The organism is Sphingomonas sp. GW822-FHT03G08 (genome assembly GCF_058801135.1).
Map to the genome: position 1 here is coordinate 3,355,869 of NZ_JBXAMZ010000001.1, position 53,553 is coordinate 3,409,421.

Sequence of the window (53,553 nt, forward strand, 5' to 3'; positions counted from 1 at the left end):
CGGGGACTGTTGCAGGAACGTCACAGTCAGCCGGAATGGATCAGGCCATGCGCACGCAATGCAACGATCACCGCAGAAATTGCGGCCCGCGCTGGCGCATCAACCACCGTCCCGCCTTCTGGTTCCGCAATTTCCGGCATTTGCGCGCCGACCACCTGTTGCCCTTCGACGACAACCCGACCATGCGCTTCGCCCTGGTGCCATTCGCCGTCGCGGAACAGGGCGTATCCGGCACCGTGGCCAAGCCAGAGGCGCATGCCCTCGCGCGGAGTTGCGAAGCGCCAGCCACCCTCCGTCCAGCCGGCGACGTCACCCCCATGACCTGACCAGGCTCCCACCGGCGCGCCACCCACGATCCAGCACTGGCCGGGAGCGGGGGTTTCCGGTGCGATGTTCAGGTCCGTCCCTTCGGCCGCCGCCTGGACCAGCAGGTCGAGCCGGACAAGCGCTTCATTGTGATGGATTTCCTTCTGCGCCTGCCCGGCGTCGAGCAGCGGCAGGTCGAGTCGGCTGGTCATCTCGGTCATGCGGATTCTCCTTGATCGGGCAGGGTCAGCGTTGCGGGCGGGGAGGTTCCGGTGATGCCGAGCTGACGCACCTCGATTCTCGCCCCTCCTGCGATGGCGGCGGCCCCTAGTGTCATTTCGGGCGCCAGCGTCTCCACGGTCCATCCGATGCCGTTGTTCGGGATCAGGGTTACGCGGTAGCGCTCGCCGCCGGGCTCCGGAGCCAGGTCGCGCCCGTCCTCCCATCGCCAGTCCGACCGGCTGCGGCGCACCCAGGTCAGCCGGACCCCGCCGTTCGATAGCCTGCGGGCGAAGAGCTGAACGGGAGGGAGTGGCAGCAACGAGATGCCATTGATGGCAGCGAACGCCTGTGCGGCTTCGCCTACGTCTCCCGCGCCCTCGGCCAGCAGCCGCACCTCGGTGCCGATTGCGCCTAGCGGTACGTCGGTCATAGTGACTGTCCGGGCGTCGAGCAGCACGAAGCGGTTGCTCTCGACCTGGCTCCCGATCGCATTTTCGGTGCCACGCCGGCCGCGCCACAGGCCGGAAAGGCGCCATTGTCGTGCATCGAGCCGCTCGGCGCGCCTGAACTGGATCAGTTCGTCGCCCAGCATCGCGAGATTCGCTCCTGCGTCGAGCGCGATGTCATCCGCATGGTCGAGCAGCATTGCGGGATTGGCGAGTTCGACGACGACATGGTTTCTCCGGTCCTCGATCTGCGGCGCTGCGCGTCCGGGAGGCGTGCGGATCCGGCCGAGTACGGCGATGCCTTGCGTGCCGCCGATTTCCTGCCATGCCGTGCCGCCGTCGATGCTGAGCAGCAACGCCGCCCGGCGCCATCCCTCGGCTTCGCCGGCCGCGGCAATCGCGATTCTCGGGGTTGTTGCGGGCGCATCGTCGATCGGCGGGAGCTCGAACGCGTGCAGGATCGTACGTCCGATGGCCACGTCCCCGGCGCCGAGGGCGCGGCCTCCGCTGCCCGGCAGGGGGGCGACTTCGGGGGCCAGGGCAACACAGTCGAGGGACACCGACATGCCCTCGAACTTCCAACCATCGACACGCCAGATGCCCGGCGTGCCCGCGATACGCACCCGGCTGCCGGGCGAGACGGCAAGCGCTTCCCAGCCCAGATGCACCGTCCGGCGGGTGCGTTCTGTGTCCGCGCGGAGCAGCGCGGCCTCGGCCAGCGTCCGCGCGGTCCCGGCGTCTATCGCGGCGGGCAGCTCGATTCGCATGTCCCGGCTGGCTGGACCGGTACCGCCGGCGCGCTGCAGGCCGATCTGCCAGTCGCGGGCTGGGTCGTAATGGCTGAGGCTCAGCGTGCGCGGCACCCGGGTCGCCGAGGCGACGCTGCGGTTCCCGCGCCCGTGCCCGCCGACGCCGCTGTCCTCGATCGTGATCGCCTCGCCGGTGCCGCAGTGCAGCATCGGTCCCTCGCCGAACCAGCCGCCCGCAGCCTGGCCGAGCACTTCGACTATGCTGGCCAGGCTCGCGCCCTGCGCGGCGAAGCCTGCCAGGGCAACGCTCGGATCGGCCTGGTTCAGCGCGCCCAGGGCCACGGCGATGTCGCCGGCCGGCACCGGGGCCGCATCGGCCTCCACTTCGAAGCTGAGCGACGGGATGCGGTTCCCCCAGGGGCCGAGTTCGAGATCCTCGAACACGGCATAGGCGATACCGCGATGCGCCGGTGCCCGTCCGGCACCTTCCGCCGCCACGATCAGCGGATCGGCGGGCTGGTCCTCGCCGCCCAGGTGCAGCCGGAAGCCGGTGCGGGCCTTGAAGTCGCCGGCGGCGCCGCGCAGCAGCTGGCCGTCCGCCCAGATCCGTCCCACGCCCAGGATCGGCCGCGCCGAAAGCGCCACCGCCAGGCTGGCGGTGTAGCTGTAGGTCGTGGTGCTCGGGCGCCCCTTGCCGCCCGATTGCCGGTCGCGATGCTCGACCAGGTCGGTCGCCCAGATCACCGATCCGGCCACGCGCATCGTCCCGAAGAGCTTCGGGACCTGCGTGCCATAGGAGGAAGTCTGCACCTTGAGGTCGCTCAGCCGGGGTCCCTCGCGGCCCTTGGGCTTGAACAGGATCTCATGGTCGATGACGTTGCCGATCATCGATCCGATCGCCGCGCCCGCCGGACCGCCGATCAGTCCGCCGGCGACGGTGAGCACCAGGGTCGCCATTGTCAGTCCTCCGATTTTCGCCAGCGGCCGATCACCGGCCAGGGGAGCGGGTCGGGCCGCTCGACCACCCGGCGCAGCATCGCGTCGGCATGGATCAGCCCGGTCCCGCTATCGATGCCGAGGTGCAGCTGCCCCGGCCCGCTCGCGAGCAGTACCAGGTCGCCGGGTTGCCGCGCTTCGGTCATGACCAGCCCAAGCGACGCCGCCACCCTGGACACCCGTGCCCGGTCGTCGCTCCGCATCGCATAGCCAGCGGGTATCGCGGCGCCATATGCCCAGCCCGCCAGCCCGACACAGTCGAGCCCCTCGCGTGTCCGGCCCCGCGGCCGGAAGCGCACGCCGATCATCGCGCGGGCACGCGCAAGCACCGCGCTCATCCGCCCGGATAGCGGGTCAGCAGGTCGATGCCGGGCAGATAGGGCTCGCCCCGGAAGTTGACCGCATTGCCGAACCGCTCCGCGCAGGTCGCCAGGCGCCGGTCGCACCCCTCGACGAGCAGCACGCGTCCCGGCGCGTCGAAGCGCGGCGGCCGGCGCAGGGTCAGCGTCGTACCGGCGGAGCCGAGGATCGCGTCCTCCAGCCCCGAATTGGCGCCGCTGATCCAGCGCAGCCGCCCCTGGGCATAGCCATTGGCCACCGGCTCCCCGGTATCGAGGGTCACCACATTGTCGGCGATCGCCGTCACTCGGGCGAAGCGCCGGCGCCCCGCCATTGCCACCCGGCATCTTTTGTCGCCCAGCTCGGCCCGGCATTCGGGCGAGGTCTCCTCGACCACGGGCCGCTCGAGTGCTGCCATCGCCCCGCGCAGCTCGGCGGTGAGCACGCCGCCGCGCGTCTCGAGCCCGCCGATCGTCCCTTCGCCCAGCGCCACCTGCCGGGCCGGATCGGTCCAGTCACAGGCGAAGATCGCCACCCGCGCGCCGTCCCAGCGCCCGGCGAGCAGGTCCGCCTCGCCGATCGCCTCGCTGGTCAATGCACCGGTCACGTCCATGCTCGCCGGATCGAGCCCGGCCCCCCGCGTGATCGCGCTCGGCACCATGCCGGGTGCCGCCCGGTGGACCAGCCCGTCCCATTCGATGTCCCGGTCATGCGCGGTCAGCCCGATCGTCACCCCGTCGCGCCGTTCGATCCGCCAGCACAGCGCCAGCGTGGTGAGCGCTTCCGCCAGCCAGCTCATTCGCGGATCTCCACCAGCGGCACCGAGGCGAGCGCCCCGGCCTAGAAGGTCGCGCGGCTCACGCGCAGATGATCCTCGGCGAAGCGCACCGGCACGTCGAAGATAAAGGTCGCACTCACGGCAACGTCCTCGGCCGGCGCCAGGCCGAGTGTCACCACGCCGCCTTCCCCCAGCACGAAGTCCTCGGTCTCCATGCCGTCGATCATCACCTGCAGCGTCGCCGCCACCGGCCGGGTGATCCGCCGAACCACGCTTCCATAGGTCCGCACCAGCGGGAAGCGCTGGTTGGTGCCGTCCCCAAAGCCGATCAGCTCGTCCACCGCCACGCAGTCGAACGGATCGCGCAGCCGGAAGCCGCGTGCCGGCCCCATCCGCGCCCGGAAAAAGGCGAGCAGTTCCATGATGTCCGTCTCGGAGCGCAGCCCCGGCCCGACATCATAGCGGGTCCGCGCCTCCGCCCATTCGGCATTGCGCCTCTCGCGCCCGCCCGCGCTGGTCACGATCGAAGTCGAGACCTCGGGGGCCACTTCCGCTTCGCGGCCCAGCGCGAGCGGAAACAGCACGTCGTCGAACGCATCCATTGCTTCCTCCGTTTCGAAATGCACGAAGCCGTCGCGCAGCACCTGGGGGAGCGCCCAGACATAGGTCTGGGCCACCCCGCGCCGCCGCGCCCGTCCGGCCGCCGCCGCGACATTGGGCCATTGCCGGCGATCCTCGTGCCGCAGCACGAAGCCTGCCAGATAATGCTGATCCTCCGCCGGATAGCCGAGCCGCGCCTCGATCGCGGCGATCCCGCGCGCGCTCGCCGCCACATTGCCGGCCGCCGCCCAGTCATAATCCTCGAGCTGCAGCACATTGAAGGCAGGCCGGGCCCAGCCGATCGGCACATTGGCCTTGGGCTGAACCAGCGCGGTCGGTGCATAGACCAGCAGCAGCGTCTCCGCGTCCGCCGCCACCTCGCGCACCGCATCGCGCAGCGCCAGCGTCGATGCCGCCAGCAGCGCGCCGGCCGCTTCCTCGATGTCGCTTGCCCCGGCCAGCGCCGCCTGCGTCGCCGCATCATGGATGCACAGGCTCCCATCGGGCAGCGTCCACCACCAGGGCTCGCCGATCTGGAAGCGCACGCGCAGCCCGGCCGCCTGCGCGATCCCGGCAAACTCCCGCGCCACCGCCTGCAGATAGGCCATCGCGCCGCCATGCGCCGGCGAGAGCAGGGTCGAAGGCGGCTCCCATCCGGTCAGCGCCGGCGAACCATCCGCTGCGCGCTGCTTCCAGTCGCCCCAGCAATGCTGGTCGAGCAGTTCATAGGAAAGCGACAGGATTAGTTCGTAGCCCAGCGCCCTGGCCCGCGCCGCAAAATCGGCATGCCAGGCCCGGCAGGCGACATTCAGCGCGGTCGCGCCAAGGCTCGCATAATGGCCGCCCGAACTCGCCTCGAGCCGGAAATAATGGCTCATCCCGACATAGTGCAGGATCGTCCCGCGCCAGCCGAGCTGGACGATGTTGCGCAGCAGCCGCTCGGGCGTCAGGTGGTAATTGTCGTCATAGCCGTTGGCGATGCTGAGACCATGCTCGGGCACGATCACGTCGCCAGCCGCCAGCACCGCGCCCGATCCCTCACAGGCGATGTCGCTCAGCTCAGCCCATCCCTCGGCCGGCACTGCAAGATCGGCGTCCGCGCCGCTATAGCCCGGCGCGACCAGTGATACGAACATCCGGTCGACATCGCCGGCCCAGACCGGATCTGCCTCGTCGGGCAACAGATAGCCGCCCTGCACGCTGGCGAAGTCGATCGAGACCAAGGCGTCTTCGCCCGACCCTTCGGCATAGTTCCACAGCCGAACATACCAGGCGCGCGGCGCGCCCGCGGCATCGCGTCCCTCGATCGTCAGCACCGGTCCGTGCACGCCATCGAGCGGCTTCACGCCCGACGAGCGCCAGCGAAAGCGAAGCCGGCAGGCGCGGAAGTCGCGTGCCGTCTCGTAGCGCAGCAGAGGATGGTCGTGCCGGTCCTCGGCTTCCCAGATCAGCCCGGCCAGGTCGTCCTGGCGGTAGAAGACCGCGTCCACCCGCAGCGCATCGGGCGCGGTGGTGATGACCGATGCCATCATCGGCCGCGGGAAATTGACCGTCCAGTACGCGGGATCGAAGCGCGAGAGCACGCCCTCGGCCTGCCCGCGGCGCGCATCGGCGAGCCACCAGCCCATCTTGTTACTCCCGATCTTGAGTTGTGCCCCTCCACAGAGGTGGCCGGCATTCGCGGGTGCCGGAGCGAAATCGCGGGCTTGCGCCAGCTTGGATTGGCGCTGGCCCGCTGATAGGTTTGCGCCGATGGATTTCCGCACCCTTTTCCGTTCGCCTCAGGTGCGTGCGATCTATTTGTCGTCGTCGCCGCTTCTCGCGTTCGGCGCGGGGCAGCTCCCGTTGATCGGCGGCAGCTATCGGAACGCCATCGGAGACAGCACTTTGGGCTTCCGCATCGAGGGCGATCACTACAAGCTGTCGGGGGGCGCATGGCCCGAGACCGTGGCGCTCATCCCTGTCGTCGGCCGTGCCGATGGCTTTGTCTTCCAGCAATCCGATGGCATGGGAACCGCATTTTATGGTGCCCTGCGGCTTCAGCGGTGGGAGCCCGGTTTCGCCTTGTTCTCGCCCGAGAAACTGCCTCGGGATGCGCTTCGCGCGGCCCGGCGGAACGGGGCAGTGCAGCAAGCTGCGGGCTGTGTTTTCGCGACGCCGGCCGCTTTGCTTTCCGCGCTGGTTCCTCTGGCGTTCGGCGCACCGGAGCGATGCTGGGACGTCTATCACCCGGCCTGAAGCTGGAGCCAGCCGTCAACGCGGCGGGTGACGCTCGGTTCGATGCCTCCGCTTGCCATCAATAGCCCGCAACTACAGCATAATGGTGCATTTTTCGGAGCGTCCGTCTTGCCCGGCGGCCGCTGGCTGCGCCACTGACGATGGCGGGCGCGTAGCTGCCCCGAACAAACCATGAGGTGTCGAATGCTTGCCGAACTGCTTCTCGCCCTGTCGCAGGTCGTTCCCTCGGAAGACATCGTGGTTTCGGGCCGGTCGTCGGAAGATGCCGCGCGCCGCTATGTCGAGAATGTCGCGCCGGTCGTCCCCTTCGATGCGCCGTTCGCGCGCTTCTACGATCCCGTCTGTGTCGGTGTCGCCGGCCTGCCGACCGAGGCTAACCGGGTTGTCGCCGATCGCGTCGGTGAAATCGCGCGCTCCGTGAAGCTTCGGGTCGGCGATCAGGGATGTACGCCGAATCTGCTCGTGCTTTTCGTGTCCGACGGCAAGGCCGCGGTCGGCAAGCTCAAGCACGCCAATGCCCAGGGCGCCAACAGCCAGAGCCTCACCGATCTGCGCCGGATCGCCGCGGAACCGGGGGCCGCCCGCGCCTGGATCGAAGTGGAGACGCGCAGCCGCGACGGAGACCGCCCGCGCTACACGCCGGGCTCCGCGCCTGACCTGCGCCTCTCGACCTCGAGCCGGCTCTCCGCATTGACCCGACGGGACATATTGAGCGCGACCGTGCTGATCGATCGCGACGCGATGGCGGACCGCGATCTCCGTCAAGCCGCCGACTATGCCGCGATGCGCGCGCTGAGCGGCGCCCGCCTGCGCGAGGCGGCTGGCCAGAACTCGATCCTCTCGGCCTTCACGCCCGATGGCGACGATGCCGCACCCACTGCGCTGACCGCCAATGATCGCGGCTTCCTCGAGGGCCTTTGTTCCGGAAACGGGAACGCCTTCTCGATGATGAAGAAGCAGGCGATCGTCCGGAGCATGGTGCGCGAGAAGGATACCGCGCCTTAGGTCCTATATTCGGTTCCCCGGCGAAGGCCGGGGGCCAGTCTCGGCCGACTGTCGATGGCGCGGGAACCTCTCGAACGGCATCGCTATCGGATACGCCCTAGTCCACTCCCGCCAACGCCGCCCGCACCGCCCGCGCCACCTGGCGGCTCGATTGCGCCAGCGCGCGCGGCGCCACATCCGCAGCCGCATTCACGGTGATCGCCACCCGCACGTCGCGCCCACCGCCGCCCGCCGGCACCGCGACGCTCCCCGCGCTCGCCGGCACGAACAGTTCCGGCCCGCGCTCGCCCACCCAATAGGGCCGGCCGGGGCTCACGGGTCCGCCGGTCGCCCGGCCCGGCGATCCGAACAGCGACATCACCAGGCTGGTCAGCGCGGAAAGCCCGCCATCGCCCGATCCGCCACTGCCGCCGCCGGCGATCGAGGCGATGCCGTCGCGCAGTGCCGCGCGGGCGATCTCGTCCATCACGCTCAGTGCGACGCGCTTCAGATCCTCGAAGCCGAACTTGCCGGTGCGTACGGCGCGCAGCAGGGCGTTTTCGATCGCCCGCCCGGCGCGTTCGGCGCCGGCGCCCATCGGCCCTTCCAGCCCGCTCCGCATTTCCTCGACATCGCGGGCAAAGGCGCGGGTATCCGCACGCACGCTGACGATCAGCCGCTCGATCTCTTCCTCATCCATCGGGAAATTGCTCCTTGAGCCGCGTCATCATGGCGGTGTCGGGTGGCAGCTCGGCCTCGCCGCGGATCGCATCGAGCAGCGCGCCCAGCTCGGCCGGGGTTGCCGCCCAGAAATCATCCGGCTTCCATCCGAACATCGCGCCCGCCGCGCCGGCCAGTCGCCGGGCATTGTCCGCGAACCGCATCAGCGCCCGGCCAGGATCTGCCCGATCAGCATGCGCAGCGCGGGGGTCAGCGCCTTGAGCCCCGCCGCCGCCAGCGCTTCGCCGAACGCCGCCCGGTCGATCGCCGGCGGTTCGCGCAGGCAATGCCAGAACAGCCCGGCAATCTCGGCAATGCCCAGCCGGCCCGAAGCCGCGCGCTCGACCAGTTCGAACAGCGGCCCGATCTCGGCTTCCGCCGCCACCAGCGCCTGGAAGCTCGGCCGCAGAACATGGGTGACGCCGTCCAGCACGAGTGCCGCCTCGCCCCGTTCGGGGTTCGCCGCCGCGCTCATGCCGACACCACCGGCCCGGAGCTTTCCAGGCTCAGCGTGTAGCTGCGCTCGCCGTTGAAATCCCCGGCATAGTCGAGCCGCGTCACCAGGAAGCGCCCGGTCATCGTCTCGCCGCTCTCGAAGCTCAGCCGATAGTCATCGATCGCGCCCGAGAGCGCATTGGCCTTGAGCCGTGCTTCCGCGATCGATCCGGTGAACACCCCGGCGCCCGATACGCTCACCGATCGGACGCCCGCGCCGGACAGCAGCTCGCGCCACCCGCCGCTGTCCTTGCTGGTGATCGCCACCATCTCGCCGTTCACGCTCAGCTGCGTGGTGCGCAGCCCCGCCACGGTGGCGTACACCACCGGCGTCGCGCCGTTCCCCACCTTGAGCAGGAACGCGCTGCCCTTTTCTGCCGCCATGTCTCTCTCCTGTCAGAGTTCGCTGCGGAGCATCCGCACGCGAAATTCGCTCACCGATTGCCAGCGCGAGTCCCCGTCACGGGATATCCGCGAGCGCAGCAGCACCAGGCTGGCGATCGCCCAGCCCTGGCCGATGCCGCGGGGCATCGCCGCGATCCGGTCCTCGACTTCGCCGGCCAGCGCGCGCAACCGGGCAGGGCGCTCGCCCGCGTCGAACAAGGTGATCGCGAACCGCCCCTCGCGCCCGGCCATGTCCTTGGTGCCCCAGTCGGTCAGCCAGGCTTCCTCGACCAGCGCATAGGGCCGCGCGGCGCGCACCGGCGGCGCGTCGAACACTGCCGTCACCTCGAGCCCGGCCAGCGCCTCGACCAGCGCCACCTGCAGCACTTGCTGCACGCTCATTTGAGCAGCCCTCCGATCCAGCGCAGCCGCGCGCGCAGCCCGCGCCCCTCGATCGCGATGCCGTCGTCGCGCAGCTCGACCCGCGCATCGGGCACCGCGGTGCGCACCGCTTCGGCGACCCGATCGATCGCCCGCCGCACCGCGTTCCTCATGCCGCCAGCCGCACGCGGCGATAGGGCCGCCACAGCGCGCTCACCGCCGCCGGCGGCGCCATGTCGCGCTCGCGATGGTCGAACAGGTGGGCGATCAGCAGCACCACGCCGGTCGCGATGGGCGGCGGCAGGTCGCCCCAACCCGCCGCCGTCCCCGCACGATAGGCGACGCTCTGCCGCCCGCGCGTGCGCACCCAGCCCACGCCCTGGGTGTCGATGTCGATCGCCACGTCGATCCCGGCATCGATCGCGGTCACCGGCAGCGCGGCGAGCGCCTGCCAGCGGTTCCTGGTATCCACGGTCTCGCCGAAGTCGCGCGCGATCAGCGCGGTGCCGGTGAAGCGCTCGGCCAGCGCCAGCGCGGTACCGGCCAGCGCCTCGATCAGCGCGTCCTCGCCGTCGCCCGCGATCCGCAGATGCGCGCGGGCAGCGTCGCGCGCGGCACCGATCACCGCGCCCGGAAAAGGCGGAAACTCCATCTCGCTCTCCGCATGTGAAAGGGGTGGGGCCGCCCTCCCCGGCGCGGCCCCGGGGAAGGATCAGGCCGCGAATTTCAGCAGCTTGATCGCTTCCGAATTGCTCACCATCCCGCCGACGCGCTTGGTCGCGTAGAAATGGACGAACGGCTTGTTCGAATAGGGATCGCGCAGGATCTGCGTCTCGCCGCGCTCGGCGATCAGGTATCCCGCCTGGAAGTTGCCGAAGGCGATCGACAGGCTGTTCGCCGCGATGTCGGGCATGTCCTCGGCCTCGACCACCGGATATCCCAGCAAGGTCGCCGGCTGCCCCGCCGCCAGCCCCGGCTGCCACAGCAGCGCGCCGTCGCTCGTCCGGAACTTGCGCACCCGGGCGAGCGTCGCCGAATTCATCACCCAGCTCGCCCCCTGGCGGTACGGCGCGCGCAGCGCCTGGACCAGGTCGATCAGCTTCTCCTCGGGATTGGCCGCGAAGCCGCCCGCCGCGCCGCTCACCAGATATTGCAGCGTCCCGAACGCCCGCACGCCGTCGCCGGTTGCCGCATTGGGCGACGCCAGGAAGCCGCGCGGCTTGTTGACGCCATTGCCGCCGACAAACGCCGCACCCTCCGCCGCCGCGAACTCGCGCGCGATCTCGTCGCTGAGCCAGCTCTCGACATCGAACGCCGCGTCGTCGAGCATCGCCTGGCTCGCCGCCGGATTGGCATAGAGGTCGCCCATCGGCGGCGCGACTTCGTTGAACACCGGCGTGTCGGTCTCGTCGCGCGCCGCGGTCTCCGCCGCCCAGCCGCTCTCGAACCCGCCGCTCGCCACCAGCTTGCGGTAGCCGCTTGAGCCCACCCGCACCACGCTGGCGATGCTCCGGATCGGCGACACCGCCTTCAGCGTCGCATCGATCCGCGCATCGAGCTCGTCGGGCACCGCATAGCCGCCCGCGACATCGCTCGCCCCGCTCATCGCCTTGGCCTCGAGCCCGCCGCCCGAGCGCAGGAAGCTCTCGAACGCGCTCCCGCCGATCGGCCGCGCGCCTTCCAGCATCGGCCGCTCCGGCGGCAGCCCGCTGCGTTCCACTGCCTCGAAGCTCGCCTCGAGCGCATCCGCCTTCACTTCGATCATGCCCGTCTCCCGTCCACGCCAAAAGCCCGGACGGGAGCATCCCGCCGGGTCAGAAAATCCCATTTCGAAAGGTCAATCCAGCGCGTGCACCCGCGCCAGCGGCTGCATCGGGCTTGCCACCAGGCTCACTTCGACCAGGTCGAGCGACGTGATCTCGCGCACGTTGCCGCGCCGCGCTTCCTTCACCCGATATCCGAACGAAAGCCCGGTCACCGCGCCCGCGCGCAGGCGTTCGGCCAGCGCGCCTTCGGCCACTCGCCCGATCACGCGCAGCCCGCGCGCATCCTCGCCGATCGTCTCGATCTCGCCGACCGGCGCCCCGGCATGCTGCCAGAGCAGCGGCACCCGCCGCGCGCCCGCAAAGGCGCCCCTGCGCACGACATCGCCCCCGCGATCCACCGCGTCGAACACCGCGGCGTATCCCGCGAAGCGCACGGTCATTTCAGCCACCCGGGGAAACCGAGCTTCACCGCCAGCCCGACCAGCAGCAACGCCGCCGCCATCCGCCCGGCCCATTGGAACGCCGCCTTCAACGCCGAGCGCTTGGCGTCGCGCCATGCCCCCAGCAGCTCGCGCAGCTCGCCCATGTCCTTGGCCGCGCCGGCATCGGCCAGCCCCAGCCGGGTCAGCGCCCGCTGCGCCCCCAGCTCGCCCGCTTCCTCGGCGATCGCGCGCAGGGTCACCAGCCCGGCACCCTCCGCTTCGGCCTGCCCGATCAGCTGGGCCAGCATCTCACCGTTACTCATTTCACACCTATCATTTCACGCTTCTCGTCATCGCTGAGGAAGGGCGCGGCGCCGACCTGCGCCCAGAGCCGCTCGCGGTCCTCGGCCAGCGCGGTCAGCGCATCGAGGTCCACCGCCAGGCTCGCCCCCGGGAACCAGCCGACCAGCCCCTCGGCGATCCCGCTCAGTATCTTGTCGGCCAGCGGCAGGATCGCGAGCCGCCACAAGGCACGATTGGCCTCGCGATAATTCGCGTACGCCGCATCCCCCGGCAGCCCGAGCAGCATCGCCGGCACGCCGAACGCCAGCGCGATATCCCGCGCCGCCGCGGCCTTGAGCCCGACGAAATCCATGTCCGCCGGGGTCAGGCTCATCGCCTGCCATTTCAGCCCGCCCTCGAGCAGCATCGGCCGTCCGGCATTGGCGGCGCCGGCGAACCCTTCCTCCATCTCGCGCTTCAGCCGGGTGAACTGGTCGGCCGGCATCGCGCTGCCGTCGCCCGGATCATGGACCAGCGCGCCCGAAGGTCGCGCCGCATTGTCGAGCAGCGCCTTGTTCCAGCGCGCCGCTTCATTGTGGATCGCGACGGCACCTGAAGCCGCGCCCAGGCAGCCCAGGCCATAATGATCGTCGATCGGCGAGAAATTGCGCAGGTGGATCACCGCCGGCCGCCCGCCGCCATCCTCGGCCGCCAGCCGCGCCACCCGCTCGCCCACCTTGTAGCGATAGGCGACCGGCCAGCCCCGCGCATCGGGCTCCACGCTCACTCGCTCGGGGCGCAGCGCATAGAGCTCGCGCACCGCGCCGCCGTCATCGGCCAGCACCTGGACATAGCCATTGCCGTGCAGCAGCAGCTGCGCCGCCAGCGTCTCGATCAGCGGCTGGCCGCCGCTGCGCGCCGTCACCAGCGCGAGCAGCGCCGGATCGCTGGCCTTCAACGCCGCGCTGCCCGCGCCCTCGGCGACCAGCTTCACCGCCCGCTGCGCCACCGGATTGTGGCAATAGGCGTCGCGCACCTGCGCTTCGTAGCTGCGCGGCCATTCGCCCATGCTGCCGGCGAAGCTGCCCGCGCGCGACAAAGCCGGCCGCGCGCCTTCGCGCACGGACTTTCGCCCGAACCATTTCATGCGTTGCTCCTGAAACTCGAGGGTCTGCTGGTTTGAAACGGAAGCGGCGAAGACGGACCTCTAAAATCCTCCCCCGGAGGGGGAGGAGTGATTAATGGCCGAGCCCTAACCCCCGCACCCACCAACCGCCCCCACCTCACCGGCGCTCAGCTTCCCGTCGCGGTCGCAATCCCGCGTCCAGTATCCCGCCGCCAGCCCGGCGCGCGCGGCATCGATCGCCGGCCCGCTTCCCGGCACCGCGGCCGAGACCATCGCGCCAACCTCCGCCCGGTCCAGCCCGCCATCGCGGTCCGCATCGAAGCGCGCCACCAGCGCCGCGCTTCCCGCATCCAGCGCGGCCCGCCCGATCGCGCACCCGCACAGCATCAGCATCCCGGCAAGCGCAGCCGCCCGCCGGGCCCGGATCGGTCCCGTCATCGCTTTTCTCCTGATTGAAACTCCCCTCCCTGCAAGGGAGGGGCCGGGGGTGGGTGGGTGCCTGGCGATACTGCAGCTGGACGCAATGCCTCGCCGTATCGCGGGCAGGGACCCACCCCCCATCCCCTCCCTTGCAGGGAGGAGAGATTTCATGACCTCGCTTATTCTTCCGTCATCCCCGCGCAGGCTGGAATCCAGGGCCCAGCAGGACAAACCCTCGATCCCACCCGCACGGGGATGACGCTGGGCGAGCTTGCCCGCCCAACTTCAAAAGCCCCACTCTTCACAAAACCCGGATCGCCGCCTTGCCCCTGCGCCCGAGCATCAGCTCGTGCAGCGCCCAGACCAGCGCGTCCGCGCGGTCCGGCGATCGGCCGGGGCCTTCATAGCCGCCGCCCATCACCAGCCCGCACAATTCGTCCTCCAGCGCCGGGAAGGCGCCGGCGTGCCGCACCTTGCCGCCTTCGTAGAGCAGGCTCACCGGCTCGGCGCGTGCCGCCTTGCCCTGGCTGGCATGCACCAGGGTCACCGGCAAATTGCTGTCGGCGCCGAGCAGCACGGCCTTCACCATCGCGCCGCCCTGGTTCTTCTCCGCCACTATCCGATCGGCATCGTGCCGCGCGGCACAGGCCGCCACCGCATGCGCCCAGCGCTCGGGCGATACCCCGTGCACGCTCGCATCCTCGAGCACATAGGCCTTGCCGTCGCGTCCCAGCGCCGCCGCCACGATCCCGCAGCTGTCGCCGCCGATCCCTGCCGGCGGATCGACGCCGATGATCCGGCGTACCAGCTCGGGCATTGCGTCCGCCCGGCAGGCATCGAGCAGGTCGCGCGTCCACAGCGCGCCTTCCACCTGGTCGAGCATCTCGCCGTCCAGCTCCTGCCGGCCGAGCCTGCTGCCCGCATATTGCGCGGTCATCGCCTCGACGAAGCTTGCCGGCAGCCACGGATTGTCGCGCGTCTTGCCCAGGGTTTCGTGCACGCCGGGCAGCGCCATCACCATCCGCATCAGCTTGTCCGGGCGCGGAGTGGTGGTCACCACGATCTGCGGCATCTCGCCCACGCGCAGCGTCATCGCCAGATTGTCCCAGGCCGCCTGGCCGCCGCGCCCCCATTTGGCGAGCTCGTCGCACCAGGCGAAATGATGCTCGGGGCCGCGCAGGCTGTCGGGTGCCGCAGCCGAATAGACCTGGGCCTGCGCTCCGTTCGCAAAGCGCAGCGCGCCGGTGGTCCGGTGCCACACCAGTTCCTCATCCTCGCGGGCGCTGGCAAGCAGGCCGCCTTCGCCTTCCACCATCACCCGCTGCACATCGGCTTCATTGGCGCCGACCAGCGCGATCCGCGCACCGGGATGCGCGCGCGCCCGGGCCAGCACCCATTCGGCGCCCGCGCGGGTCTTGCCGAAGCCGCGCCCGGCGCGGATCAGCCAGATCCGCCAGTCGCCTCCGGGCTCGCATTGCCCGCGATGCGCCCATTGCCACCAGCGCTCGACATATTCGCGCTTCTGCGGGGCGCTCAGCGCGCGGATCGCATCGGCCCGCTTGTCGGGCGGATAGGTGAGCAGCCGCTCGAACGCGTCATTGGCCATCCTGCTTCTCCGCGCGCTCCGCGGCTTCGCGGGCCCGGGCGCGATCGATCGCGTCGAGCTTCCGCATGATGGCCGCATCGGTATCCTCGGGCCGCGCCCGCTTGAGCGGCGGGCCGCCCTTCCATTTGCCCTTCAGGCTGTTGCGATGCAGGCCGAGCAGGCGGATCGCCTCCTGCACATCGATCTCGCGCCCGTCGGCGCAAGCGATCGTCCTGCCGCCGCCGGCCAGGATATGGCCGAGCAGCTCGGTCTCCAGCATGTCATAGCCAAGCGCCAGCGCCTTGCGCCATTCCTCGGCGAATTCCTCGTCCTTGCGCCGCAGGTGATAGACGCTCGGCGGCGTCACCCCGGCGACATCGGCCGAGGCGCGGACATTGGCGGTGCCCGCGAGGTGATCGAGGAATGCTTCGCGCTTGGTCTTGGACCAGCGCACCCAGTGCCGTCGCTTCTTCTCCACGGCGCCTCTCCCGAAAAAGAAAAGGGCCGGATGGCGTTGCCGCCCCGGCCCGACTCGCAATTCTTCAGCGTTCCCGTTTTGTGCCATATCAGCGTGACGATGTCAAGCAAAAAGTGCCTATATGGTTCGTTGAAATGTGCGATTTCCGGTTCGCGGGAGGGGAATCCAAGGGAATGGCGGGTTCAGCGGCTCTCCGGCGAAAGCCGGGGCCCAGGGTTTCTGCCGGATCGCTCGTGACCCTGGGCCCCGGCTTTCGCCGGGGAACCGGAAGGGCTGAATCTCGGGGCGCAGACCTCAGAAGGGCAGCCAGCGCGCCTTTTCGCTGAACTTCATATAGCCGGCGTTGACGCCCAGCCGCCAGCCGACGCCCAGGCGCACCGGGATCAGCACCACGTCGCCGCGGCGCATATAGGAGGCGGAGAGGCCGCCGACGAAATAGGCGCGGCCCTCGCCCTGGGGGAAGCGCTTGTAGAGGTCCTGGGTGTCGTAGAGGTTGTAGACCAGCACGAACACCTTGTTGGCGTCGCCGCCCAGGTCGAAGCCGATCGACGGGCCGGTCCAGTAGACTTTCCGCTGGCCCTCGACCTTGTGGAACAGCATGCCCGAACCATATCGCAGGCCGACGCCGATCGCGCCCGAGGCTTCGCTGCCGGCGATATAGCCATTGGGCTGGCCCTGGTCCTTGAGGATGTCCTCGATCAGCTTGGCCAGGCCCGATGCGCCCTTGCCGAACACGCCCTCGGCGGCGCCGACCAGCTCGTCCTGCTGGTAGGTGGTGGCCTGGTCGCGCGAGGTGCCGCCCTGCTGGGCGGAGGGGGCGGGCTGCTGCTGCTGGCCGGCCGGGCCCTGCTGCTGGGGATAGGGATCCTGCGGCGGCGGGGCGGGCACGTCCTGCTGCTGCGCCGGCCGGTTGTACGGGTCCTGCGCGGGCGGGGGCGTGTTGATGTCCGAATCGATCGCGGTGTTGGGATCGATCGTGGTCATCTGCTGCTGGGCGGCGGCGGGCATGGCCGTCATCGCGAATGCGGCCGTCGCAGCCATCAACACCAGTGCACGAACGTTCATCGCGGAATTACCCCAGCTCATCAGATTGGCCCTTTTGTAGGGGGCGGGGCTGTCGCGGCAATGAACGAGCGGCAAATTGAGTCGATTTCACGTCAAGCTGGGCGTTGATTGCTGCGAAACCCGTCGCTATAGGCCCTGCCTTCGAGCCGTTATCCGGAGACGTGGGTGAGTGGCTGAAACCAACGCTTTGCTAAAGCGTCATACGGGAAACCGTATCGAGGGTTCGAATCCCTCCGTCTCCGCCACCTTGGTAATGTGCTGATATTACTTATATTTTTAATGTGATGCCGGCCCGGCCCGCCCGATTCGCAGGTCTTGGCAGCCGCCGCCAAAGCGCTTAGGCAGGGATATGCCCAGCTGGCAGCCCAAAGCGTCGATCCCGCGCACAGAGAAAAAATCCCGCACCCGCAAGCCGCGGCCCCGTTCGCTGCGTCTGCACGGCACCGTCGCGCGCACCCTCGGCATCCGGATCGTCTCCGGCCAGATCACGCCGGGCGAGATCCTCGAGGGCGAAATCGCAGCGAGCGAGCAGTTCAAGGTCTCCCGCACCGCCTATCGCGAGGCGATCCGCATTCTCGCGGCGAAGGGGCTGGTGCACTCCCGTCCCAAGATCGGCACCCAGGTCAGCCCGCGCCGCGAATGGCATCTGCTCGATCCCGACGTGCTCAGCTGGATCTTCGCCGGCGAGCCCGACGATTCGCTGATCGAGAGCCTGTTCGAGTTGCGCCGAATCGTCGAGCCCGACGCCGCCCGCCTTGCCGCGCTGCGCCGCACGCCCGAGCAGCTCGCCCGCATGCAGGAAGGGTTGGCGGGGGTCGGCAGGCATGGATTCGATTCGGAGGAGGGGCGCTGCTGCGATGAGGCCTTTCATTCGGCATTACTCGAGGCTTCCGGCAATGATTTCATCATGTCGCTCACCAGCGGGGTCGCTGCCGCGATCGAGCTGACAACGGCGTTCAAGCAACAGCACCTTCCCGCCCCGCACGACGCGCTGCCCGTCCACCTCGCAGTGCTCGAGGCGATCGAGGCGCAGGACGCGGACCGGGCGCATGACGCGATGGCCCGGCTGGTCGAGCGCGGCTTCCAGGATACGATGGAAGCGCGCGATCCCGCCAACAACGCCGTCGGCCGTCGTCGCGCCTGCTGAACGCGACAGCTTTTCTATCGCCCGCCGCAACAACCGTGCTGACAAGCGCATTTGCATTTTGCCATAGCGCTGCCTAAGTCCCGCGCGAGCGATGTTACCGCTAACTTAATTCGAAAGACAGGAGAGCAGGCATGGCGCTGACCGGCGATTTGTTCATTGCATCGAAGCGCGTTCACCGCGACGGACCGGGCTTCCAGGCCGTCGCCGCGTCGACCGGCGCGCCGCTGGAGCCGAGCTTCAGCATGGCGACCAAGGAAGACGTCGAAGCCGCGACTGCCGCCGCCGAGGCTGCTTTCCCGATCTATTCCAACCTGCCGCGCGAGAAGCGTGCCGAGTTCCTTGAGGCGATCGCTGAGGAGATCGATGCGCTGGGCGAGACGCTCACTGAGCGCGCCATGCAGGAGAGCGGCCTGCCGCATGCCCGCCTCACCGGCGAGCGCGGCCGGACCTCGGGCCAGCTGCGCCTGTTCGCCAAGGAACTGCGCCTCGGCGAATATCTGCGCGCGCGCATCGACCACGCCATTCCGGATCGCCAGCCCGCCCCCAAGCCGGACCTGCGCCTGCGCATGATCCCGGTCGGCCCGGTCGTGGTGTTCGGCGCGTCCAACTTCCCGCTCGCCTTCTCGGTTGCCGGGGGCGACACCGCCTCGGCGCTCGCCGCGGGCTGCCCGGTGATCGTGAAGGGTCATTCGGCGCATCCCGGCACCTCGGAACTGGTCGCCGGCGCGATCGAGCGTGCGGTCTCGCGGACCGGCATGCCCGAGGGCGTGTTCTCGCTGATCAACGGCGCGGGCAACGAAGTCGGCTCGGCGCTGGTCAGCCACCCGGTCGTCAAGGCGGTGGGCTTCACCGGCTCGCGCGGCGGCGGCACGGCGCTGATGAAGCTTGCCGCGAGCCGCCCGGTGCCGATCCCGGTCTATGCCGAGATGAGCAGCATCAACCCGGTCTTCCTGCTCCCCGCCGCGCTCGAGTCGCGCGCCGAGGCGCTGGGCAAGGCCTATATCGGCAGCCTGACCATGGGTGCCGGCCAGTTCTGCACCAATCCGGGCCTGGTCCTCGCGCTGGAGAGCCCCGCGCTCGATCGCTTCCTCGCCGCTGCGACCGAGGCGGTTTCCGGCGCGGCAGCACAGACCATGCTCACCCCGGGCATCCTCAAGGCCTATGAGCAGGGTGTTGCCCGCTGGGCCGCCGCGCCGGGGCTGAACCAGGTCGCGCAGGGCCAGGAAGGCTCGGCGAGCTGCGGCCGCGCCGCGCTGTTCACGATGACCGGCGCGGACTTCATCGCCGATCCGAGCCATGCCGAGGAAGTCTTCGGTGCCGCTTCGCTGCTGGTGCGCTGCGCGACGATCGAGGAGCTGCTCAAGGTCGTGTCGCTGCTCGAGGGCCAGCTCACCGCGACGCTGCACCTCGACGATGCCGATACGGAAGTCGCAGCCAAGCTGCTGCCGCTGCTCGAGCGGCTCGCCGGGCGCATCCTCGCCAATGGCTGGCCGACGGGTGTCGAAGTGACCGACGCGCAGGTCCATGGTGGCCCGTTCCCGTCGACGGCGGATGGTCGCAGCACTTCGGTCGGCACGCTGGCGATCGACCGCTTCCTGCGCCCGGTTGCCTATCAGGACCTGCCGGCGGCATTGCTGCCAGCGGACCTGCGCGACGGCGACGCGGGCATCCCGCGCCGCATCGACGGCAAGCCGACCCTGTAAGGGCCCACTTTCCCTCCCTTCCAGGGGGAGGGGAGTATTGGTTGTTCGTCCCGCCTGCGCGACGTTCGGCCCGGGCCGGGTGCATGCCCGGTCATCGGATGCTAGCATGGGGATCTTCCTGCAACGGAGGGTCTCCATGCGTTTCCTGCTTATCGCCACCGCTCTCAGTTTCGCCGCCCTGCCTGCCCATGCGCAGGAAAAGGACGAGGCGGGCGCCCGCGCCGCGGTGAACCACTATCTCGCCGGCCATGCGACCGGCAGCGCGGCCGAATTCTCCGCCGCATTCCATCCCAAGGCGATGCTCTACTGGAACCGCGACGGCGCCTTTGCCGAGCGGACTCTCGCCGACTTCATCGCCGCCGCCGCGACGGGCAAGCCCGCCGCAGACGAGGCCCAGCGCAAGCGCTCGATCGAGAGCCTCGACGTCACCGGCAATGTCGGCATGGCCAAGGTGGTGCTCGACTACCCGGCCGTGCGCTTTGTCGATTATCTCTCGCTGGTGAAGGCCGATGGCGAGTGGCGGATCGTCAACAAGATCTTCCAGGCCGAGCGCAAGGCGAACCGGGGCGTGAGCCCGTAAACGACCGCTTTTGCATGACGGGTTAGGAAGCCGTTGTTTTCCAGCAGGCCTCAAGTTGCTTGAGAGATGTATCGACCCAGGCCGCAAGCGGCGTGCCTATGTTCGAACTAATCGTCAGCTTGCCCATGTTATCCGAGGACGGCGCCGTGAGCGAATAGCCCGTGCCATCCAGCGTGAGCGCCGTGGAATTGTCTTCCAGACCATAGGGTGCCGGTGACGGCACTTGAATTTTCCGCATGGAGGCGATGACGGACCTGACGGCAGGGCATGTAGCGCTGTCGGCCCACGCGATTTCCGGTACCGCGTTGAGCGAATTTTTGGTGCGACGAAGGATGTATCGGAATTCCGCGTCCGTGCCCCGGTCCCCGGTCGCGATGTCGATAGTTTCGCTGATATGATTGAGTGCCCCGGTTCGACTGAACTGCGCCCATTGTCGAGGCAGTTCAGACAGAGCAGGGTCGTTCATAGAAGCAAGCAAGACCGCGAGCATAATAGTCTCCCGAGCATCGGCTTCCGAAATTTACACGCTATTCTTGCAGCCGCAACTGGGGTGTTTATTGCCGGTGCTGCCTTTATCAGTCCATGACCTGACCAAAGGCCTGCTCGACACTTTCCGCCGTTCGGAAGCGGAAGGCGATGTCGTGGCGGTAAGACTCGCCCGGATCGAGCCGGGCCGACGGGAATTCCGGCCGGTTAGGGCTGTCGGGGAATTTCTGCGGCTCGAGGCACAGCCCCTGGCGCGTGACATAGGTTTTCCCGCTTGTGCCCGGCGCGCCGCCTGCCAGATGGTTGCCCGAATAGAATTGCAGCCCGGGCTCGCCGGAATGGAGGTCGAGCACCCGGCCCGAGCCCGGATCGAACAACGTGGCGACGCAGCGCGGAGCACCGTCGATCACGAAATTATGGTCATAGCCATGGCCGAGCCTCAGCTGCGCATCGTCCGCGCCAATCCGCTCGCCGACCCGCCGCGGGGCGCGGAAATCGAAGGGTGTGCCGGTCACTTCCGCGAATGCCCCTGTGGGGATCAGTCCCGGGCCGACCGGCGTGGTGCGGCTGGAGGAAATCCGTAGCAGGTGATCGAGGATCGTCGCGCCGCTCGCCTCGCCGGCCAGGTTGAAATAGGCGTGGTGGGTGAGGTTCACGACAGTAGGCGCGTCGGTGGTCGCGCTCAGCGCGATGGCGAGCCCGTCCTCCTCGATCGTGTAGCGCGCTTCCACCGCCAGCGTGCCGGGAAAGCCGTTATGCCCGGCCGGGCTGACATGCCGGAAGGTGACCGACTCCGTCGATCGCGCGGTGATCTTCCAGATCTGCTGGTCGAGCCCGAGCGGCCCGGAATGAAGGCTGTTCGCCCCGTCATTCGCGGTGATGCGGTACTCGACGCCGTCGAGCGTGAAGCGCGCGCCGCCGATCCGGTTGGCGTAGCGCCCGGCAACCGCGCCATAGAAGCGGGGCTGCCCGCGATAGTTTTCGAGTTTCGCGAAACCGAGCACCACATTCGCCGGATTGCCGTGCCGATCGGGCACCTCCAGCATGCGCAGCGAAGCGCCGAGCGTCAGCAGCTCGGCGCGAAACCGGCCGCGGGCGATCGCGACCGTCTCGATCGGAGCGCCCGCGACCATCGTCACTTCGGCGTACCCGGGCAGATCGAGTTGGCGGGATCGGAGACGATCCGCGCGTCGGACAGGCTGAACACCAGCGGATCCGAAGCGGTCACCACCACCGGTGCCGACACCGCGTTCATGTCGGTCCCGTTGGTCTGGTAGCATTTGAGCAGGATCTTCACCGTGCGCCAGGTGCCGGTCTCGCCGGTGAACAGGCTGGTCGCATCCAGGCCCTTGCCATTGCCCATGCCGAGCGTCACCGGCCCGCTCGCCGCGCGATCGAGGCGGTAGGTGAGCGCGAGCGACAGGTCGCCATTGGCTTCGCGGCCAAGGTTGATCGGCGCGCCGCCGCCGATGCTCAGCCGCGCCTGGCCACCGGTCCAGCTCAGCTGCTGCGCGCCTTCCTGGGTCTGGGGCCCGTCGATCGGCGCGCGGGTGATCTTCGATTCGGTGGCGAAGGAGAAGGGCTTGGGCGTCACGCCCTTGGCGAAATAGACGCTGGTGTTGAGCGACGACGCATCGAAGCCCGGATCCTCGCCCAGCAGGGCGACCTTGCCCGGCTTGGCGTAGCTCAGGCCATAGCCGAGCGCGAACAGCGGGTCATAGCCCGGCTTGCCCTTGTTGAGGGTGAACTGGCCGGCGGTCTTGGGCCAGCTGAACGACAGCGTGCCGTTGAAGTCCTTGCGCGGCTTGCCGGCCTTGTCGCCGATAATCACGTCCGCCACGCCCGCGCCTTCACTGCCCGGCAGCCAGGCGGCGACGAACGCGTCGGAGGCGTTGATCTCCGGGTTCACCCAGAGCGGCCGGCCCGAGAGGAACACCGAAACGGTCGGCACGCCGGCGGCCTTGAGCTTCTTGAGCAGGGCCAGCGCCTGCTTGTCGCCGGGCTGGAATTCCAGCGTCGGGATATCGCCGCGCATTTCGGCGTAGGGCTGCTCGCCGAACACGACGATCGCGACATCGGGCTTGGCGGTGAAGCTGCCGTCCGCCGAAAGCGTCGCGGTGCCGCCGCCTGCCTTCACCGCTTCGGCAATGCCCGAGAAGATCGTCTGGCCGTTGGGGAACATCGAATTGTCGTTGCCGTCGCCCTGCCAGCTCAGTGTCCAGCCGCCGGTCTGCTGCGCCATCGAATCGGCGCCGGGGCCCGCGACCAGCACGTTGGCGGAAGCCTTTACCGGCAGCACGCCCGTGTTCTTGAGCAGCACCAGCGACTTGGCGACGGCCTCGCGGGCGACCGCGCGGTGCTCGGCATTGCCCAGCACCCCGGCCTTGCCTTCATAGGGGCGGGCCGGATCGAACAAGCCGAGCTTCGCCTTGACGCGCAGGATGCGGCGCACCGCATCGTCGATGCGCGCCATTGGGATTGTGCCGTCCTTGGCATGACGGACGGTGCTCTCGAACAGGCCCTTCCAGCTGTCCGGCGCCATCGCCATGTCGAGCCCGGCATTGAAGGTCTGGGCGCAGTCCTCCTTGGTGCAGCCCGGCACCTGGCCATGGCCGTTCCAGTCGCCGACGACGAAGCCTTCAAAGCCCATCCGGCCCTTGAGCACATCGGTGAGCAGCGACTTGTTGCCGTGCATCTTGGCGCCGTTCCAGCTCGAATAGCTGGCCATCACGGTGAGCGTGCCCGCCTGGATCGCCGGGACATAGCCCTGCGCGTGCGTCTTGATGAGTTCATCCTCGGAGACGCGGGTATCGCCCTGGTCGACGCCCTCGAAGGTGCCGCCATCGCCGAGGAAGTGCTTGGCCGAAGCCGCGACCAGCCCCTTCTGGATACGATCCCTGGTGCCGGGTTCGCCCTGCAGCCCTAGGATCATCTCGCCGCCATAGGAGCGGACCACCGCAGGGTCCTCCGAATAGCCTTCATAGCTGCGGCCCCAGCGATCGTCCTGCGGCACAGCGAGGGTCGGGCCGAACGCCCAGTCGGGCCCGGTCGCGGCGGTTTCTTCCGCGGTCGCCTTGCCGATGCGGCGGATCAGCGCGGGATCGTGCATCGCGCCGAGCCCGACATTGTGCGGGAAGATCGTCGCGCCGATCACGTTGTTGTTGCCGTGCACCGCATCGATGCCGAAGATCAGCGGGATCGGGGCATGCTTGCCGCGCGGTTCCATCGCGACGGCGCGGAAGGCCTTGGCGGTCTCCACCCAGGGGGCCTGGGGCGAACGATCGGGCGCGCCGATCGGCGGCGAGCTGCCCCCGGCCAGGATCGAGCCGAGCGGATATTGGCGCAGCTCCTCGGGCTTCATCGCGCCGATATCGGCCTGGATCATCTGGCCGACTTTCTCCTCCAGCGTCATTTGCGCCATCAGATCGGTGATGAATTTCTCGGTCGCGGGATCGACCAGACCCTGCGAGCCGGCGGTCGGCCATTTGGCGGGATTGGCGACCTGTTGGCCAGACAGCGTTGTCGGTGCGTGCTGCGCAAAAGCGGGCGAAGCGGCCCAGATCATGGTGGTCGACAGCAACAGCTTCAGGCCAGGCCGCATTTCACTCTCCTCTTTTCTTGTATCTGGTAGCGATAACAGAAGTTCATCGGGCGAGTCCACGCTCCAGCCAGCGCGCGGCTTCGTCGGGACTTGATTTGTTACTGTCGCGATCGACCATATAGTTTGCCTCGCGCATCCGCTCGACCGGGATCGCGCCGATCAGCGGGCGGAGTGCGGCCTGGAAGCGGACATCGTCGCCGCGCTTCGGGGTGAGCAGCAGGATCGCGTCATAGCCGGGGATCGCGCCCTTGGGATCGCTGAGCACCGCCAGCTTGTCCGCCGCGATCCGCCCGTCGGAGGAGAAAGCGGGGATCACGTCCGCCGTGCCGCTCGCCAGCGCGCGGTACATGAAGGTCGGCTGATAGGGATGGGCGGATTTGAAGCTCAGGCCATAGGCCTTCTTCACCGCCGCCCATTCGGGCCGCTCGAGGAACTCGACATCGGTGGCGAGGCTGAGGCTGCCGGCGATCGGCGCGAGGTCGGCGATGCTGGCGATGCCGCGCTTCCTGGCATCGTCGCCGCGCATCGCAAATGCATAGGCGTTCTCGAAGCCGAGCGAGCCGAGCAGGGTGACCCTGTGCCTGTCCTGCGCCCATTTGGCGACGCCGGCGACGATCGCGTCGCGCGGCGGTACGTCGCTGCGGCGCATCTCGTTGGTCCAGATCGTGCCCGAATAATCGACATAGACGTCGACATCGCCGCTCGCGAGCGCGCTGAACGCCACTGCCGATCCCAGCCCCTCGCGGTAGCGGACCTTGTAGCCCGCCGCCTCCAGCCGATGCCCGATCAGCCGGGCGAGGATATATTGCTCGGAGAAGCCCTTGGCGCCGATCGTCACCGTGCCGCGTGCCGAGGGCAGGGCCGGGACGAGCGCCACGGCAACCGCGACCAGCAGGGTGCCGAGGCTTGCCCAGGCCAGCGCGCGCCTGCGCCTGGCAATGCCATATTCCGCCAGTCCGAGCAGCCCGTCGACCGCCAGCGCCAGGCAGGCGGCGGCGATGCAGCCGGTCAGAACCAGCGACCAGTTCTGGGTCTGCAGCCCGGCGAAGATCAGGTCGCCCAGGCTCGGCTGGCCGACGGTGGTGGAGAGCGTCGCCGCGCCGATCGTCCAGACCGCGGCGGTGCGGATGCCGGCCATCAGCACCGGCAGCACCAAAGGCGTCTCGACCAGCCACAGCTTCTGCGTCGCGGTCATGCCGACGCCGTCCGCCGCCTCGATTACCGCCGGGTCGATCGTCGCGAGCCCGGTCACACCGTTCCGCAGGATCGGCAGCAGCGCGTAGAGCGACAGCGCGAGCAGTGAGGGCAGGAAGCCCAATGCCGGTATCCCGCCGCCGACCAGCGAGGAGAGCGAAAGCAGGATCGGGTAGAACAGCGCGAGCAGCGCCAGGCTGGGGATCGTCTGGACCAGGCTGGCGAAACCCAGAGCGATCCGCCCCACGAGGCGGTTGCGCGCGGAGAGCACGGCAAGCGGCAGTGCGATCACCAGTCCGAGCAGCAGTGCCGCCAGCGCCAGCAGCAGATGCTGGGCGAGCAGCTCGGGCACCCGGGCGAGCGCGCCGCTCACGGCTCGAGCTCCGCCAGCCGGTGCGCCTGCGCGCGGGGTACCGCGACCAGTGCATCCGCTGCCGCGCCGCCCTTGCCGGCAAGCAGGTCGCGCGGGGTGGCATCGGCGACGATGCGGCCCTTCTCCATCACCAGCACGCGATCGGCGAGCAGCAGCGCCTCGGCCATGTCGTGGGTGACCAGGATCGTCGTGAGCCCCATCCGGTCGTGCAGCGCGCGGATCGCCTTGCCCAGGCCGTCGCGCGTCACCGGATCGAGCGCGCCGAACGGCTCGTCCATCAGCAATATGCCCGGTCCCGTTGCCAGCGCCCGCGCCACGCCGACGCGCTGGCGCTGCCCGCCCGAAAGTTCATCCGGCATCCGCGTGGCCATGTCGGCCGGCAGCTCGACGAGTTCCAGCAGCTCGGCCACGCGCCCGGCGCTATCCTTCTCGCCCGCCAGCCGCAGCCCGATCGCGACATTCTCCCCCACTCGCATATGGGGGAACAGCCCGACATTCTGGAAGACATAGCCGATCCGCCGGCGCAGCTCGGGCGCGGGGCCGGCATCCACCGGCTCGCCGCCGACCAGCACCGCGCCTTCGCTCGGTTCGATCAGCCGGTTGACCATCTTGAGCAGGGTCGACTTGCCCGAGCCCGAGGCACCGACCAATGCGACGAAGCTGCCCGCCGCAACCTCCAGCGATATGCCATCGACGGCCTTCACGCCCCCGGGCCAGACCTTGCTGACATTTTTGAAGGTAACGGAGCGGCTTTGCTCTGGCATCGTGCAGCGTTGTGCGAGATGAAATGGCAAAGGTCAAAAAAGGGAGAGTGGGGCAATGGCCAAGGCGGCATTCATCACCGGCGGCGCGTCGGGTATCGGTCTGGCGGTGGCGCAGAGCCTGGCGGCGGATGGCTGGCTGGTAGGATTGGCCGACGTCAACGCGGACGGCCTCGAAGCGGCAAAGGCGACAGTCCCTGGCGCCGAGACCTATGCGATGGATGTGCGCGACCGCGATGCCTGGGTGAAAGCGCTGGCCGATTTCGCAAGCAAGAGCGGCGGCCGGCTCGACTTCCTGTTCAACAATGCCGGGATCGCGGTGGGCGGACAGCTCGAGACGATGTCCGATGCCGACATCGAGCGCGGCCTGGCGATCAACATCAACGGCGTCGTTCATGGTGCCCGCGCCGCGCACGCCCTGCTCAAGGCAACGCCGGGGTCGGCGATGATCATCACCAGCTCGGCCGCCGGCATATCGGGCAATGCCGGCATGTCGATCTACAGCGCCGGCAAGTTCGCGATGCGCGGCTTTGCCGAGGCGCTCAACGCCGAATGGGGGCATGAGGGCATCTATGTCGGCTCGCTGATGCCGAGCTTCATCGACACGCCGCTGCTCAACCACGTCACCCAGGACTCGAACCGCAACGTGCGCGAATCGGTGACTGCTGCCGGGCTTGAGATCACCCCGGTGAGCGAAGTGGTGAAGACGGTCCGCCACATGCTGGATGTGCGCAAGGACGTCCATACCCGGGTCGGCAAGACCGCCCACCGGCTCTGGTTCATGCAGCGCTGGATGCCCGGTACGCTGCGCAAGCTGCAGCGTCGCGCGTTCAAGTAACGCTCAGAGCAGCGCGTCGATCTGCTGCGCCATCTGGATGTCGCGGGTGGAGAGCCCGTCGGCGTCATGCGTGGTCAGCAGGATCTCGACCTTGTTCCACACATTCGACCATTCGGGGTGATGATCGGCCTTTTCGGCGATCAGTGCTACGCGGGTCATGAAGCCGAAGGCCTGGTTGAAATCCCGGAACTCGAACTTGCGGGTGATCGCATCGCGTTCCGCGTCCCAGGTCCAGCCGGGCAGCGCGGCGAGCGATTCCTCGCGAAGTCCATCCGTCAACCGCGCAACCATCACTGCCTCCTTGCCGTAGCTCCGTTCCCCGGCCTATTCCGGGCGACATGACCGGGCAAGCCCCAGACGCCGCCATTATCGAGCGCCTCGCCCGCGCTGCCCTTGCGCGCATCCCTGAGCCCTTCCAGGGCTATCTCGCCGACATCGTGCTGGTGATCGAGGACTTCGCCGATGACGAGACGCTCGACGCCATGGGCATCGAGGATCCGTTCGACCTGACCGGTCTGTATCGCGGGCGCCCCGTCGGCGAGAAATCGGCCTGGGACGGGGTGACCATGCCCGATGAGATCCACCTCTATCGCCGGCCGCTACTCGACGAATGGGTGCACACCGGGGTGACGCTCGAATCGCTGGTCAACCACGTCGTGGTCCACGAGGTCGGACATCATTTCGGCCTGTCCGACGACGACATGCACGCGCTGGAAGACTCGGCCGAGTGACCCGCCTTGCCCTTGAAGGGGTGGCCTGCCTGCGTGGGGGGCGGTTGCTGTTCGAGGGGCTGGACCTGGTGCTGGCGCCGGGTGAGGCGGCGTTGGTCAGCGGGCCCAATGGCGTCGGCAAGTCGAGCCTGATCCGCATCGCCGCCGGCCTGCTCGCGCCCGCCGCCGGCAGCGTCGAAGTCGAGGGCGACCGCGCGCTGATGGCCGAGGCGCCGGCGCTCGATCCCGAACTCCCGCTGGGCAACGCGCTGGGCTTCTGGGCCGGGCTCGACGGCAGGCGCGACGCGGTGCCGGACGCGCTGGCCGCGGTCGGGCTCGCCGACCTTGCCCGGGTGCCCGTCCGCATGCTCTCCACCGGCCAGCGGCGGCGCGCCGCGCTGGCACGGGTGGTGGCGGGCGGGGCGCCGATCTGGCTGCTCGACGAGCCGGCCAATGGGCTGGATGTGGCTTCGGTGGCGTTGCTCGAGGGGCTGATTGCCGGCCACCGTGCCGCCGGCGGCATCGCGCTGGTCGCCACCCATCTGCCGATCGCACTGCCTGATGTCCGCGAGGTTGCGCTGTGAGCGCCTATGCCGCGATCGTCTGGCGCGAGCTGCGGCGGGCGTGGAGCACCGGCGGACTGGCGCTGCCTGTCGTGTTCTTCCTGCTCGTTGCGATCCTTTTCCCCTTTGCGGTCGGCCCCGATGGGAAGCTGCTCGCCCGCATCGCGCCGGGGGTGATCTGGGCGGCGGCGCTGCTCGCCGCGTTGCTCCCGGTCGAGCGGCTGCTCGCGCCCGACCTGGAGAGCGGGGTGCTCGACCAGCTGGCGGTGCGCGGGCTGCCCGATGCCGGGATCGCTGCCGCCAAGGTCGCCGGGCACTGGCTGGGCTTTGCGCCGGCACTGCTCGTCGCGACGGTGATCGCCTCGGGCCTGCTCCAGTTGCCCGGCGATGCGCTGGTGCCGCTGCTGCTTGCGCTGCTGATCGGCACGCCGGGACTGGCCGCGCTGGGTGTTGCCACTGCCGCGCTCGTCGCCGGGCTGCGCGGGGCAGGGGCGCTGGCGGGGCTGGTGATGCTGCCCTTCGCCGTGCCGCTGCTGATCTTCGGCGCTACCGCCGAGCAGCCCGGCGCGCTCAAGCTGCTCGGCGCGGTGAGTTTGCTGCTGGTGGCGGGCTGCCCGTTCGTGGCGGGGGCGGCGGTACGAATGGGGCGGAACTAGATCCGTTTTGGAAGTACACGAAGTACAGGCCAAGCGCGGTTTTTGCGGTCCTTATTCTCCAGCAGGCGCGCGTGTCGGATTGCGCCCTTGGTGGCGTCCTATCTTTCCAACCGGTTGAAGCGCCTGGCGGTCAATATTGGCTGAGGGTGCCGTCCTGCAAACCTGTTCCCCGGCTTTCGCCGGGGAGCGGTTTAGGCAAATGGCGCTAGCTCAGGCCTCGGGCGGCAGCTCGTCGCCATAGACGACCATCGCCGAGCCATCCGCCAGCGCATCGGCGGCGGCTGCGCGCAGGACCGGGTCCTCGGTCGCGCCCGGATCGGCGACTTCCATGCCCTTTTCCAGCCGGACCAGCATCCAGCCGGTGCCGAGCGCGACACCGGCGGCCTTGGCCTGCGCCTCCTCGAAACTGTCCGCCGAGACATAGATCAGCATGGCGTGGCGCCCGCCGGGGCGGCGGCCCTCGACGGTGTCCGCCACCGCGGTCGCCAGGAATACCGAGAGGCCCATCAGCCGCGACTCCAGCGCGCGAAGATCGCGGTCGGCAGTTCGAGCCCGCGCGCTTCCTCGCGCACCGCCAGCTCGCCGCATTCCACCTTGCCCGGCAAGTGCGACACGTGCTGGCGCAGCAGCTCGCCGATCGCCAGCGCCGACATGCGCACGGCATAGACGGTGAGGAACAGGAAGCGAGAATTGGCATCGAGCAGCTTCGTCGTGTCGGCGATCAGGCCGGGCAGGCCCTCTTCCAGCTTCCACACTTCGCCGTTCGGCCCACGGCCCCATTTCGGCGGATCGAGGATGATCCCGTCATAGCGCCGTCCGCGCCGCACTTCGCGCGCGGTGAACTTGGCGGCGTCGTCGATCATCCAGCGGATCGGCAGGTCTTCCATGCCCGACAGCGCGGCATTGGCCTTGCCCTCGGCCACCGATTTCTTCGAGGCATCGACATGGGTGACCTTCGCGCCCTTCGCGGCCATCGCCAGGCTGCCGACCCCCGTATATCCGAACAGGTTCATGAACTCGGGCGCGTCCATCCCGTCGATCTGCGACCGCATCCAGTGCCAGACCGGCGACATGTCGGGGAAGAAGGCGAGGTGGCGGAAGGGGGTGTTCTGCGCGGTGAAGCGCACTTCCTCCCAGCGCAGCGGCCAGCCTTCGCTCGGCACCGGCTTGGTGAAGTTCCAGCGGCCGCCGCCATCTTCGTCCGCGCCGGGCACGAACTCGCCATGCGCATCCCAGTTTTCGGAGGCGGGCGCCCACATCGCCTGCGGCTCGGGGCGGATGAAGCGATATTTGCCGTAGCGCTCGAGCTTGCGGCCATGGCCGCTGTCGACCAGCCCGTAATCGGCCCAGGGCTCGCCGGTGAGAGTGATGAGGTCCATGGGGGGTCTTTAGAACGCAACAAAACGCCCGTCATCCCCGCCGGTATTCACCCGTGCAGTTCCCCGGCGAAAGCCGGGGCCCAGGGAGCCAGACGATCAGCCGCGCGGCTTGGCGCGCTCGGCGATATAGGCGCGCACCGCGTCGAGCGTGCCGGGCAGCACGTCGTAGCGCTCCTGCCGCTCGAACAGGTCGCCCACGCGTGCCGGCAGCGACGGGCGGATGCCGGTGGCGCGCTCGACGGCGTCGGCGAACTTGGCCGGGTGCGCGGTCGCCAGGGTGACGACCGGAACATCGGCGGGGATGTCCGCGCGGCGCGCGGCGGCGAGGCCGATCGCGGTATGCGGGTCGATCACCTGCGCCGCCTCGGCCGAGGCCCAGCGCATCGCGGCGTTCATTTCGTCCGGGGTGATCCGGTCGCTCGCGAAGATCTTCGCGGCACCTTCGGTCTGGGCATTGGTCAGGCGCATCGCCTTGCTCGATTCGAAGCCGGCCATCTGCTCGGCGACGCTGCCGCCGGCGAGATCGGAGAGCAGCCGCTCGAAGTTGGAGCTGACCTGGATGTCCATGCTCGGCGCGGCGGTCGGCGTGACGGTGCCCGCCGAATAGTCGCCGCTCGACAGCGCGCGATGGAGGATGTCGTTGACGTTGGTGGCGACGACCAGCCGCTCGATGGGGAGGCCCATGCGCGCCGCGACATAGCCGGCGAAGACGTCGCCGAAATTGCCGGTCGGCACCGCGAAGGCGACCTTCTGCGCCGGCGCCCCGAGGCGGACGGCGGCGTAGAAATAATAGACCACCTGCGCCATCAGCCGGGCCCAGTTGATCGAGTTGACCGCGCTCAGGCGGAAGCGGCCGGAGAAGTCGGCGTCGTTGAACAGCGCCTTCACCATCGCCTGCGCGTCGTCGAAGCTGCCCTCGATCGCGATGTTGTGGACGTTGGGCGCCAGCACCGTGGTCATCTGGCGGCGCTGCACGTCGGAGACGCGGCCCTTGGGGTGCAGCATGAAGATGTCGACGCCGTGCCGCCCGGCGACCGCGTCGATCGCGGCGCTGCCGGTGTCGCCCGATGTCGCGCCGACGATGGTCAGCGGCTCGCTGCTGCCGGTCAGGAACTTCTCGAAGAGCAGGCCGAGCAGCTGGAGCGCGACGTCCTTGAAGGCGAGGGTGGGGCCGTGGAACAGCTCGAGCAGGAAGTGGCGATGATCGAGCTGGGCGAGCGGGGTGACCGCAGCCTGGGAGAAGCGGCCATAGGCCTGCTCGCACAGCGCGCGGAGCTCGTCCTCGCTGAGGTCGTCGCCGGTGAAGGGCAGCATCACGCGGACCGCGGTCTCGACATAGGACAGGCCCTTGAGGCCTTCGATCTGCTCGCGGCTGAAGCTCGGCCAGCTGGCCGGAACATACAGACCGCCGTCGCTCGCCAGGCCGGCGAGCGTCACGTCACGGAAGCCAAGCAGCGGCGCAGCGCCTCGGGTGCTCTGATATTGCATGAGGGCGGGGCCTAGCGGGGAGCGGGGAGGGGGACAAGATAGGCTATGTTTAGGCGGCTCTCGTCGTCGAGATTTGAGACGCGTTATGCAACTGGACCCCGGCCTTCGCCGGGGAACTGAAAGTGCGTTGGTCAGGCTTTCGGCTTCTGCCGCCAGCGCAGCGCGAGGACGTAGATCACCGAGGCGATAAGCGCGAACAGGAACCATTGCACCGCATAGGAGAGATGGTTGTTCGGCACACTCGACAGGTCGGGTTTCGCGGTCGGTTCGAGGCCCGGCGCGGCGCTTTCCGAAATAAGCATCAAATGCTTGGGTTCGCTGTCGAACAGGCCGGCAAGCAGCGGGCGGTGATCGGGAGCATGGGTGATCGTGCCCGTCACCTGGCCGCCGCTCCATGTGGGAAAGAATGTCGGATTGGCCGCCACGCCCATATCGACCAGCAGTAGCGGGCCCTCCGCGCCGGTGCGGCACCGGGCGATATGGCGATAGCCATTGGTGCCCTTGATCGAGCGCCCGCCCTGGGGTTGCCAGTCGATCACTTCGAGGCAGAAGGCATCGGCGCGGCGGAAGAGATTCTCGTCTCCCACTGGGAGGCGCGGAAAGGCCATTTTCGGCTTGCCGAGATTCTGCGCATAGAGCTGGAGCGCGGCGAGCTTCGCGCTCCGGCGCTCGAGTTGCCAGATGCCCAGGCCGATCATCGCGGCGACGGCGAGCGCGACGATGATCGTCGGGATCAGCGGGAAACGCGGCATCATTCCTCCCGAACGCGCCCTTCGCCCGCGCGGTTGCGATATTCGAGCGCGAGCAGCAGCCCCTTGGAGAAGCGCAGCGACAGGATCACCAGCGCGGCGGTGATCGGAATCCACAGCAGCGCATGGATCAGCAGGCCGGGCTGGAAAGTGAATTCGACCCAGAGCGCCAGTCCGGTGACCAGTGCGCCGATGCCGAGGGTTAGGAACACCACCGGCCCGTCGCCCACGTTGAACCGGGTGAAGTCGAGCCCGCAGGCACCGCATTTGTCGGCAAAGCCGGCGAAGCTGCGGAACAGCGTGGCCGCCCCGCAGCGCGGGCAGGCGCCCCTGGTCCCCGAAAGGATAGGGGGAGGCGACACCGGGCCGCCTCCCCCTGGATTATCGTTGGTCGTGTCGGTCACGTCAGCCGTGGACCGGCGCGCCCCAGCCGCCCCAGACATAGATGGAGGCGAAGAGGAACAGCCACACCACGTCGACGAAGTGCCAGTACCAGGCCGCCGCCTCGAAGCCGAAATGCTGCTTCGGGGTGAAGTCGCCCTTGTACGCGCGCACCAGGTTCACGATCAGGAAGATCGTGCCGACGATGACGTGGAAGCCGTGGAAGCCGGTCGCCATGAAGAAGGCGCCGCCATAGCTCGAGCCGCCCTCGCTCGCCGCCTTGAAGGGGAAGGGAGCCTCCATATACTCATAGGCCTGGAAGAAGCTGAACGAGATGCCGAGCAGCACCGTCAGCCACAGGCCCTTCTTGAGCCCCTCGCGATCGCCGTTGATCAGCGCGTGGTGCGCCCAGGTCACGGTGCAGCCCGAGCAGAGCAGGATCAGCGTGTTGAGCAGCGGGAACTGCCAGGCGTTGAGCACTTCCATGCCCTTGGGTGGCCATTGCCCGCCGACTGCCTCGACGTGCGAGGGGAAGAGCGAGAAGTCGAACCAGGCCCAGAACCAGCCGACGAAGAACATCACTTCGGAAGCGATGAACAGGATCATGCCGTAGCGCAGGTGGAGCTGCACGATCGGCGTGTGATCGCCGGCATGCGCTTCCTGGATAACCTTGGCCCACCAGCCGAACATGGTGATCGCCACGAGCGCGAGGCCCGAGAAGAAGACCAGATAGGCGCTCGTGTAGCTGTGCATCACCATGATGCCGCCGATGGCGAGCACAAAGGCAGCAAATGCACCGAAGAGCGGCCAGATGCTGGGTGGAAGGATATGGTATTGGTGGTTCTTTGCCCCGGCCATCGATCTTCCCTGTCCTAAGCTTTTGCTCGGAGCTTAGGGCGCGAATTCGCTTCCCGCAACAACCCTCGTGCCTGGCGGATTCAGGATCCGTGCGCGGTGGCCGCCGCTGCCTTCACCGCGGGCGATTCGGACGGGTAGAAAGTGTAGGACAGGGTGATTTCCTGCACGTCGCGCGCATCCGGATCGTCGAGGATCTTGGGATCGACATAGAAGATCACCGGCATGCGCACCGTCTCGCCGGGCTTGAGCGTCTGCTGGGTGAAGCAGAAGCACTGGATCTTGGTGAAATATTTGCCGACGAAAGTGGGGGTGACGTTGAACGTCGCCGTGCCGGTCACTTCATGGTCGCCGGTGTTGGTGGCGGTGAAGAACGCCATGTCGCGCCCGCCGATATCGATCGTGTCCGATCGGCGTTCGGGCTGGAACTTCCAGGGAATGCCCTTCGCCACGTTCGAATCGAAGGCTACGGTGATCTTCTGGCCGACGCTGCCCGGCGCGCGCAGTCCGCGCTGGGTGGTGCCGTTCAGGCCCGTCGCCTCGCAGAACATCCGGTAGAGCGGTACCGCCGCGAAGCCGAGCCCGGTCATCGAACACACGCCGATGCCGGCGAGGATGGCGACGCGCAGGTTGCGGCTCGGCCACTTCATCCGGCGTGGCCCAGCTGGATCTTCACGATCGAGATCGCGAACACCAGCACCACGAACAGCCCGAGCAGCACCGCCATCACCACGGCGCGGCTGCGCTGGCGGGCGCGGACCAGTTCGGCCTCCTCGAGCGGAGTCGCGGGAGTCTGGATCAGATCATCGGTCATGCGAACCACCTGTCGATAACGAGCGCGCCGAAAACGACGAACAGATAGAGGATCGAGAATTTGAATAGCCGCTTCTCGGGCGCCATGTCGTCATCCGGCCCGGTGCGGCGGATCGCCACCTGCACCGCCATGGCGAGGAACAGGCCGGACATAACCGCGGCGGTGATCCCGTAGATCGCGCCGGTGAAGCCGAGCGGCCAGGGCGCGGCGGCGCACAGGATCATCGGGATCGTGTAGAGCCCGATCTGGATGCGCGTCGTGCGCTCGCCCGCCACCACCGGCAGCATCGGCACGCCGGCATTGGCGTAGTCGGTCTTCACGAACAGCGCGAGCGCCCAGAAATGCGGCGGGGTCCACAGGAAGATCAGCGCGAACAGCAGCACCGGCATGGTGCTGACATCGCCGGTCGCCGCCGCCCAGCCGATCATCGGGGGGAAGGCGCCGGCGGCACCGCCGATCACGATGTTCTGCGGCGTCCGGCGCTTGAGCCAGATCGTGTAGACGAACACGTAGAACAGGATCGAGGCGGCGAGGATCAGGGTCGCCGCCAGGTTGATCGCGAAGTACATCAGCACGAGGCTGAAACAGGCCAGCCCCACGCCGAAGTGCAGCGCCGACTGGCGGTCCATCCGCCCGGCCGGCAGCGGGCGCTTCTGCGTCCGCTTCATCTTGGCGTCGAGATCCGCCTCGTACCACTGGTTGAGCGCACCCGCCGCGCCCGCGCCCAGCGCGATGCACAGGATCGCGGTGAAGCCGAGAATCGGGTGGATGTGCGCCGGCGCGGCAAGCATGCCGCAAAGCCCGGTGAAGACGACAAGGGTCATCACCCGCGGCTTGGTCAGCGCGAGGAAGTCACGCCAGTCGGCGGGAAGCGAAACGGTGGCGGCGGAAGTGCTCATGGTCGTGCCACCGGCTATAGGACAGCACGAGCCGGCGGCAAAGTGGACGATTTGACCCCCGCTGGGCCGTTCAGTGTTTCACCGCGGTATCGAGCGGCACGGCGGGCCTGGGCGGCACCGGCGGCTCGCCGATCCAGGCGAGGCCGCGCGCCAGGTCCAGCGTCACCACCCAATTGCGCAGGAAGGGCATGCCGAGATTGCCGTCCATGATCATGTCGGGCGTGAAGGCGTCCGGCGTGGTCGCGCGGATGTCGCCGAGGATCTCGAAATCTGCCGGCTGCTTGCCTTCCACCGCCGGGTCCATGCCCACCAGCCCGGCGATCGGCTTCGAAGCGAGCACGGTGCCGCCATTGCCCGAATCGAGCTCGAACCAGAGCGTGCCCTTCTTCGACGGCACCGCGGCCATCACCGCCAGCGCGCCGCCATCGACTTCACGCTTCAGCCGGATGCGCAGCGGGCGCATCTTCGCGATTCGCGCGGCACGGCTTGCCTCCGATTCGAGCGTCATCACGCCTGCGGCGAAGTCGAAGGTCACGGTACGGCCCTCGAACAGGTTGAGCCCGATGATCCCGTCGAGATCGACGTCCTTGGGGTTGAGCTTGCCCATGTTGATAAGGCCGAGGATAGGCGGCTTGAGCGTTGTCCCGGCCACCATGATCGGTACGGTCTCTCCGCAATGCGGCCCATCATGACGGGTGCCCATCATGTTGTAACCGGTCAGCCGGCCCCAAGGTTCGCATCCCGCGCGCTTTGCGCTTTCCGGCGAGACGAGGGTGATCCCCGCACCGGTGTCGAGCAGGTAGAGCCCCTTCCTGCCGCCAACCTCGGCTTCCATTGCCCAGCGGGTGCGCCAGGGCTTCATCTGGATGACTGCGTCGGGCGCCGCGGGGGCCTGTTGCGCTTCGGCGGCGGGGATGGCGGCAAGCAGCAGCGCGAAGGCGGCGGGCAGGAACTTCATCTTCTGTCTCCCTGTGGTCCCGGGCATCGTTTCGATATCGCATCTTTCGCGATGATGAACTTTCGGCCGCGTCGCGACCAGATCCGCTCCTCACGCGACAGGGACGAAACGAAAGCGCCCCGGAAGTCTCCTCCCGGGGCGCTTCGCATTGTCAGCCTTTCGGCGCTGCTCAGTGGTGTCCGTGATCCTCGATCACCGGCAGCGTCTCGAACTGGTGGAACGGCGGCGGGCTGGATAGCGTCCATTCCAGCGTCGTCGCGCCTTCACCCCAGGGATTGCCCTCGGCCTTGCGGCCGGCGACGAGCGCCCAGATGATGTTGACGAAGAACAGCACCATCGACGCGGCCATGATGAAATAGCCGATCGTCGCGACATGGTTCCACAGCGCATAAGCGTCCGGATAATCCGGATAGCGGCGCGGCATGCCCTGCAGGCCGAGGAAGTGCATCGGGAAGAACAGGATGTTCACGCCGAGGAAGAAGAACCAGAAGTGCAGCTGGCCGAGCAGCTCGCTGTACATCCGGCCCGACATCTTCGGGAACCAGTAGTAGAAGCCGGCAAACAGCGAGAACACCGCGCCGAGCGACAGCACATAGTGGAAGTGCGCGACGACGTAATAGGTGTCCTGCATATAGTCGTCGACGCCGCCGTTCGCGAGCACCACGCCGGTGACGCCGCCCACGGTGAACATGAAGATGAAGCCGATCGCCCAGACCATTGGGGTCTTGAAGCTGATCGAGCCGCCCCACATCGTCGCGATCCACGAGAAGATCTTCACGCCGGTGGGCACCGCGATCACCATGGTGGCGGCGGTGAAGTACATCTTGATCGTCACCGACATGCCGGTGGTGAACATATGGTGCGCCCACACCACGAAGCCGACCAGGCCGATCGCCACCATGGCATAGGCCATGCCGAGATAGCCGAACACCGGCTTGCGGCTGAACGTCGCGATGATGTGGCTGACGATGCCGAAGCCCGGCAGGATCATGATGTACACTTCGGGGTGGCCGAAGAACCAGAACAGGTGCTGGTACAGGATCGGGTCGCCGCCGTACTGCGGATCATAGAAGGCGGTGCCGAAGTTGCGGTCGGTCAGCAGCATGGTGATCGCGGCGGCGAGTACCGGCAGTGCCAGCAGCAGCAGGAAGGCGGTGATCAGCACCGACCACACGAACAGCGGCATCTTGTGCAGGGTCATGCCCGGTGCGCGCATGTTGAAGATGGTGGTGATGAAGTTGATCGCGCCCAGGATCGAGCTGGCGCCGGCAAGGTGGAGCGACAGGATCGCCATGTCGACCGACGGCCCGGGCTCGCCATAGGTGGAGAGCGGCGCATAGACCGTCCAGCCCGTGCCCGCGCCGATGCCGACGAAGGGCGAGGCGAGCAGCAGCAGGAAGGCCGGGATCAGCAGCCAGAACGAGATGTTGTTCATGCGCGGGAACGCCATGTCCGGCGCGCCGATCATGATCGGCACGAACCAGTTGCCGAAGCCGCCGATCATCGCCGGCATGACCATGAAGAACACCATGATCAGGCCGTGCGCGGTGATCAGCACGTTCCAGAAGTGCATGGCGTCGTCGAACTTGGTCTCGTTGCCGTGCAGGAAACTCAGCCAGTAGGGCAGGTACTGGATGCCGGGCTCGGCGAGCTCGACGCGCATCAGGCCCGAGATCGAGCCGCCGATGATGCCGGCGACGATCGCGAAGATCAGGTAGAGTGTGCCGATGTCCTTGTGGTTCGTCGACATGAACCAGCGGGCGAAGAAGCCCGGCTTGTGATCGGCATCATGGTGATCATGGGCATGGTCGTGCCCGTGATCATGCGCGTGGATGGCGGTGTCGGTCATCTCAGTTGCCCGTCGTGTTGCCGGCGGCGGCATTGGCGGCCGGCGCGGTCTCGTTGGTGGCGGCCGGTTCGGCGGCGGCGTTGGTCTCGGCAGCCGGCGCGGCCGCGTTCTGCGCGGCTTCGGCGGCTGCGGCAGCGGCAACCTCGTTCGGCATGGTGCCGCCCTTCGACTTCACCCATTGGGCGAATTCGGCCGGCGACACGGCTTCGACCGCGATCGGCATATAGGCATGGCGCGCGCCGCACAGTTCGGAGCACTGGCCGAAATAGAGGCCGGGCTTCTCGATGATGAAGCTGGTCTCGTTGAGCTTGCCCGGCACCGCGTCGAGCTTGATCCAGAAGGCGGGGACCGCCCAGCTGTGGATCACGTCCTGCGCGGTGGTGACCAGGCGGATCGGCACGCCGACCGGCAGCACGACGCGGGTGTCGGTCGCCAGCAGGCGGGGGCCGTCGGCATCGGTGCGGAAGCGCTCGCCCTTGCCGACCTGGCTTTGCTCCTTGAGCATGTTCGCGGTCAGCTGGATGCCGCCATTGTCCGGATATTCATAGCTCCAGAACCACTGGTTGCCGATCGCCTTGAGGGTGATCGCATCCTTCGGCGCCGGCTTGAACTGCGCGGCGAGCAGGCGGATCGAGGGCACGGCGATCGCGATCAGGATCAGCACCGGCACCAGCGTCCAGACGATCTCGATCGGCGTGTTGTGGGCGGTCCGGCTCGGTGTCGGATTGGCGGCGCGGCGATAGCGGACGATCACCCAGAGCAGCAGGATCAGCACGAAGATCGAGATGATCGTGATCAGCGGCAGCAGCACCACATTGTGGAACCAGTGCGCTTCGCGTCCGGTAGGCGTCACCTGCGGCTGCAGCGAGATCGCATCGGCGATCGGCTGGCCGATGCCCGGGGCCGCCTTGGTCTTCGGCTTGCCTGCGGCATCGAGTGTGGGATCAGCAATAGCGGGAGTCGCGACCGCCGCCGGAGCGGCGGTGTTGGCGACCGGTGCCGCGGCATTTGCGGCGGGCTCCTGGGCGGATGCGGGCGTGGCGAACGCCATCCCCGCCGCCAGGAGGATCGAAGTCAACCCAAGCATGCGCATCGTCTATCTTCACCCTGTTCCGCAAGAGCCCCGGGCTGGGAAAGGATTACCCCCAGTGCAATCGGGGTATACGAGTCATGCATCCATTCTCAACCCTTTTTGATCGGCCGTTGCGGTCGATAGAGGCTGGTCCTAAGGGAAATCGACAATCCCGGGAATGATGGAGTGAGCATTGGAAGGCAACGCAGTTCTGGATGAGTTTCGTGCTGCAGGTGCGTTGCTCGAAGGTCATTTCATCCTGTCTTCCGGGCTTCGTTCGCCCATCTTCCTGCAAAAGATGCGTATTTTCGAGGACCCTGCGCGAACCGAGCGTGTGTGCAGTGCACTAGGAAAGTTGATTCGCGCGTCGTTCGGCGAAGTCGACATGGTCGTCTCGCCCGCGATCGGCGGAATCATTCCCGGCTACGAGACGGCGCGGGCACTTGGCTGCAAGGCCGTGTTCGTTGAGCGCGAGGACGGCGAATTCCAGCTGCGCCGCGGCTTCGAGATTCCCGAAGGTGCGCGGATCGTGATGGTCGAGGACATCGTAACCACGGGCCTGTCGTCGCGCGAATGCATCGCCGCGATCCGCAAGCATCCCGGAAACCTGCTCGGCGCCGCCTGCATCGTCGACCGCTCGAACGGTACCGCGGACGTCGGCGTGCCGCTCGTCTCGCTGCTCAAGATGGACGTGCCCGCCTATCCGGCCGACCAGCTCCCGCCCGAACTGGCCGCGATTCCCGCGACCAAGCCGGGCAGCCGCGCGATTGCCTGAGGTGGGCGGTCCGCTTCGCCTGGGCGTGAACATCGATCACGTCGCGACCGTGCGCAACGCGCGCGGCTCGGGCTATCCCGATCCGGTGCGCGCCGCGCTGCTCGCGGTCGAGGCGGGCGCCGATGGCATCACCGCGCACCTGCGCGAGGATCGCCGCCACATCACCGATGACGACATCGCCCGGCTGGTCGACCAGCTGACCGTGCCGCTCAACCTCGAGATGGCGGCGACCGAGGAGATGCTGGCGATCGCCCTGCGCGCGCGTCCGCACGCGGTGTGCATCGTGCCGGAGAAGCGCGAGGAGCGGACCACCGAGGGCGGGCTCGATGCCGCCGGGCTGCACAACCATCTCGCGCCGATGGTCGAGAAGCTGCGTGCCAATGGCAGCCGCGTCTCGCTGTTCATCGAGCCCGACGAGCGCCAGATCGACGCGGCGCTCCGGCTGGGCGCCCCAGTCGTCGAGCTGCACACCGGCCGCTATTGCGAGCTGGAGGAGGGCGCGCGCGAGGCTGAGCTCAAGCGCATCGCCGATGCCGCCGCGCTGGCGGTGAAGGCGGGGTTGGAGCCCCATGCCGGCCACGGCCTGACCTTCGACAATGTGATCCCGATCGCGGCGATCCCGCAGATCATGGAGCTGAACATCGGGCATTTCCTGATCGGCGAGGCGATCTTCGATGGCCTGGCACCGGTGATCCGCCACATGCGCGCGCTGATGGACGCGGCGCGGTGAAGTCGCCACGCCGCGCGCCTATCGGGCTTGCGCTGGTGTCACTGCTGCCGCTGCTGCTCGCCGTCCGGGCGGCATTGCTTCCGATCGAGATTCTCTACGGCAAGATTCCCGACCCTCCCGGCGATCTGCTTCTCAGAGCGATAGTGCGTGCAGGAATTATCCTTGCCCCTGCGATACTCTTCCAGGTCCTGGCCTGGATCAGCTATGTGCGCGGGAACGGCATCCGGTGGTGGCTGTTCCTGATGCTGCTCGCCGCCCCGGCCAGCATTTTGACCTTTCTCTGGACGGGACCCTAGATGATCCTCGGCCTCGGCTCCGACCTCTGCAATATCGAACGCATCCAGAAGTCGCTGGACCGTTTCGGCACACGTTTCGAGCAGCGCAGCTTCACCGATCGCGAGATCGCCAAGGCGAAGACCCGCCCGCACAATTATGCCGCCACGCTCGCCAAGCGCTTCGCCGCCAAGGAGGCTTTCTCCAAGGCGGTGGGAACCGGGTTCAAGGCGGGCGTGTTCATGAAGGACATCGGTGTCGTCAACGCGCCCTCCGGCGCGCCTACGCTGGCATTGACCGGAGGCGCGAAGGCGAGGCTTGACGCCATCACCCCTCCGGGTCACGTCGCCAAGGTGCATCTGACGCTGACGGACGATCATCCCTGGGCGTTCGCCATGGTGATGATCGAGGCGGTGAAGGAAGGTTGATGGGGGCGGACGAGCTCGCGTTGAGTCACGAAGCGTTCGAGGAAGAGGCCGAAGCCCGACCGCACACCGACTGGTGGGCGGAGGCGCGCGGCATCCTGTGGCTCGTGCTCGCCGTGCTCGGCTTCCACAGCCTGATCGCCAAACCCTTCTTCATTCCCAGCGAATCGATGCTGCCCGGGCTGCTGGTCGGCGATCGGCTGGTCGTCACCAAATATCCCTATGGCTATAGCTGGGTGACGCCGACCTTCCATGTGCTGCCGCACATGCCCGGCCGCATCCTGGGACGCCTGCCCGAGCGCGGCGACGTGGTGATCGTCACCCCGCCCGGCACCAATACCGACTATATCAAGCGGGTGATCGGCCTGCCCGGCGACATGATCGGGGTGCGTGGCGGCATCGTCTATCTGAACGGCAAGGCAGTGCCCCGCCGCGCGATGGGCGATCGCTACATTCCGGTCGATACCAACACCCGCTGCGACGACGACCATTATCACGGCTTCCTCGTCACGCGCGGCGGCAAGCAGTTCTGCCGCTTGCCGATCTTCCGCGAGACCCTGCCCAATGGCCGGTCCTACGACACGGTCGATCTCGGCTTCCGTGCGGGGCGCGGCGACAATTATCCCGAGATCCGGGTGCCCCAGGGCAAGTTGTTCCTGATGGGCGACAATCGCGACAATTCGGCCGACAGCCGCTTCCCGCTCTCGCAGAACGGGCTGGGCGGGCCGGTGCCCTGGGAGAATATCGGCGGTCGCGCCGAGTTCATCACCTTCAGCCTCGACGGCAGCGCCAGCTGGAACCCGTTGACCTGGCCCAAGTCCTTCCGTCCCGGCCGCGCCGGCACCACGCTCCACCCCCAACGGGATAACCAGTGATGAGTGATGCGCTCGAATCCGCGAAGGTCCATGTCGTCCAGGAGCCGGGCCCCAACGAGCTGCGCGATCCTGTGGTCCGCGCCGAGCTGAAAAAGGCGAGCGTCTGGTTCGGCCTCGGCATCGCGGTGGCGCTGTTCGTGCTGCTGGTCCAGCCGATCTTGATCATCTTCGGCGGCCTGGTCTTCGCCTCGATGCTGGATGGCGGCGCGCGCCTGCTCGGCCGCATCCTGCCGATCCCGCGCACGCTGCGCATCGTCATCGTCATCCTGCTGGTGATCGCCTTTTTCGGCGGCATATTCTACCTGACCGGCATGCAGATCGCTGCTCAGGCGGAGCAGCTGCGCACCACGCTGGAAGTGCAGGCCAACAAGGTGGCGCAATGGGTGGCCGAGCTCGGGCTGATGCCGGGCCGTTCGGATCTGACCGGCCTGGCCAAGGAGGCGCTGGGCAGCGTCGGCAAGCTGACCTCCGCGGTCGGCTCGGTGTTCGGCGCGGTCTCCTCCTTCCTGATGATCGTGATCATCGGCCTGTTCGTGGCGCTGGAGCCGCGCATCTATGAGCGCGGGCTGCAATGGCTGGTGCCGAGCGATGCGCGCGACGCCTTCGCCGTCACGATCAGCCGCATGGCGACGACGATGCGCCGCCTGCTCGCCGGGCGCCTGCTCGGCATGCTGTTCGAAGGCGTGCTCACCGCGATCCTGCTGTGGTTCGCCGGCGTGCCGATGGCGCTGCTGCTCGGCATCATCACCGGCGTGCTCGCCTTCATCCCCAATATCGGCGCCTTCATCTCGGGCGTGATGATGGTCTCGGTCGGCTTCAGCGCCGGCACCGAGACCGGCATCTGGGCGATCATCATCTATTTCGGCGTGCAGAATTTCGACGGCTATGTCGTGCTGCCGCTGGTCGCGCGCCGCACGGTCGACATGCCGCCGGCGCTTACCCTGTCGTCGCAGATCCTCGCGAGTACCCTGTTCGGCGTGCTCGGCCTGGCGCTGGCCGATCCGATCGTGGCGATGATCAAGGTCGCGCTGGAGAGCGAGGCGGAGCGCGCCGCCCGCGCCGCCGACGAACAGGGTCCGCGGGTCAAATGGCGGGTGCGCCTGCGCAAGGGCTATGACCAGGATGCACCCACGCCGCTCGAGCCACCGACGAGCGCGGCATGATCCTCTACGATTATTTCCGCTCCTCGGCTTCCTACCGCGTCCGCATCGCGCTGAACCTCAAGGGCGTGGCGGTCGAGCGGCGCGACATCCTGCTGCTCGAGAACCAGCAGCGCAGCCCCGAGCACCTTGCCCGCAACCCGCAAGGTTTCGTGCCGGCGCTGGAGGCGGATGACGGCCATGTCATCACCCAAAGCCTGGCGATCCTCGACTGGCTCGATGCGCGCTTTCCCGAGCCGAGGCTGATCCCCGCCGATCCCGATGCCCGCGCTGCCGCCCTGGCCCGGGCGCTGGTGATCGCGGCGGACACCCACCCGCTCAACAACCTGCGCGTGATGCGTCGGCTGAAGGAAATGGGCGTGGACGAGGCGGGGCGGAACGACTGGACCCGCCACTGGATCGCCGAGGGCTTCGCCGCGCTGGAAGCGATGGCCGGCGACGGCCCGTTCCTCGGCGGCGCGGCCCCCGGCGTGGCCGACCTGTTCCTGGTGCCCCAGATGTACAATGCCCGGCGCTTCGACACGCCGCTGGATGCCTTTCCCCGGCTGGTCGCGATCGACGCGGCCTGCGCCGCGCTGCCCGCCTTCGCCGCTGCCCGTCCCGACGCCGTGGCGCCGAAGTGAGGCGCCTGGGGATCGCGGCGGGCTTGCTGCTCGCCGCGCCGGCCTTTGCCCAGGACCGTGATCCCGATGAGATTGTCGTCACCGGGCGCGGGCTGGAGGCGCCTCCGGGCGATGCCGCCTATGATGTGGTGACGATCGATCGTGCGCGGATCGCCGGCACCGCCAGCGGCCGGCTCGAAGATGTGCTGCGCGATGCTGCCGGGCTCGCCCAGTTCCGCCGTTCCGATTCGCGTTCGGCGCATCCGACCTCACAGGGCATTACGCTGCGCGGCCTGGGCGGCAATGCCTCGAGTCGGGCGCTGCTACTGCTCGACGGCGTGCCCCAGGCCGATCCGTTCGGCGGCTGGGTCGCCTTTCCGGCCTATCTCCCCAATCGTCTCGTCGGCGCCCGCATCGTCCGGGGCGGCGGCAGCGGCTATGCCGGGCCGGGCGCGCTGGCCGGCACGATCGAGCTGGAGAGTGGCAGCCCCGCACAGCTCGGTGCCCTCGGCCTTGATGCGCTCTATGGCAGCCGCGACAGCATCGACGTCTCGGGCGTCGGCGCGGCAACCCTGGGGCGCGGCTTCGTCACGCTTGCCGGCCAATATGCCCGAGGCGACGGTTTCACGCCGATCGTCGAGGGTGATCGCGGCCCGGCGGATCGGCCGGCGCCCTATGAGCAGGCGGCGGCGGCGCTGCGCGCGGTCACCGATCTTGGCGGCAATGTCGAGCTGCAGGCCAATCTTTCCGCCTTTACCGACCACCGCGATCGCGGCGTCGATTTCACCCGGGTGAAGAGCGAGGGCGCCGATGCCAGCATCCGCCTTGTTGGCCGCGGCACCTGGGGCTGGTCGGCCCTCGCCTATCTGCAGACGCGCGGTTTCGCCTCGGGCTTTGCCAGCGTCAACGACACGCGCACCACCGCGACCGCCACGCTCGATCAATATGCGGTGCCCGCTACCGGCATCGGCGCGCGCTTCGAGATCGCCCCACCCATTGGCGGCGGGGTGACCCTGCGTCTCGGCAGCGACCTGCGCCGGGTGTCGGGTCAGACCGAGGAGCTGTTCACCTATGTCACCGGTCTGCCCACTCGCCGCCGGGTCGCGGGCGGCGAGAGCCTGACGGTGGGCGGCTTTGCCGATGCCAGCTATGAAAGCGGTCCGCTGACGCTCAGCCTGGGCGGCCGGCTCGATCATTGGGACATTACGGGCGGATCGCTGCGCGAGACTTCGCTGGCACCGGGACCGGTGCTGACGGACAGCCGCTTCCCCGATCGTCACGGCTGGGAAGCCACCGGACGGGCCGGTGCGGCCTGGCGATTCGGCGCGGTGACCCTGCGCATGGCCGGCTATCGTGGCTGGCGCCTGCCGACACTCAACGAGCTCTACCGTCCCTTCCGGGCCGGTGCCGACGCGACTGCGGCGAACGCCGCGCTCGATCCCGAGCGGCTGACCGGTGCGGAGGTCGGTGCCGACTGGCGGCCGACCCGCACGCTCAGCTTCCGTGCGACCGGTTATTGGAACCGGCTCGACGGCGCGATCGCCAATGTCACGATTGCCCAGGGCCCCGGCACCTTCCCCGGCGTTGGGTTCGTCTCGGCGGCGGGCTTCTATCGCCAGCGCCGGAATCTTGATGCGGTGACGGCGAAGGGCGTCGAATTCGACGGCCGCTGGACCTCGGGCGATCTCAGCCTGGGGGCTTCCTATGCCTATACCGATTCGCGGGTTTCCGCCTCGGGCGTGTCCGCGCCGCTCGACGGGCTTCGCCCGGCCCAGACCGCGCGCCACCAGGCGAGCGCGACTCTCGGTTGGAGCCGGGACGATGCCGGCGCCTCGCTGACCGCGCGCTACGCCGGGCCGCAGTTCGAGGACGACCAGAACACACGAACCTTGAAGGGCGCCTTCACGCTCGACGCCGGTGCGGTGCTGCCGCTCACGCGCAGCTTCGCGCTCCAGGCGCGGGCAGAGAATATCTTCGATGCCGAGGTCCAGGCCGGGATCAGCGGGCCCGGCGTGATCGAACGCGCCCTGCCGCGGACCTTGTGGCTGGGGGCGAAGATCAGGCTGCGGTGATCGATCTTCGTCATCTCGGCTTCCGCCGGGATGACGGCTACTTCTCCCCAACCAGCCGATCGAACAGCGCGAGATATTCCGCGATCGGATCGCCGCTCACCGCGACCGGCGCGGGCCGCACCGCGTCTGCACGCAGCCAATGGTCCAGTGCCGCGACCAGCCCCTCGGCGTCCTCGCGGTCGATCACCGTTCCCAGTTCGGGCGCATGGACGATCTCGCGCACTGCAACACTCGATTCGGTCGAGACCACCGGCGTCCCCACCGACAGCGCTTCACGCAGCACGCCGGGTACGCCTTCATAGTCCGAAGTCAGCACCGCCACTGCCGCGCCTTTCAGAGCGGGCAGCGGATCGCCGGCATGGCCCGGCATCGTCACCCGGTCGCCGAGCCCCAACGCCGCCACCTGCGCTTCGAGTTCCGCGCGAGCGCCGCCTTCGCCGAGCAGGAGGAGCTTCACCTGTTGATCCACCAGCCGGGGCAGGGCGGACAGCAGCCGGTCCCAGCGCTTCTGCGGTTCGAGCCGGCCGACGCCGATCAAATAGCGTCCGTCGGGCAAGGTCACGGGTGCCGCGCCGGCGATCGTAGCGGCCGGTGGATTGGCGATGACGCTCACCCGCGCGGCAGGCATGCCCATTTCGGCGATCGCTTCCGCCGCCATCGCCGGGGTCATCGCCACGACATGGTCGAGGAAGCGTGGGTGGAGCTTGAGCCACTGGCGATAGCGCCAGGCGGCGCCCGGAGAGAGCTCGGGGCGCACCAGCGCGTTCGAGACCTTGCCGACGATCGGCGGCGATGTGCGGCCCAGCCGCAGGCGCGCGAGCGCGGTGACGCCGGTATAGCGATTGCCGGGACAGAACAGGATATCCGGCCGTACCCGCCGCACCTCGCCGGCAAGCCGGAACAGCGCCTGATATCGCGGGTCGCCCAGTTCGATCAGGTCGATTCCGTCTGGGATCTCGGCGGCCAGCGGTCCCTCGCGGCTGCCCAGCACCAAGGTCACCCGGCGCCCCTGGCGCAGCCACCCGGCAGCCATGCGCAGCATCGCCCGCTCCACACCGCCGCCCTGCAAGCGCTGGGCATAAGTGAGGATGTGATGGGCGGTTTCAGGATGGGTGCAGTGCAACATAGACCTTGCGAATTGCCACTCTTACGCCCAAATCGCCCCCGCAATAAACCGCATTCTGCTGTCACCAGCCAATTTCGCGTCGTGTGAACTGGGGGCTGCAAAGCCGCATGGCGCCGGTAAAGTACTGTAATATGCCGGTTATTTAGGCAGCGGATACGAATCAGTGAACGAACCCAGTTTGGAGGCTTCGGTGAACACGAGCGTTGTCGAGGCCGTTCCCCTTCCGGGCGCGCCCGACCTTGCGGGCCTTGAGCCCGTCGAAAAGATCAAGCGTCGCTGGCCGGCGCTCGTCGGCGGTGCGCTGACGCTGCTGATGATCGTAGCGCTTGGCCGCGAGCTGTTCGGCTCGGGCTTGGCCGGCCTGTACCGCACGCTGCCGACCAACCCGCTCTTCTATCTGGTCTTCGCGCTCTATTATGTGGGGCCGCCGACCTTCGACTATATCATCTTCAAACGGCTGTGGCAGATTCCGCTCGCCGGACTCGCCGCGCTCCACAAGAAGCGCATCTCGAACGAAGTGCTGTTCGGCTATTCGGGTGAGGCCTATTTCTACGCCTGGGCCCGCCAGCGCACCCAGATGGTCGCGGCGCCCTTCGGCGCGGTGAAGGACGTCATGATCCTGTCGGCGATCGCGGGCAACGCGATCACCTTTGTGATGATGATCCTCGGCTTGCCGCTCTATCTGGGGCTGGTGCCGCCGCAGTGGAAGCTGGCGGTGATCGGATCGGTCGGGGTGCTGGCGCTGATGTCGCTGCCCTTCCTGCTCTTCTCCAAGCGCGTCTTCTCGCTGCCCCGCCGCGAGCTGTGGTGGGTGTTCATGGTCCACTGCATCCGTATCCTCACCGGATCGCTGCTCGTCGCCATCGCCTGGCATCTGGCGATGCCGAACGTATCGATCGGCGTGTGGCTGATGATGGCCGCCGGCCGCCTGCTCGTCTGGCGCCTGCCGCTGGTGCCGAGCAAGGAAGCCGCCTTCGCCGCGATCACCGGGGTGGTGATCGGCCAGGGCTCGGCGATGTCCGAGCTGATGGCGCTGATCGCCGGACTCACCCTTCTCGCCCATGTCACGCTGATCGGAGGGTTCAGCGTCCAGGCCCTGCTCATGAGGAACAAGCAGCAATGATCCGCGTCCTGACCGCCAGCACCGCCGCCCTGCTCGCCTTCGCCGCGAGCCCGGCCGCCGCGCAGCAGGATCCGGTCGACGGCACCTGCGCGATCCCCGGCGGTGCGCGGCTCTATGTCAACGTCACCGGCCTCAAGGACCGGACCGGCCGGCTCAAGGTCGAGCTCTATCCGCCGAACGAGGAAGACTTCCTGCGCGACGACACCTCGCTCAAGAAGGAAGGCAAGCCGTTCCGCCGCGTCTGGGCGTCGGTGCCGCAGTCGGGCCCGGTGCGCATCTGCATCCGCGCACCCCAGGCCGGCACCTGGGCGGTGCTGTTCACGCATGACCGCGACGGCAAGAACAAGTTCAACTTCTGGGAGGACGGCGCCGGCTTCGCCAGCAACCAGAAGCTCGGCCGCAGCCGGCCCAAGGTACGCCAGGCGCTGGTCAATGTCGGCCCGGCTGGTGGACAGATCACGATCAAGGCCCAATATCTGAGGGGCCTGGGCGGCTTCGGCCCGCTCGACGACTAGGGAAGGTGCGGCGGATGCGCATCGTCGACGTCAACGAGTTCTACTCCCCCACCGGCGGGGGCGTACGCACCTATCTCGATCGCAAGATGGGGATCATGGCCGATATGGGCCATGAGCTGACCGTGATCGCCCCCGCGCTCGAATCGAGCGTGGAGGAGCGGCCCGGCGGCGGCCGCGTGATCTGGGTGAAGGCGCCGCCGCTGATTCTCGATCGCAACTACGGCATCTTCGTCAAGGACGAGCCGGTCTGGAACCTGCTCGACGAGCTGAAGCCCGATATCGTCGAGACCAGCTCGCCCTGGCTGCCCGGCTGGACCGTGGCGCGGTGGAAGGGCGATGCGGTGAAGGTGTTCTTCGCGCATGGCGACAATATCGGCGCCTATCCGCAGCGCTGGCTCGACAGCGTGGCGACGCCGATCCAGGTCGAGCAGGCCTTTGCCTGGTACACGCGGTACATGAACCGCTTCCTTGCGTCCTATGACGCGTTCGTCACCAACGGTCCGGCGCTCGCCAAGCGTTTCCGCCGGCGCGGCATGCATGTCGATGCATCGATGCCGCTGGGGATTGAGCGGCAATGGTTCTCGCCCGACCTGCGAGACGAGAAGCTGCGCGTGGCGTTGCTCGCCCAGCTCGGCCTGCCGCCCGAGGGGCATCTGCTGCTCGGGCTCGGCCGGCATCACAAGGAAAAGCGCTGGCCGCTGGTGATCGACGCGGTCGAGGCGGCGGCGAACGACCTGCCGGTGGGGCTGATGCTGATCGGCGACGGCCCGCAGCGGCGCCAGCTCGAGGAGCGGATCGCCGGCAGCCCGCACATCAAGATCTTCCGCCCGGTCTATGACCGGGTGCGCTTCTCGCGGATCATGGCGAGCTGCGACGCGCTGATCCACGGCTCGGACGCGGAGCCGTTCGGACTCGTCGCCTCGGAAGCGCTTGCCTCGGGCCTGCCGCTGATCGGGCCGGACGAGGGCGGCTTCGCCGAGATCGCCGATCCGCTGTTCGCCGAAACCTATCGCGCCCGTGACGCCTATTCGGCGGCTGACGCGATTCGCCGCATGTTCGGCCGCGAGCAGACGATCCTGCGCAATGCCGCGCGCATCGCCGCCGGCAAGGTCCGCAGCGACGCCGATCACGCCGCCGAGCTGATGACCTATTATGCCGGCTTGCTCGAAGCCAGGCGCGGCGGCGTCGACTTGCGGGCTTCCGGCAACTCGTAGACCGAGATGTAGAGATCGCCGAGCGGCCAGCGGCCCCGCAGGCGATAGCCCAGCTCGTCCATCCGCTTCACCGCCAACTGGTGCGATTCCGCGCGCTCGCCATAATAGGCCGGGCGCATCACCACGATCTCGGGCGGGTTGGCGAAGATCCGGTTGATCTCCTCGAGCTGGTCGACGCCCAGCGCGCCATTCTCGCGCTCGCGCGACAAATGGCTGGGGAAGATCCACGGCGTCACCGTGCAGCGATCGGTATAGCTGTAGAGGATGGCGTTGCCCGAATAGACGTACATGCAGCCGCTGCCCTTGCCGATGCCATCGGCGAGCGCTTCGAGCTGCTCGGCGTTGCCGCGGTGCCACTTGGCGCTCCAGGCTGTATATTCGCCGCCCAGGCCCGCTGCGAGCAGCATCACCGGCGCTACCCATTTCCGGCCGAATTCGGTGCCGCCCAGATATCCGGCGCAGCACAGGCTGGCCGGCACCAGCACCGGCAGGGCATAATGGTTGAACCAGCTGCCGAACACGAGCAGCCCGATGACGGCGGCGATCAGCCAGCCGAAGAACAGCGCGCGCACCGGATGCTCGCTCGGGTCCTTCACCGGCACATGGCGCGACAGGCCCGAGACGATCAGCAGCAGCCCCAGGATCAGCGCGATCTTCAGGAAGGCGCGCAGCAGCACCAGGGGCGGATCGCTCAGCCGGTCCACGATCGAACCGAAATTGGCGTAGAACCAGGCCTCGCCATGCCCCATCAGGATGAACACGGCCCAGACGATCAGCGTCGGCAGCCACACCGCCGCTGCCCACAGGCAACCGCGGCGCAGGATATGGGCGATGCTGGTGCCCAGCCGCATCTCGCGCCACATCAGCCAGATGCCGAGGAACATCGCCTCGAACACCACCGAATACTTCACCTGCATCGCCACGCCGACGATCAGCATGGCCAGCGTGCCGCGATGGATGCGGCGGCGGTCGCCGCTCTGGTCCTCGGGCTTGGGCACCACCAGCAGGAAGGCCCAGGCCATCAGCAGGTTGTAGAAGACCGGCGCCTGGCCACCCTGGCCATCGGCGAAGTTGATCATGAACAGATAGAGCAGGGCCGCGATCAGCGCACCGCGTTCCCAGCCGGCCTTTTCGGCAAGCCGCGCGATCAGCATGGCGGTGCCCACCACGCAGGCCAGCGCCATCGCCTGATATACCCAGATTCCCGCCGGCACGCCGAAGGCGGCGGGCAGCAGGTAGATCAGGAACAGGCCGACGGGCTTGCGGTCCCACACATCGACAAAGGGCACCGCGCCGTGCAGCATCTGCTGCGCCGTGACGAAGTAGAATTCCTCATCGACATGGACCACCGGGTTCCCGAAGGTCAGCGCGCGCACCACGACGGCAGCAAGCAACAGGACGGACCAGCGCGGCAGCTGGGCGAACCCTGTGGTGAGGTCGGTCAGGCGAGTCGTCCGGCTCCCCAGCACTTCGGACTTGCTTGCCATCAGGAGCGCGAAGCCCCGGGCGGAAGGTGATGCGGCATGGAGTCTGGTCAGGGCCTTGTTGCTTGCGACGTGCGCTGTGCTTAGCGTCCATGGCGCACGCTGTCACGAACTCGACACGCAGGCCCGGCAAGGCTTGCGACGAAATAGCTTGGGAACGCCTCAAAATGACACTGCGCATCGATCGCCGCTCGCTCATCCTCACCGGCACGCTCGGCCTTGGCGCGCTGGCCATCCCGGGCTTCGCGCTGGCGCAGAGTCTGGCGCGCGGCTTCACCCATTCGGTTGCCAGCGGCGAGCCGGGACCGGACACGATGCTGCTGTGGACGCGCTATGTCCCGGTCAGCGGCGGCCCGGTGAAGCTCAAGGCCGAGATCTCGAAGACCGAGGATTTTGCCAGGATCGTCTCGGGCGGCGAGCAGATCACCGGCCCGTGGCGCGATCACACCGCCAAGATCACCGTCCAGGGCCTCGAGCCCGGCACCGACTATTTCTATCGCTTCGTGGCGCCGGACGGCAGCTTCTCGCCGGTCGGCCGCACCAAGACGCTGCCGGTCGGCAACACGGCCAGGTTCGGCATCGGCATCTTCTCCTGCTCGAACCTGCCCTTCGGCTATTTCAATGCCTATGGCCACGCGGCGGCGCGCAAGGACATCGACCTGTGGGTCCATCTCGGCGACTATCTCTACGAGTATAAGGCGGGCGGCTATGGCCCGAAGGACGGCCCCGTCGGCGGCCGATCGCCCGAGCCGGCCGGCGAGATCATCCTGCTCGCCGATTATCGCCTCCGCTATGCCAGCTATCGCTCCGATCCGGATTTGCAGGAGCTGCACCGCGTCAAGCCGATGCTCGTCCAGATGGACGATCACGAATCGGCCAACAACAGCCGCGAGATGAGCGCGCAGAACAACCAGCCCGGCGAAGCTGACTGGAACGATCGCAAGGCGGCGGCGCTCCAGGCGTTCAAGGAATGGATGCCGGTCTCGGAAACGCCCTGGGGCAGCTATGACATTGGCGGCCTCGCTACCCTGTTCCGCACCGAGAGCCGGTTGCTCTATCGCAGCGACGAGCCCGAGCTCGGCCCGCTGTTCCGCTCGGCCGATGCGCAAAAGGCGTTGATCGAGTTCCGCGACGGCGCGCTCCAGGATCCGGCGCGCACCATGCTCGGCACCGAGCAGGAAGCCTGGCTCGGCCATGCGATGAAGAAGTCGGTGCGCGCGGGCCAGAAGTGGCAGGTGGTCGGCTTCGGCACGATCATGGGCAAGCAGCGCATGCCCGAGAATGCGATGGACTGGATCAAGGCCGATGCCGGCGCCGGCACCAAGGCTTATGTCCAGGCCG

The 53,553-nt window shown here is 68.1% G+C and carries 60 protein-coding genes, 1 tRNA gene and 1 pseudogene (1 of these 62 cut by a window edge); 22 read left to right on the top strand and 40 right to left on the bottom strand.

Features of this window, described 5'->3' with window-relative positions; genetic code table 11:
• Positions 1-26: 26 nt before the first annotated feature.
• Genes AC1RJ5_RS15710 through AC1RJ5_RS15730 form a run of 5 tightly spaced genes read right to left on the bottom strand, consistent with a single transcriptional unit; the run spans position 27 to position 6,064 of the window.
• Positions 27-527, bottom strand: a complete 501-nt coding sequence (locus AC1RJ5_RS15710; RefSeq protein ID WP_269573122.1) for a DUF2793 domain-containing protein — start codon at positions 525-527, stop codon at positions 27-29.
• A complete protein-coding gene (locus tag AC1RJ5_RS15715; RefSeq protein WP_493114263.1) occupies positions 524-2,680 on the bottom strand; it encodes a GTA baseplate fiber-binding domain-containing protein in 2,157 nt (718 codons plus the stop codon). The genes AC1RJ5_RS15710 and AC1RJ5_RS15715 overlap by 4 nt, the downstream gene beginning before the upstream one ends.
• Before the next feature lie 2 nt (positions 2,681-2,682).
• Complete coding sequence (locus tag AC1RJ5_RS15720; protein ID WP_269573120.1) at positions 2,683-3,057, bottom strand: NlpC/P60 family protein; 375 nt, start codon at positions 3,055-3,057, stop codon at positions 2,683-2,685.
• Complete coding sequence (locus tag AC1RJ5_RS15725) at positions 3,054-3,857, bottom strand: phage/gene transfer agent baseplate hub protein (protein ID WP_493114265.1); 804 nt, start codon at positions 3,855-3,857, stop codon at positions 3,054-3,056. Before AC1RJ5_RS15725 ends, AC1RJ5_RS15720 begins: the two co-directional genes overlap by 4 nt.
• Before the next feature lie 41 nt (positions 3,858-3,898).
• Complete coding sequence (locus tag AC1RJ5_RS15730; RefSeq protein WP_493114267.1) at positions 3,899-6,064, bottom strand: DUF2460 domain-containing protein; 2,166 nt, start codon at positions 6,062-6,064, stop codon at positions 3,899-3,901.
• A gap of 124 nt (positions 6,065-6,188) precedes the next feature.
• Between AC1RJ5_RS15730 and AC1RJ5_RS15735 the strand changes: the two genes are divergently transcribed.
• Positions 6,189-6,674 carry a hypothetical protein gene (locus AC1RJ5_RS15735; RefSeq protein WP_493114269.1) on the top strand — a complete coding sequence of 162 codons (486 nt, stop codon included), beginning with the start codon at positions 6,189-6,191 and terminating at the stop codon, positions 6,672-6,674.
• A 183-nt stretch (positions 6,675-6,857) separates the two neighbouring features.
• The gene (locus AC1RJ5_RS15740; RefSeq protein ID WP_493114271.1) at positions 6,858-7,679 is read left to right on the top strand and encodes a hypothetical protein; all 822 of its coding nucleotides are present in this window, start codon (positions 6,858-6,860) and stop codon (positions 7,677-7,679) included.
• A gap of 97 nt (positions 7,680-7,776) precedes the next feature.
• Here AC1RJ5_RS15740 and AC1RJ5_RS15745 read toward each other — a convergent pair whose 3' ends face one another.
• The 15 genes from AC1RJ5_RS15745 to AC1RJ5_RS15815 all read right to left on the bottom strand — a co-directional run bounded on the left by AC1RJ5_RS15745 (position 7,777) and on the right by AC1RJ5_RS15815 (position 16,782).
• Positions 7,777-8,358: a tail tape measure protein gene (locus AC1RJ5_RS15745; protein WP_342248570.1), complete on the bottom strand. Its 582-nt coding sequence runs from the start codon at positions 8,356-8,358 to the stop codon at positions 7,777-7,779.
• Complete coding sequence (locus AC1RJ5_RS15750) at positions 8,351-8,542, bottom strand: phage tail assembly chaperone (RefSeq protein ID WP_342248569.1); 192 nt, start codon at positions 8,540-8,542, stop codon at positions 8,351-8,353. Before AC1RJ5_RS15750 ends, AC1RJ5_RS15745 begins: the two co-directional genes overlap by 8 nt.
• Complete coding sequence (locus tag AC1RJ5_RS15755; RefSeq protein WP_342248568.1) at positions 8,542-8,853, bottom strand: GTA-gp10 family protein; 312 nt, start codon at positions 8,851-8,853, stop codon at positions 8,542-8,544. The genes AC1RJ5_RS15750 and AC1RJ5_RS15755 overlap by 1 nt, the downstream gene beginning before the upstream one ends.
• Complete coding sequence (locus AC1RJ5_RS15760; protein WP_342248567.1) at positions 8,850-9,257, bottom strand: phage major tail protein, TP901-1 family; 408 nt, start codon at positions 9,255-9,257, stop codon at positions 8,850-8,852. The genes AC1RJ5_RS15755 and AC1RJ5_RS15760 overlap by 4 nt, the downstream gene beginning before the upstream one ends.
• A gap of 12 nt (positions 9,258-9,269) precedes the next feature.
• A complete protein-coding gene (locus tag AC1RJ5_RS15765; protein WP_493114275.1) occupies positions 9,270-9,659 on the bottom strand; it encodes a DUF3168 domain-containing protein in 390 nt (129 codons plus the stop codon).
• Positions 9,656-9,811 carry a hypothetical protein gene (locus AC1RJ5_RS15770; RefSeq protein WP_342248565.1) on the bottom strand — a complete coding sequence of 52 codons (156 nt, stop codon included), beginning with the start codon at positions 9,809-9,811 and terminating at the stop codon, positions 9,656-9,658. Before AC1RJ5_RS15770 ends, AC1RJ5_RS15765 begins: the two co-directional genes overlap by 4 nt.
• Positions 9,808-10,290, bottom strand: a complete 483-nt coding sequence (locus AC1RJ5_RS15775) for a head-tail connector protein (protein ID WP_493114277.1) — start codon at positions 10,288-10,290, stop codon at positions 9,808-9,810. The genes AC1RJ5_RS15770 and AC1RJ5_RS15775 overlap by 4 nt, the downstream gene beginning before the upstream one ends.
• A gap of 60 nt (positions 10,291-10,350) precedes the next feature.
• Positions 10,351-11,403: a phage major capsid protein gene (locus AC1RJ5_RS15780; RefSeq protein WP_493114279.1), complete on the bottom strand. Its 1,053-nt coding sequence runs from the start codon at positions 11,401-11,403 to the stop codon at positions 10,351-10,353.
• 72 nt (positions 11,404-11,475) lie between these two features.
• Entirely contained in the window at positions 11,476-11,844 is a 369-nt protein-coding gene (locus AC1RJ5_RS15785) for an HK97 family phage prohead protease (RefSeq protein WP_342248563.1), read from the bottom strand.
• Positions 11,841-12,149 (bottom strand): DUF6127 family protein, encoded by a 309-nt coding sequence (locus tag AC1RJ5_RS15790; protein ID WP_342248562.1) that lies wholly within the window; start codon positions 12,147-12,149, stop codon positions 11,841-11,843. Before AC1RJ5_RS15790 ends, AC1RJ5_RS15785 begins: the two co-directional genes overlap by 4 nt.
• Positions 12,146-13,255: a phage portal protein gene (locus AC1RJ5_RS15795; RefSeq protein ID WP_493114282.1), complete on the bottom strand. Its 1,110-nt coding sequence runs from the start codon at positions 13,253-13,255 to the stop codon at positions 12,146-12,148. Before AC1RJ5_RS15795 ends, AC1RJ5_RS15790 begins: the two co-directional genes overlap by 4 nt.
• A gap of 105 nt (positions 13,256-13,360) precedes the next feature.
• On the bottom strand, positions 13,361-13,672 hold the full coding sequence (locus tag AC1RJ5_RS15800) for an EF-hand domain-containing protein (protein ID WP_493114284.1): 312 nt from the start codon (positions 13,670-13,672) through the stop codon (positions 13,361-13,363).
• Between the two features lie 283 nt (positions 13,673-13,955).
• Complete coding sequence (locus AC1RJ5_RS15805; protein WP_493114287.1) at positions 13,956-15,260, bottom strand: DNA-packaging protein; 1,305 nt, start codon at positions 15,258-15,260, stop codon at positions 13,956-13,958.
• Complete coding sequence (locus AC1RJ5_RS15810) at positions 15,250-15,717, bottom strand: hypothetical protein (RefSeq protein ID WP_269573116.1); 468 nt, start codon at positions 15,715-15,717, stop codon at positions 15,250-15,252. The genes AC1RJ5_RS15805 and AC1RJ5_RS15810 overlap by 11 nt, the downstream gene beginning before the upstream one ends.
• A 294-nt stretch (positions 15,718-16,011) precedes the next feature.
• The gene (locus AC1RJ5_RS15815) at positions 16,012-16,782 is read right to left on the bottom strand and encodes a DUF1134 domain-containing protein (RefSeq protein WP_493114289.1); all 771 of its coding nucleotides are present in this window, start codon (positions 16,780-16,782) and stop codon (positions 16,012-16,014) included.
• 155 nt (positions 16,783-16,937) lie between these two features.
• On the opposite strand from AC1RJ5_RS15815, the gene AC1RJ5_RS15820 reads away from it, so the two are divergent.
• The 4 genes from AC1RJ5_RS15820 to AC1RJ5_RS15835 all read left to right on the top strand — a co-directional run bounded on the left by AC1RJ5_RS15820 (position 16,938) and on the right by AC1RJ5_RS15835 (position 20,212).
• A tRNA-Ser gene (locus AC1RJ5_RS15820) sits at positions 16,938-17,027 on the top strand.
• 104 nt (positions 17,028-17,131) lie between these two features.
• The gene (locus AC1RJ5_RS15825) at positions 17,132-17,929 is read left to right on the top strand and encodes a FadR/GntR family transcriptional regulator (RefSeq protein ID WP_184163970.1); all 798 of its coding nucleotides are present in this window, start codon (positions 17,132-17,134) and stop codon (positions 17,927-17,929) included.
• A 131-nt stretch (positions 17,930-18,060) separates the two neighbouring features.
• Complete coding sequence (locus AC1RJ5_RS15830; protein ID WP_493114292.1) at positions 18,061-19,632, top strand: aldehyde dehydrogenase (NADP(+)); 1,572 nt, start codon at positions 18,061-18,063, stop codon at positions 19,630-19,632.
• A gap of 136 nt (positions 19,633-19,768) precedes the next feature.
• Positions 19,769-20,212, top strand: a complete 444-nt coding sequence (locus AC1RJ5_RS15835; RefSeq protein ID WP_493114294.1) for a nuclear transport factor 2 family protein — start codon at positions 19,769-19,771, stop codon at positions 20,210-20,212.
• A gap of 22 nt (positions 20,213-20,234) precedes the next feature.
• Here AC1RJ5_RS15835 and AC1RJ5_RS15840 read toward each other — a convergent pair whose 3' ends face one another.
• From AC1RJ5_RS15840 to AC1RJ5_RS15860, 5 genes are all read right to left on the bottom strand, one after another.
• On the bottom strand, positions 20,235-20,702 hold the full coding sequence (locus AC1RJ5_RS15840) for a hypothetical protein (protein WP_493114296.1): 468 nt from the start codon (positions 20,700-20,702) through the stop codon (positions 20,235-20,237).
• 85 nt (positions 20,703-20,787) lie between these two features.
• Positions 20,788-21,831, bottom strand: a complete 1,044-nt coding sequence (locus AC1RJ5_RS15845) for an aldose epimerase family protein (protein ID WP_493114710.1) — start codon at positions 21,829-21,831, stop codon at positions 20,788-20,790.
• Positions 21,832-21,833: 2 nt separating this feature from the next.
• On the bottom strand, positions 21,834-24,299 hold the full coding sequence (locus AC1RJ5_RS15850) for a glycoside hydrolase family 3 protein (RefSeq protein ID WP_493114298.1): 2,466 nt from the start codon (positions 24,297-24,299) through the stop codon (positions 21,834-21,836).
• Between the two features lie 43 nt (positions 24,300-24,342).
• Positions 24,343-25,866: an ABC transporter permease/substrate-binding protein gene (locus AC1RJ5_RS15855; RefSeq protein WP_342249545.1), complete on the bottom strand. Its 1,524-nt coding sequence runs from the start codon at positions 25,864-25,866 to the stop codon at positions 24,343-24,345.
• Complete coding sequence (locus AC1RJ5_RS15860; RefSeq protein WP_493114300.1) at positions 25,863-26,630, bottom strand: ATP-binding cassette domain-containing protein; 768 nt, start codon at positions 26,628-26,630, stop codon at positions 25,863-25,865. The genes AC1RJ5_RS15855 and AC1RJ5_RS15860 overlap by 4 nt, the downstream gene beginning before the upstream one ends.
• Positions 26,631-26,685: 55 nt before the next feature.
• Between AC1RJ5_RS15860 and AC1RJ5_RS15865 the strand changes: the two genes are divergently transcribed.
• Positions 26,686-27,465 (top strand): SDR family oxidoreductase, encoded by a 780-nt coding sequence (locus tag AC1RJ5_RS15865; RefSeq protein ID WP_269573110.1) that lies wholly within the window; start codon positions 26,686-26,688, stop codon positions 27,463-27,465.
• A gap of 3 nt (positions 27,466-27,468) precedes the next feature.
• Here the strand turns inward: AC1RJ5_RS15865 and AC1RJ5_RS15870 are convergent.
• Positions 27,469-27,765: pseudogene (locus tag AC1RJ5_RS15870) on the bottom strand (4a-hydroxytetrahydrobiopterin dehydratase); the annotation flags it as partial.
• A 38-nt stretch (positions 27,766-27,803) separates the two neighbouring features.
• Here AC1RJ5_RS15870 and AC1RJ5_RS15875 point away from each other — a divergent pair.
• The 3 genes from AC1RJ5_RS15875 to AC1RJ5_RS15885 are packed head-to-tail and all read left to right on the top strand — an operon-like array spanning position 27,804 to position 29,394.
• Positions 27,804-28,196 carry a metallopeptidase family protein gene (locus tag AC1RJ5_RS15875; RefSeq protein ID WP_269573108.1) on the top strand — a complete coding sequence of 131 codons (393 nt, stop codon included), beginning with the start codon at positions 27,804-27,806 and terminating at the stop codon, positions 28,194-28,196.
• Entirely contained in the window at positions 28,193-28,759 is a 567-nt protein-coding gene (ccmA, locus tag AC1RJ5_RS15880; protein ID WP_493114303.1) for a heme ABC exporter ATP-binding protein CcmA, read from the top strand. Before AC1RJ5_RS15875 ends, ccmA begins: the two co-directional genes overlap by 4 nt.
• Positions 28,756-29,394, top strand: coding sequence for a heme exporter protein CcmB (locus AC1RJ5_RS15885; protein WP_493114305.1), 639 nt, complete (start codon positions 28,756-28,758; stop codon positions 29,392-29,394). Before ccmA ends, AC1RJ5_RS15885 begins: the two co-directional genes overlap by 4 nt.
• A gap of 210 nt (positions 29,395-29,604) precedes the next feature.
• Here AC1RJ5_RS15885 and AC1RJ5_RS15890 read toward each other — a convergent pair whose 3' ends face one another.
• The 12 genes from AC1RJ5_RS15890 to coxB all read right to left on the bottom strand — a co-directional run bounded on the left by AC1RJ5_RS15890 (position 29,605) and on the right by coxB (position 39,853).
• Complete coding sequence (locus AC1RJ5_RS15890) at positions 29,605-29,901, bottom strand: hypothetical protein (protein ID WP_269573105.1); 297 nt, start codon at positions 29,899-29,901, stop codon at positions 29,605-29,607.
• The gene (locus tag AC1RJ5_RS15895; protein WP_184164008.1) at positions 29,901-30,773 is read right to left on the bottom strand and encodes a class I SAM-dependent methyltransferase; all 873 of its coding nucleotides are present in this window, start codon (positions 30,771-30,773) and stop codon (positions 29,901-29,903) included. The genes AC1RJ5_RS15890 and AC1RJ5_RS15895 overlap by 1 nt, the downstream gene beginning before the upstream one ends.
• Before the next feature lie 96 nt (positions 30,774-30,869).
• On the bottom strand, positions 30,870-32,261 hold the full coding sequence (gene thrC / locus AC1RJ5_RS15900; protein ID WP_493114308.1) for a threonine synthase: 1,392 nt from the start codon (positions 32,259-32,261) through the stop codon (positions 30,870-30,872).
• A gap of 131 nt (positions 32,262-32,392) precedes the next feature.
• Positions 32,393-33,013 (bottom strand): SURF1 family protein, encoded by a 621-nt coding sequence (locus tag AC1RJ5_RS15905; protein ID WP_493114310.1) that lies wholly within the window; start codon positions 33,011-33,013, stop codon positions 32,393-32,395.
• Positions 33,013-33,372 (bottom strand): DUF983 domain-containing protein, encoded by a 360-nt coding sequence (locus AC1RJ5_RS15910; RefSeq protein WP_493114312.1) that lies wholly within the window; start codon positions 33,370-33,372, stop codon positions 33,013-33,015. Before AC1RJ5_RS15910 ends, AC1RJ5_RS15905 begins: the two co-directional genes overlap by 1 nt.
• 43 nt (positions 33,373-33,415) lie before the next feature.
• Positions 33,416-34,249, bottom strand: coding sequence for a cytochrome c oxidase subunit 3 (locus AC1RJ5_RS15915; protein ID WP_269573101.1), 834 nt, complete (start codon positions 34,247-34,249; stop codon positions 33,416-33,418).
• Positions 34,250-34,329: 80 nt separating this feature from the next.
• Positions 34,330-34,896 carry a cytochrome c oxidase assembly protein gene (locus AC1RJ5_RS15920; protein ID WP_184164023.1) on the bottom strand — a complete coding sequence of 189 codons (567 nt, stop codon included), beginning with the start codon at positions 34,894-34,896 and terminating at the stop codon, positions 34,330-34,332.
• The gene (locus AC1RJ5_RS15925) at positions 34,893-35,060 is read right to left on the bottom strand and encodes a cytochrome c oxidase system small membrane protein (protein ID WP_269573100.1); all 168 of its coding nucleotides are present in this window, start codon (positions 35,058-35,060) and stop codon (positions 34,893-34,895) included. Before AC1RJ5_RS15925 ends, AC1RJ5_RS15920 begins: the two co-directional genes overlap by 4 nt.
• Complete coding sequence (locus AC1RJ5_RS15930) at positions 35,057-35,959, bottom strand: heme o synthase (protein ID WP_184164029.1); 903 nt, start codon at positions 35,957-35,959, stop codon at positions 35,057-35,059. Before AC1RJ5_RS15930 ends, AC1RJ5_RS15925 begins: the two co-directional genes overlap by 4 nt.
• 70 nt (positions 35,960-36,029) lie before the next feature.
• Entirely contained in the window at positions 36,030-36,917 is an 888-nt protein-coding gene (locus tag AC1RJ5_RS15935; protein ID WP_493114316.1) for a pepsin/retropepsin-like aspartic protease family protein, read from the bottom strand.
• A gap of 169 nt (positions 36,918-37,086) precedes the next feature.
• The gene (ctaD, locus tag AC1RJ5_RS15940) at positions 37,087-38,766 is read right to left on the bottom strand and encodes a cytochrome c oxidase subunit I (RefSeq protein ID WP_269573098.1); all 1,680 of its coding nucleotides are present in this window, start codon (positions 38,764-38,766) and stop codon (positions 37,087-37,089) included.
• Between the two features lies 1 nt (position 38,767).
• Positions 38,768-39,853: a cytochrome c oxidase subunit II gene (coxB, locus tag AC1RJ5_RS15945; protein ID WP_446745962.1), complete on the bottom strand. Its 1,086-nt coding sequence runs from the start codon at positions 39,851-39,853 to the stop codon at positions 38,768-38,770.
• Positions 39,854-40,031: 178 nt separating this feature from the next.
• On the opposite strand from coxB, the gene pyrE reads away from it, so the two are divergent.
• The 8 genes from pyrE to AC1RJ5_RS15985 are packed head-to-tail and all read left to right on the top strand — an operon-like array spanning position 40,032 to position 46,750.
• On the top strand, positions 40,032-40,613 hold the full coding sequence (pyrE, locus tag AC1RJ5_RS15950) for an orotate phosphoribosyltransferase (RefSeq protein ID WP_269573096.1): 582 nt from the start codon (positions 40,032-40,034) through the stop codon (positions 40,611-40,613).
• 1 nt (position 40,614) lies between these two features.
• Positions 40,615-41,343 (top strand): pyridoxine 5'-phosphate synthase, encoded by a 729-nt coding sequence (locus tag AC1RJ5_RS15955; protein WP_342249533.1) that lies wholly within the window; start codon positions 40,615-40,617, stop codon positions 41,341-41,343.
• Between the two features lie 35 nt (positions 41,344-41,378).
• The gene (locus AC1RJ5_RS15960; protein ID WP_269573094.1) at positions 41,379-41,639 is read left to right on the top strand and encodes a hypothetical protein; all 261 of its coding nucleotides are present in this window, start codon (positions 41,379-41,381) and stop codon (positions 41,637-41,639) included.
• Positions 41,640-42,044 (top strand): holo-ACP synthase, encoded by a 405-nt coding sequence (gene acpS / locus AC1RJ5_RS15965; protein WP_184164049.1) that lies wholly within the window; start codon positions 41,640-41,642, stop codon positions 42,042-42,044.
• Positions 42,044-42,916 carry a signal peptidase I gene (gene lepB, locus AC1RJ5_RS15970; protein ID WP_493114320.1) on the top strand — a complete coding sequence of 291 codons (873 nt, stop codon included), beginning with the start codon at positions 42,044-42,046 and terminating at the stop codon, positions 42,914-42,916. The genes acpS and lepB overlap by 1 nt, the downstream gene beginning before the upstream one ends.
• Positions 42,916-44,079, top strand: coding sequence for an AI-2E family transporter (locus AC1RJ5_RS15975; protein ID WP_342249531.1), 1,164 nt, complete (start codon positions 42,916-42,918; stop codon positions 44,077-44,079). Before lepB ends, AC1RJ5_RS15975 begins: the two co-directional genes overlap by 1 nt.
• Positions 44,076-44,699 (top strand): maleylacetoacetate isomerase, encoded by a 624-nt coding sequence (maiA, locus tag AC1RJ5_RS15980; protein ID WP_493114322.1) that lies wholly within the window; start codon positions 44,076-44,078, stop codon positions 44,697-44,699. The genes AC1RJ5_RS15975 and maiA overlap by 4 nt, the downstream gene beginning before the upstream one ends.
• Entirely contained in the window at positions 44,696-46,750 is a 2,055-nt protein-coding gene (locus tag AC1RJ5_RS15985; RefSeq protein ID WP_493114324.1) for a TonB-dependent receptor plug domain-containing protein, read from the top strand. The genes maiA and AC1RJ5_RS15985 overlap by 4 nt, the downstream gene beginning before the upstream one ends.
• A gap of 37 nt (positions 46,751-46,787) precedes the next feature.
• Here AC1RJ5_RS15985 and AC1RJ5_RS15990 read toward each other — a convergent pair whose 3' ends face one another.
• Positions 46,788-47,876 (bottom strand): glycosyltransferase, encoded by a 1,089-nt coding sequence (locus AC1RJ5_RS15990; protein WP_342249528.1) that lies wholly within the window; start codon positions 47,874-47,876, stop codon positions 46,788-46,790.
• 190 nt (positions 47,877-48,066) lie between these two features.
• On the opposite strand from AC1RJ5_RS15990, the gene AC1RJ5_RS15995 reads away from it, so the two are divergent.
• Genes AC1RJ5_RS15995 through AC1RJ5_RS16005 form a run of 3 tightly spaced genes read left to right on the top strand, consistent with a single transcriptional unit; the run spans position 48,067 to position 50,728 of the window.
• Positions 48,067-48,999: a hypothetical protein gene (locus tag AC1RJ5_RS15995; RefSeq protein WP_184164067.1), complete on the top strand. Its 933-nt coding sequence runs from the start codon at positions 48,067-48,069 to the stop codon at positions 48,997-48,999.
• Positions 48,996-49,514 carry a DUF2141 domain-containing protein gene (locus AC1RJ5_RS16000; RefSeq protein WP_184164070.1) on the top strand — a complete coding sequence of 173 codons (519 nt, stop codon included), beginning with the start codon at positions 48,996-48,998 and terminating at the stop codon, positions 49,512-49,514. Before AC1RJ5_RS15995 ends, AC1RJ5_RS16000 begins: the two co-directional genes overlap by 4 nt.
• A 14-nt stretch (positions 49,515-49,528) precedes the next feature.
• Complete coding sequence (locus AC1RJ5_RS16005; RefSeq protein ID WP_269573088.1) at positions 49,529-50,728, top strand: glycosyltransferase; 1,200 nt, start codon at positions 49,529-49,531, stop codon at positions 50,726-50,728.
• Here AC1RJ5_RS16005 and AC1RJ5_RS16010 read toward each other — a convergent pair.
• Complete coding sequence (locus tag AC1RJ5_RS16010; protein WP_493114328.1) at positions 50,665-52,215, bottom strand: ArnT family glycosyltransferase; 1,551 nt, start codon at positions 52,213-52,215, stop codon at positions 50,665-50,667. The genes AC1RJ5_RS16005 and AC1RJ5_RS16010 overlap by 64 nt on opposite strands.
• 164 nt (positions 52,216-52,379) lie before the next feature.
• Between AC1RJ5_RS16010 and AC1RJ5_RS16015 the strand changes: the two genes are divergently transcribed.
• Positions 52,380-53,553 carry the 5' portion of an alkaline phosphatase D family protein gene (locus AC1RJ5_RS16015; RefSeq protein WP_342249526.1) on the top strand. 446 nt of this gene lie beyond the right edge of the window, so only the first 1,174 of its 1,620 coding nucleotides appear in the window; it begins with the start codon at positions 52,380-52,382; the stop codon falls past the right edge of the window.

What these genes read in the sequence shown, in the direction of transcription:
- AC1RJ5_RS15710 (WP_269573122.1), bottom strand. Translation starts at nt 527, where the DNA reads ATGACCGAGATGACCAGCCGACTCGACCTGCCGCTGCTCGACGCCGGG.
- AC1RJ5_RS15715 (WP_493114263.1), bottom strand. Translation starts at nt 2,680, where the DNA reads ATGGCGACCCTGGTGCTCACCGTCGCCGGCGGACTGATCGGCGGTCCG.
- AC1RJ5_RS15720 (WP_269573120.1), bottom strand. Translation starts at nt 3,057, where the DNA reads ATGAGCGCGGTGCTTGCGCGTGCCCGCGCGATGATCGGCGTGCGCTTC.
- AC1RJ5_RS15725 (WP_493114265.1), bottom strand. Translation starts at nt 3,857, where the DNA reads ATGAGCTGGCTGGCGGAAGCGCTCACCACGCTGGCGCTGTGCTGGCGG.
- AC1RJ5_RS15730 (WP_493114267.1), bottom strand. Translation starts at nt 6,064, where the DNA reads ATGGGCTGGTGGCTCGCCGATGCGCGCCGCGGGCAGGCCGAGGGCGTG.
- AC1RJ5_RS15735 (WP_493114269.1), top strand. Translation starts at nt 6,189, where the DNA reads ATGGATTTCCGCACCCTTTTCCGTTCGCCTCAGGTGCGTGCGATCTAT.
- AC1RJ5_RS15740 (WP_493114271.1), top strand. Translation starts at nt 6,858, where the DNA reads ATGCTTGCCGAACTGCTTCTCGCCCTGTCGCAGGTCGTTCCCTCGGAA.
- AC1RJ5_RS15745 (WP_342248570.1), bottom strand. Translation starts at nt 8,358, where the DNA reads ATGGATGAGGAAGAGATCGAGCGGCTGATCGTCAGCGTGCGTGCGGAT.
- AC1RJ5_RS15750 (WP_342248569.1), bottom strand. Translation starts at nt 8,542, where the DNA reads ATGCGGTTCGCGGACAATGCCCGGCGACTGGCCGGCGCGGCGGGCGCG.
- AC1RJ5_RS15755 (WP_342248568.1), bottom strand. Translation starts at nt 8,853, where the DNA reads ATGAGCGCGGCGGCGAACCCCGAACGGGGCGAGGCGGCACTCGTGCTG.
- AC1RJ5_RS15760 (WP_342248567.1), bottom strand. Translation starts at nt 9,257, where the DNA reads ATGGCGGCAGAAAAGGGCAGCGCGTTCCTGCTCAAGGTGGGGAACGGC.
- AC1RJ5_RS15765 (WP_493114275.1), bottom strand. Translation starts at nt 9,659, where the DNA reads ATGAGCGTGCAGCAAGTGCTGCAGGTGGCGCTGGTCGAGGCGCTGGCC.
- AC1RJ5_RS15770 (WP_342248565.1), bottom strand. Translation starts at nt 9,811, where the DNA reads ATGAGGAACGCGGTGCGGCGGGCGATCGATCGGGTCGCCGAAGCGGTG.
- AC1RJ5_RS15775 (WP_493114277.1), bottom strand. Translation starts at nt 10,290, where the DNA reads ATGGAGTTTCCGCCTTTTCCGGGCGCGGTGATCGGTGCCGCGCGCGAC.
- AC1RJ5_RS15780 (WP_493114279.1), bottom strand. Translation starts at nt 11,403, where the DNA reads ATGATCGAAGTGAAGGCGGATGCGCTCGAGGCGAGCTTCGAGGCAGTG.
- AC1RJ5_RS15785 (WP_342248563.1), bottom strand. Translation starts at nt 11,844, where the DNA reads ATGACCGTGCGCTTCGCGGGATACGCCGCGGTGTTCGACGCGGTGGAT.
- AC1RJ5_RS15790 (WP_342248562.1), bottom strand. Translation starts at nt 12,149, where the DNA reads ATGAGTAACGGTGAGATGCTGGCCCAGCTGATCGGGCAGGCCGAAGCG.
- AC1RJ5_RS15795 (WP_493114282.1), bottom strand. Translation starts at nt 13,255, where the DNA reads ATGAAATGGTTCGGGCGAAAGTCCGTGCGCGAAGGCGCGCGGCCGGCT.
- AC1RJ5_RS15800 (WP_493114284.1), bottom strand. Translation starts at nt 13,672, where the DNA reads ATGACGGGACCGATCCGGGCCCGGCGGGCGGCTGCGCTTGCCGGGATG.
- AC1RJ5_RS15805 (WP_493114287.1), bottom strand. Translation starts at nt 15,260, where the DNA reads ATGGCCAATGACGCGTTCGAGCGGCTGCTCACCTATCCGCCCGACAAG.
- AC1RJ5_RS15815 (WP_493114289.1), bottom strand. Translation starts at nt 16,782, where the DNA reads ATGAACGTTCGTGCACTGGTGTTGATGGCTGCGACGGCCGCATTCGCG.
- AC1RJ5_RS15825 (WP_184163970.1), top strand. Translation starts at nt 17,132, where the DNA reads ATGCCCAGCTGGCAGCCCAAAGCGTCGATCCCGCGCACAGAGAAAAAA.
- AC1RJ5_RS15830 (WP_493114292.1), top strand. Translation starts at nt 18,061, where the DNA reads ATGGCGCTGACCGGCGATTTGTTCATTGCATCGAAGCGCGTTCACCGC.
- AC1RJ5_RS15835 (WP_493114294.1), top strand. Translation starts at nt 19,769, where the DNA reads ATGCGTTTCCTGCTTATCGCCACCGCTCTCAGTTTCGCCGCCCTGCCT.
- AC1RJ5_RS15840 (WP_493114296.1), bottom strand. Translation starts at nt 20,702, where the DNA reads ATGCTCGCGGTCTTGCTTGCTTCTATGAACGACCCTGCTCTGTCTGAA.
- AC1RJ5_RS15845 (WP_493114710.1), bottom strand. Translation starts at nt 21,831, where the DNA reads ATGGTCGCGGGCGCTCCGATCGAGACGGTCGCGATCGCCCGCGGCCGG.
- AC1RJ5_RS15850 (WP_493114298.1), bottom strand. Translation starts at nt 24,299, where the DNA reads ATGCGGCCTGGCCTGAAGCTGTTGCTGTCGACCACCATGATCTGGGCC.
- AC1RJ5_RS15860 (WP_493114300.1), bottom strand. Translation starts at nt 26,630, where the DNA reads ATGCCAGAGCAAAGCCGCTCCGTTACCTTCAAAAATGTCAGCAAGGTC.
- AC1RJ5_RS15865 (WP_269573110.1), top strand. Translation starts at nt 26,686, where the DNA reads ATGGCCAAGGCGGCATTCATCACCGGCGGCGCGTCGGGTATCGGTCTG.
- AC1RJ5_RS15875 (WP_269573108.1), top strand. Translation starts at nt 27,804, where the DNA reads ATGACCGGGCAAGCCCCAGACGCCGCCATTATCGAGCGCCTCGCCCGC.
- AC1RJ5_RS15890 (WP_269573105.1), bottom strand. Translation starts at nt 29,901, where the DNA reads ATGGGCCTCTCGGTATTCCTGGCGACCGCGGTGGCGGACACCGTCGAG.
- AC1RJ5_RS15895 (WP_184164008.1), bottom strand. Translation starts at nt 30,773, where the DNA reads ATGGACCTCATCACTCTCACCGGCGAGCCCTGGGCCGATTACGGGCTG.
- thrC (WP_493114308.1), bottom strand. Translation starts at nt 32,261, where the DNA reads ATGCAATATCAGAGCACCCGAGGCGCTGCGCCGCTGCTTGGCTTCCGT.
- AC1RJ5_RS15905 (WP_493114310.1), bottom strand. Translation starts at nt 33,013, where the DNA reads ATGCCGCGTTTCCCGCTGATCCCGACGATCATCGTCGCGCTCGCCGTC.
- AC1RJ5_RS15915 (WP_269573101.1), bottom strand. Translation starts at nt 34,249, where the DNA reads ATGGCCGGGGCAAAGAACCACCAATACCATATCCTTCCACCCAGCATC.
- AC1RJ5_RS15920 (WP_184164023.1), bottom strand. Translation starts at nt 34,896, where the DNA reads ATGAAGTGGCCGAGCCGCAACCTGCGCGTCGCCATCCTCGCCGGCATC.
- AC1RJ5_RS15925 (WP_269573100.1), bottom strand. Translation starts at nt 35,060, where the DNA reads ATGACCGATGATCTGATCCAGACTCCCGCGACTCCGCTCGAGGAGGCC.
- AC1RJ5_RS15930 (WP_184164029.1), bottom strand. Translation starts at nt 35,959, where the DNA reads ATGAGCACTTCCGCCGCCACCGTTTCGCTTCCCGCCGACTGGCGTGAC.
- AC1RJ5_RS15935 (WP_493114316.1), bottom strand. Translation starts at nt 36,917, where the DNA reads ATGAAGTTCCTGCCCGCCGCCTTCGCGCTGCTGCTTGCCGCCATCCCC.
- ctaD (WP_269573098.1), bottom strand. Translation starts at nt 38,766, where the DNA reads ATGACCGACACCGCCATCCACGCGCATGATCACGGGCACGACCATGCC.
- coxB (WP_446745962.1), bottom strand. Translation starts at nt 39,853, where the DNA reads ATGCTTGGGTTGACTTCGATCCTCCTGGCGGCGGGGATGGCGTTCGCC.
- acpS (WP_184164049.1), top strand. Translation starts at nt 41,640, where the DNA reads ATGATCCTCGGCCTCGGCTCCGACCTCTGCAATATCGAACGCATCCAG.
- lepB (WP_493114320.1), top strand. Translation starts at nt 42,044, where the DNA reads ATGGGGGCGGACGAGCTCGCGTTGAGTCACGAAGCGTTCGAGGAAGAG.
- AC1RJ5_RS15975 (WP_342249531.1), top strand. Translation starts at nt 42,916, where the DNA reads ATGAGTGATGCGCTCGAATCCGCGAAGGTCCATGTCGTCCAGGAGCCG.
- maiA (WP_493114322.1), top strand. Translation starts at nt 44,076, where the DNA reads ATGATCCTCTACGATTATTTCCGCTCCTCGGCTTCCTACCGCGTCCGC.
- AC1RJ5_RS15990 (WP_342249528.1), bottom strand. Translation starts at nt 47,876, where the DNA reads ATGTTGCACTGCACCCATCCTGAAACCGCCCATCACATCCTCACTTAT.
- AC1RJ5_RS16000 (WP_184164070.1), top strand. Translation starts at nt 48,996, where the DNA reads ATGATCCGCGTCCTGACCGCCAGCACCGCCGCCCTGCTCGCCTTCGCC.
- AC1RJ5_RS16005 (WP_269573088.1), top strand. Translation starts at nt 49,529, where the DNA reads ATGCGCATCGTCGACGTCAACGAGTTCTACTCCCCCACCGGCGGGGGC.
- AC1RJ5_RS16010 (WP_493114328.1), bottom strand. Translation starts at nt 52,215, where the DNA reads ATGGCAAGCAAGTCCGAAGTGCTGGGGAGCCGGACGACTCGCCTGACC.